The sequence below is a fragment of the Desulfobulbaceae bacterium genome, assembly GCA_015231515.1.
Lineage (GTDB): Bacteria > Desulfobacterota > Desulfobulbia > Desulfobulbales > VMSU01 > JADGBM01.
Genome location: JADGBM010000015.1, coordinates 1 through 41,353 on the forward strand (window position 1 = coordinate 1; position 41,353 = coordinate 41,353).

Sequence of the window (41,353 nt, forward strand, 5' to 3'; positions counted from 1 at the left end):
TTGGCTCTGTGCATAATGGGCCAGCCAGCCAGGTGGCGATCCAGCATAACTGCACCGGCGCCAATATTACTACGAGCGGTGCTGATTATTCATTTGAGCAGGCATTAATGAGTGCGGAACTTCTAGCTGACAGTCGTGACGAATCGATCTTCGTAATTGGCGCCGATGAAGGGCACCCTCAGTTCTCTCATCTTTTCGACCAATCGATTAATGCGAATACACCTCTGGTTGATGGCGGCGCCGGTTTTTGCCTGACCAGAAACGCTAGCGGGAATGGCGTTACAATTTGCACCTCCTTTTATAAAAATTCAAAAAGTACTGCTGTCTTTGAAGCTCTGCTTGAAGCCCTTGGTGGCGCCAACCAGCTGGCAGCTGATTATGGAGTGCTGATGGTCGGTATACCAGCGGCTTTCCGCAAAGAGGGTGATCGGCAGCTGGCCCAGTTCATGGAGCTTTCAGGATTTACAGGGCCGGTTATTGACTATAGGCAGCTAACCGGTGAATTTGCTTCTGCGTCTGCCGTTGCGGCAGTTATGGCGTTGGAGTTTTTAGAAAAGGGGGCGCTGCCAAAAGAGCTTGCTGGCGGCAGCCAAAGGTCATTTGAACAAAAAGGGGTTCTCGTTTTAGGTTTTGGTCAATTTATCACCGCAATGGAGTTACATGCTCCATGAATATTTTATTGATCTCACCGAATACACTTACGGTTCCCTATCCTGTTTACCCTATAGGCCTGGACTATGTGGCTGGCTCAGTATCTAAAGCCCACCAAGTGCGAATCGCTGATATGAATGTTGAAACCTACGAGTCGCTTGGCCGGATTCTTAAGGAATTTGCCCCTGACATTATTGGGGTTTCCTGCCGTAATATTGATAACACCGATGCCGGCGATTCACTGTTTTGTGTTAACGAATATCGTGATGTTATTGCCTGGCTCAGGAGACATTCCAATGCTTGTATCGTCTGCGGCGGCAGCGGCTTCACAATTTTGCCGGAGTCGGTTTTCGATAAATTAGGGGCTGACTATGGCGTCATTGGCGAAGGAGAACGCTTTGGCCTGCTGGTTGAGGCCTTAAGTGAGGGTAGAAATGTAACTGAAATTCCAGGCATCATTTCGAAATTCTCTTCAAGTTCGACCCCTCAACCCTGGTCGGGCGTTTTGAACAGGGATTTCAGAACAGACTCTGCCCATAATCAGTTTTACATGAAAAGAGGTGGGGTGTTTAACCTGCAGACCAAACGGGGCTGCACATTTAATTGCATCTACTGCCCCTATCCTCACATTGAGGGAAGACGGCATCGCTTGAGTGAGCCCGGCGCGGTCGCAGAAACGGCAATTTCTCTCCAGAAAGCCGGAGCTAAATACCTTTTTATTACCGATTCAGCCTTTAATTCAGATCTTGAGCACAGTCTCGCTGTGGCCAAAGCGTTTAAAAGCGCCGGACTATCAACTCCCTGGGGAGCGTTTTTTGCTCCTATCAAACACCCTGAAAACTATTTCAGGACAATGGCCGAGGCGGGCTTAACCCATGTAGAATTTGGCACTGAATCACTCTCTGATTTAATGCTGACTTCTTACCACAAACCTTTCCGGGCAAATGATGTCTTTAAGGCCCATAATGAGGCTGTTGAGGCAGGCTTGCATGTTGCCCATTACTTTTTACTAGGTGGTCCGGGAGAATCTGCGGCTACGGTTAACGATTGCCTGGATAAAATAGAAGGGCTTAACAAAACAGTTTTATTTTTCTTTCTTGGTATCAGAATTTATCCCCACACTCAACTATACGATATTGCCTTGGCAGAAGGGAAAATCTCCAGCAGCATGGAGATGTTGGAGCCGGTTTTTTATGCACCAGATGCCATCAGTCTTGATGAAATTAATGAGCTTGTGCAACAAAGAGCAGGCCAGCGGATAAACTGGATATTTGGTTCCGGCGGCACTGAAAGCTCAGCCGTAGTTTCCAGAATGCATGAAAAAGGGTATGTTGGGCCCCTGTGGGAGTACTTGGTACGATAAGCGAGTTGCTGCCGACATCAAGGAAGTGCCTCACAGGCCGATTCCTCGAAGGACTGGCAGGCTTGCTTGATATGGGGTACGAAGCGACGCGTGACAATTCTGGAGGTTGCAGGTTGACACCTCTTGGGCCTGGCCTCGCCACTGTGTTCTTCATATCGAATATCCAGTTTTCTCCGGGTTTTGTTGAAATATTTTTTATTTATTGGTAAGTTCGCACGGCCTTCTTCTAATGAAATGCCAGTGTTTATGCGGATTGTAGTCAAAGAGACGGATGGATGGGCGCTTTTCATAGGAAGGTACAATTTTTATGTGGTATACGCTTGTTGAAGTTAAACAATCTGCTGAACTTGAAATATCGGCCAAAGTAAAAATCGAAGCTGATTCTCCGTGGTTTGCCGGGCATTTCCCAGAGGCGCCAATCTTGCCGGGGATAGCTCAGTTGGGAATGGTTTCTGATCTTATTTCCAAATTCAGCAAAAATGATTTATATATACGAAGTTTGAGCAGGGTTAAGTTTAAAAAACTGTGCAAACCTGAAGATTTACTAAGTATTCATGCTCTTCCCGGGAAGGCTGCAAATAGTTACTCTTTCCGCATAGAGGTCAGTGAAGAAGAAGTATGCTCCGGTGTACTAATGCTTGAAAATAAGGAGAAATAAAGACCGCGATGCAAAACGATATTAGCCAAACTACCATTCGTATTGCCCAGATACTTATCAATGAGTTAAAACTTGATGATGTCACCCCGGAGACCTTCGACCCTGATCTTGATTTGGTCGATGAAGTTGGGGTCGACAGCATGGATCTTGCCACAGTTGCCCTGGTACTTCGAGATGAGTACGGCATTAGAATTGATGAGGATGATTATCCAAAACTGACTACCGTGCGGATTATTGCCGAATACATTACCAACAAGTTACGCAGTGACGATTAAGTGAACTCCTCGGTTACAGGAAAAAAAGAGTATAAATTTTCCGAAATAATTGCTGATCCGGTCATCAAGGAAAGATTTGAAAAGGTGAGGAAGTATTTCTTCCTGCGCGAATCCACCTATGATATGACCCACCGCTGTAATGTTCGTTGTGAGGGGTGCTATTATTTTGCCGGAGAAAAGCAGTTTGCCGAAGAAAATCTGGATGAAAATAGTTGGCAGACTCTGCTGGAAGCAGAGAAAGAAAGAGGCATAACCTTTGTGGTGCTTGCCGGTGCCGAGCCCTCGCTTGTCCCCCAGTTATGTGAAGTCTGTTATCGCACAATTCCATTAGGTGCTATTGCCACCAATGGTTTGATCCATATTCCTCTCCATATTGATTATAAAATCCATATCTCCGTTTGGGGTAATGACCAGACCAGCCTTGAAATCCGCAAAGCCAAAGATATGTTGGCCAGGCAGATCGTCAATTACCAAGATGATCCACGAGCAATATTTGTTTACACGTTTACCCCGGTTAATATTGATCAGGCCCGGGAGGTAACTGCTCTGCTGGCCCAAAACGGTCATAAAATTACCTTTAATATGTTTTCTGCTCCAGAGGGTTACCAAGGGCATCTTCGCCATGACCCAGACACTTTGGCCAGAACTCGCCAAACCATGACTGAGTTATTGCTACAGTATCCTGAAACGGTGGTATATTCCCATTACAATATAGTGGCCCATACTGACCCGAAAGGTCTGCATGCCCTTTATTCGTGCTCTTATCCCCGCCGGAATCCTCTCTCTGATATCGGTCTTGGCCGCTCGTTCAGGCAATACAGGACAGATCTTCAATGGGACAGGGAGGCGGCCTGTTGTGTTCCCGATACGGATTGTGACGATTGTCGGCATTATGCAGCCGGTAGTGCCGTGGTAACCGCCAGGATGTATCGGCATGCCTCTGATCCTGAGAGTTTTAAGGCCTGGCTCGATTATGTCGACACCTATTTGGCCGTTTGGGTGAAGGATTACACAAAGGGCCAAAATCTTTGTGATAGGTTCATTGCCCCCCCTTCTGCTGAAGCTTAAGAGTAATTAATCATAGATCTACAACCCAAAACAATACCTGATATGAAAACTGTAAGTTCTTTGTTGGATGAACATTGGTACGAACGTTATAAGAAGATCTCGAAACTCAATATCCGCAGTTCGATATATGATGTAACGGATCGCTGTAATCTTCGCTGTAAAGGGTGTTTTTTCTTCTCTTCGGATGAGCACAAAGCTGCCTCAGAAGAAAAAGATATCACAAAATGGGATGCTTTTGTTGAGAATGAGATGGCCAGAGGCGTCAACCTTGCCATCCTGATCGGAGGGGAGCCGACTCTGTGCCTGGACAGAATCGAGGCCTTTTACAAACGGCTGCCAACCTTTTGTGCCACCAACGGTTTGATTAAGGTCCCCAGGGAGCGATTCCCTGACATGATGGTCGGGATCTCTTTATGGGGTGACGCAGAAGACGAAGTGTTTCTGAGAGGAAAAGATACCTTTACGATTTCCAGTGCCAATTATGCTGGAGATCCCTACACCTATTATCTCTATACCATCTCCCCCAAGCAGATTGGCAAGATTGAGCGAAATATCAAAAAAGTTGCCGATGTCGGTCTGAAAGTTCATATGCAGCTGTTGTCTAATGATGAGGGGTTTGACGGATTTTCCTGGCAACCGGAGCAGCTTGTCGCTATCCGGGCTGAAATGGATGATATGCTTGATAAATATCCCAAGACTGTCATCTCTTCAAAATACTATCACGAGATTATTACCACCGGCCAAATGCTGGGCCGCCCCTTTGGCTGGAATGAGTGCCCATCGGTGACCGATACTTTGGATAAGCGTGAGCCAAGACCAAAACGCTTAACTAATTTTATTCGTTGGGCCTCTGATCTTAAAACTATGCATCGCTGCTGCACCTCCGAGACCCGTGACTGTTCTACCTGTAAAGATGGCGCCGCCCATATGAGTTGGGTAATGGTCAATAAACGGGATCATATCCGCACCACCAAGGATCTGCAGAACTGGATAGAGGTGTATGAAATGTTTGCAAAACTCTACCAATTTATCCCCTGGTAGGGGCCATATGGGCCTGAAAAAAGCTGTCATTCTCGGGTATGATGCGATCTCTCCTCTGGGCAGCGATCTCGAGAGCCAGTGGCAGAAGGCCCTTGACGGCGAGAGTGGCATTGGACCTTTGAGCCGCTTTGCGACGGGTGATGATTTTCCCGTCCATATTGCCGGGCAGGTTCCGGATATCGACGATGAACCCTACCCTTTCCTCTCTGCAAGGCACCAGGCCTCCTGGAGCTCTCCTGTTTTTAAATATTCTATGCTGTCGGTGACCCGGGCTCTCTGCCGAAGTAAAATTGAGATAACGCCTGATCTTTCTCCCAGAGTTGCGGTTACCTATAGCTCTGCCATTGGCGGGGTGGATGCGGTACTCAAGGCCGACCGGCGACTGATGGCAGAGAATAAACTGCCTCATCCGTACACGAATCCCAATGCCTGCATCAATATGGTTGGCGGCAAGATTGCCATTCAGACCAAGGCCCGAGGGCCGATAACTTCTACTATTACCGCTTGTGCCACGGGCCTGTCATCAATGGTTATCGGAGCCATGTTTTTAGCTCAGGGCAGAGCTGATGTGGCTATCTGCGGAGCGGTTGATTTTGCCCTGGTTGAACCGATTGTGGCCGGCTTTGCCACCATGAACGGCTGCTATAATCCCCAAAAAGGTCAGGAGAATGAGGCCCCGGACAAGGCCAGTCGGCCATTTTCAAAAAACCGTCGTGGCTTTGTGCTCTCAGAAGGGGCTGGGGCGGTGATACTCGCCACTAAAGAGTTTGCCCAGGCCCATGGTCTAGAATATGCCATTGAACTTGCCGGTTGGGGCATGACTTCAGATGCCCATCATTTTGTTGCCCCATATTTTGAGACAGTAAGGCAATGTATGGCTGATGCGATACACGATGCCGGAATTACCAGGCAGGATATTGATGCGGTCAATGCCCATGCCGCCTCCACCAGAGTTGGCGACAAGGTCGAATATGACGCTCTGCTGGATCTTTTCGATGGTGCGCTGCCGCCGATCTCTGCCAATAAGTCATTGATTGGCCATGCCATGGGGGCCTCCAGTGTGATTGAGTCCATTTTTGCTATGCATGGTATGCAGCATGATTGGTTGCTGCCGACCATCAACTACACACCTGACCCTGAAATGGTCCTGGATTGCGTCTCAGAGGGCAAACGGCAGCTTACCCAGGAGTTTGTTCTCAAAAATGCCTTTGGCTTTGGCGGCTGTAACTGCTGCGCTGTTTTCCGTAGGGTTTAATAAGGCAGACACTACCTATGAAAGCACCCAGAAATAGACGTGTATTTGTTATCGGTTACGGGGCCGCCACCCCCTTAGGGAACAGTTTTGCCAAAACATGGCAGGGGGCGGTCGAGGGGCGGGCCGGTTTCAAGAAAATAACAAAATGCGAAGTTACGACCAGAAGTAATATTGTCGGCCAAATTCCAGACTGGAATCCTGCCGATCTTGACTTTGTCAACCGCAAAGAGGCGGCAGTCTGGGATGCTGATTATGTTTTTCTGACCATGCAGGTCTGCCGTGAGGCTCTGGTAAATGCCGGTTTGGAAATGAACGCCGAAACCGGACCCAGAACCGCATGCCTGATAGGTTCAGCCTTAAACGGCACGGATTCATATCGAATTGCTATGGATAACTATGTGAATCGAGGTCCCTTGAAGGTCAGCCCCTACCTCCTGCCGAATTTATGCGCCAATTTACCGGCTGGCAAGGCTGGGATGCTGCTGGGCTTTAGCGGCCCGATTTTTTCGCCCCAGGGAGCTTGTGCCTCTGCTAATCACGCAATCGGCATCGGGGCCAGGATGATCAGGGACGGGGATTGTGACTTTGTTCTTGCCGGTGGTGCTGAGACCTGTCTGGTGCCCGAGATTATTCAGGGTTTTGCCAACATGCAGGCAACTATTAAAGTAGGGCCCAAGGATCGGGCTTTTGGAGATCCGACTTTGGCATCACGGCCTTTCAGTATTGATCGGAAAGGATTTGTACTCTCGGAAGGTGCCGGTGTTGTCGTGCTGGCCGCAGAAGAGATGGTTCAATCATTAGGTCTTGAGGCAAAGGCTGAGGTCATGGGCATTGGCTGGACATCTGATGCCTTACATTTTACCAGACCTAATCCTCAAACTATTATCCGGGCGATATCTCAAGCAATCGACGATGCAGAGATTAGTCCGGCAGAGATTGGTTCCATCAATGCCCACGGCACCTCGACGCCAACAGGCGATAGTACCGAGATTGAATGTTTGCGAACAATATTTGGTGCAAAGCTGTCTACGATTCCTGTTACCGCTAATAAATCCCAGATTGGTCATACCTTAGGCGCCTCCGCCGCCATAGAAGCCGCGCTCAGTATCGAGGCAATGGGCAAGGGCTTGGTGCTGCCCACTGTAAACCATATAGCCGATCCTGCATTTGATGATGTTGATGTCGTTCCAAATATTGCCCGAAAACATACCTATGAATTTTTTCTTTCCAATGCCTTTGGTTTTGGTGGAACAAACTGCTGTGTTGTGTTTAAGGGTATTTGAACATCATTCGTCGTATTAAAAGCGATACCACCGCCCTATTAACTGCAATACCTTTGGAGTAGAAAATTGAGACCAAAACCTTTTATTCCTGAATTTTTGGATCAAGATAAACCTTTTGTCCGGGATAAAAATAGCGGCAGGGTCTGGCACCAATGTGAACTGCGTACCCTTTATGTGGATACTGATCGTTCCCAGGTTGTTTATCATGCCAATTATCTCAGGTATTTTGAGTTTGGCAGGGCCTCTTTAATGCGCTATACGGCCTATCCGTATCGGGAAATTGAAGAGAGCGGTTATATCTATCCGATCATAAAAATTGAGGTCAATTACTATACCCCGTTATTCTACGATGACCTGATGCTTATCCATACCAGTCCAGCCGCCCTGGAACTGGTCAAGTTGCAGTTTGACTACGTTATAACCAACCAGCAAACAGGTGAGATAATCTGTACCGGATTTACTAAACATTGCGCCGTAAACACTTCCGGGACTCCCGTTGAAATTGATGACAAAACACGTGAGCTATGGCAGAGGTTTCCGAAATAACTGTCCTTTCTCGGTTGCCGGTTACCATCGAGATTCAACCTTGGTTTCGGGATCATTGTTTTGCCGGCAAGATGATTCTGCCGGCGGTGGAGACTCTGGCCGTTCTAGCAAACGAAGTTACCAAGTTCAGGCCTGATATTGAGATCAGCAAAATGTATGAGGCACATTTTGCTAAATTTCTTGAAATTGGCCCGGCTGACCATGAGCTTGAGGTCATGGTCGAAATTGCTGAACATGACCTTGGTCAGATCACTGCAAAATTACTAAGCAAATTCCATAAAAAGGCAATTTCCCGGATCGTTGAACATGGCCGAGTGACATTTTCCTCGCACAGAGCAGATCTGACTCCTCAAGCAGATCCAACTCGATTTACCCTTCCACAATCGGCCTTTAAACTGTCCTCCCAGCAGGTTTACCGGGAACTTGTTCCTTTTGGTAAGGCCTATCAAAATATTATCGGTGATATGTATCTCTTTGAACAGGGGGCCTGGGCCAGATTGATGGCACCTGCTTTGCCGTCAACTGCACTCGGTGGCGGTTTAGGTTCCCCCTTTCCTCTCGATGCTGCCTTTCATGCCGCCTGTGTCTGGGGCCAGCGTTACGCCGGATTTATCCCCTTTCCGGTAGGTTTTTCCAGCCGGACAATCAGCGAGTTTACCGAACCCGGGGCTACATATGAAACCAGAGTTATCCCGATTGAAGTTAAAGCGGATGAACTGATTTTTGACCTGTGGATTTATACTTCTCAAGGTGAGTTATTTGAGACCGTCTGTGGTATTAAGATGCGCGATGTCAGTGGAGGCCGCCTGAAACCGCCTACCTGGATTAAGTGTAGTCAAAATGCGATTCTGTAATTTGTAACTCTATAGAAATTCTCATTTCGCAGGGTGCTAATAAATTGCACATCTCTTCAACTAATTGTAGAACCAATAAAATAAGCTAGGTGAATGCCTGTTCCATAGCTGTTTTTAGGATTCGATTAACCAATGATAGACACCCTAAAAAACAAATCAGCACAATGTCATATTTACGTATTTCATGCACGGCAGAGTGTCGTGGAAGAAGCGCTCCGCGACACCCTCCTGCCCAAATTGATGAACAGGGAGGTGCGGGTGGCGTTATGACATACGATGCCGACATTTACAATCGCCGGTTCCCTGTAGGGGCAGGCCCCCGTACCTGCCCTGATGGCGATGGGCAACCACATGGGGTTGCCCCTACGGCGGGTATCGAAGGTGAAAGCATGACGAATTCAGATCTCCCGGGAAAAGTTCAGAACTTTGTTATCTTCAAAACCGCAGACGCCAAAGCAACCCAGACCTTTTTCAAATTGGTGCAGAGCAAATTACACTATGCAGTTCATCGTCATACCGCGGCAGAATTAATTGTCGCAAGAGCGGATGCAGAGAATAAGAACATGGGATTGACAACCTGGGATGGATCGCCGGACAAGAAATTAAATGGTAGGACTGCTGTTAACTAAAAAGGAGGCTAAAATGAAACGTTCTAAATATCAATTCGCTCTATTGGTTCTTATGTTTGTCAGTTTTTTACCCTGGCATGTAATCGCAGCCGAAACGATGGTGGAGTTTGCACCGGGTGAAGAAAAGCTGCTGATTGCAAGCGTTGGCGAAGATGGGGTGCAGCACGTCGAACTTATTGGCGGCGGGTATTACTTCGACCCGAACCATATCGTGGTGAAGGTCGATAAGCCTGTTGAACTTCTCGTACGAAAGGCCAGCGGTTTTGTACCACACAATATCATTGTTAAGGCCCCGGAAGCCGGCATCGATTTCAATGTTAATCTGGAGGATAAATTCTTGCCGATCAACTTCACTCCCACCAAAACTGGTAAGTATACGATCTACTGTGATAAATCGTTATTATGGTTTGAAGATCATCAGGGAAAAGGCATGGAAGGGATAATCGAAGTAGTGGAATAAACAAAAGGTGTGTGTTATGGAATTCCGGAAATATCCTCAAATATCCGGCCCATCTATCAGTTGGGGGCGTTATCGTTTCCCTCATCCTGGCTACCTCCTTAGTGTCCCGAAAGATCACCGGCACTCAAGCAAGCTCCTTTCGTCAGGTTCATTTCTTCCTGGGGCTCGCTATCCTTTCGTTTTATCTGCTGCAAGTATTGCTCGGCCTCGGTGTTTTGCTCTGATGGAAGTAAATGCATGGGACTACTGCCGATTAATCAGCTAATCAGCGCGTGGGACGATAAATAAAAAGACAGTTTGGGCGGAATGGTTTATTTTTGCAAATCTATGTCGGCCTGTTGTCCATTACCCAATGCCAAAAGCCTTTCCACTGATACCCTGGTCAGCCAACGGCAAAATATCAGCGTGTAGGTTCCGCCGGAGAGATACATTCCAAATATAAAAACAAGATGGGATAGTCCGTAGGTCAGCGGGCCGCCAATCACTACAACCAGTGGTTCATTAAGATGGATCGACAGGACGCCGAGGCCTGCCACGGCCGGCCAGCCGAGCACAAAACTCAGGCAGATAATAAATACTCCGCTAATTGTCAACAGAGACGGCTTTTCTTTGAAGGCGCTGAGGTCGGCCTGTTCTTCAATAGCCAGACGGACAAAATCTGCTTGGGAAATTTCGACAATGTACCTTTTGACCAGATCGATAATTTTTTTCATAGTTAACCACCATTTTAACAACATAATCATGGATTGTCACTGTGTGCTCTTTAGATAGCTGGTCATTTTTTGATAAAATCTACTGTATTTCAATAGATGATCGTACCGATAGACGGGTTGAGGCAAAAAGGCAGTTTGCCAGCGTCGGTTTGCTGGGTCGGGTCGAATTTGTGGTCGTTAAAAAACATGCTGCCTCACCTGAGCAAGGGTGCTATCAGTCGCATATTGCTTGTTTGCAAAGTGCACTTGCTGCTGGTGCCGAGCATATCCTGATATTTGAAGATGATATTATCTTTAAGGGTTTCAAAGATTCAACGCTTCAAGAGGTATCTTGTTTTCTGAGGGAAAATCCAAATTGGAATATCCTGTTTTTGGGCGGTATTGTGCGCCGGAGCTCAAAAACAACCAGCAAATCAGTGGTAAAAATTACCTACCAGTGCCTGTCACATGCCTACGCCATTACCCGGCAGTTTGCAGAAAGAGTGGTTGCAAAGCCTTGGCAGGGAGTTCCCTATGATGCTTTTTTGGCTCAGCTTAACCAAAATTTCTATGCGGTTTACCCTTCATTTTCCTTTCAAAGCAACTCTCCAACTGATAATAAGTTTTTTATTGATACACTGAGGCGGCTGTTGGGCGGCTTATATTTCATTCAAAAGGCAAATGAGCTATTTCAACGCTATAAGACGCCGATAATTATTGGTCATATCTTGGCGCTGGCCGCCTTGGTGTTTTTTATATTCAGACAGTTTCAGTAAGGGTTTTTTCTTAAATGATCAATTTTCGTCTCTTAATTAAAATTGTCGTATTGTTTGGCGCCCTTGCCGCATTTGGTTTTATGCGGCTGGATGTCGAAACCGATGTGGTTCGCTCTCTGCCTACAAGTAACAAGGTAATTGCCGATGCCCTTGATATCTTCACCAATCACCCAATTCATGATCAGATAGCAGTTGATATCGGGCTTGATACGGATGATCCCGAAACCCTGCTGGCCTGTGCTGAGTTTGTCGAGAATAAATTTGTTGAAAGCGGCCTGTTTGCCCAAGTGGGCATGTCAGAAATGGGCAACCTGATCCCTGAGCTGGCATTGCAGGTGGTGAATAATCTGCCGTTTCTGTTTTCGGCAAGTGAGTTGCGCGACTCTGTTGCCCCGCGTTTAACTGCCCTTGAGATTAGCAGGAAGGTTACAGGTATATTCTCCGATCTGAGCAGCATGGACGGCATTGGACAAACTGAGTTTATTGCCGCCGATCCTCTCGGCCTGAAGGATCTGATACTGGCCAAAATGGCTATGCTTGCACCATCAGGCAACGCCCGTATGTCTAATGGCAAACTTTTTTCCGCCGATGGCCGCCATCTGCTGGTCACCGCCCGGCCCGTAATGACAGGTTCTAATACCGCGTCTGCCAGAAAAATTGAGCAGCTGATATCTGACCTTGCCGGCCAATTGACTGACAGGTTTGCAGGCAAGGGGTATACTGTTACACTGACCCCGGCAGGCTCATATCGAGCCGCCCTGGACAATGAACGTATTATTAGAAGCGATGTAAATCGTGCCATTCTTCTTGCCACCATAGGAATTGCCCTGTTACTGCTGCTGGCCTTTCCCAGGCCGTTGATTGGCCTGTTAGCACTGGTTCCTGCTTTGGCTGGCACCGCCGCCGCCTTTTTTGTCTATTCTTTTTTTCACTCTTCTATATCAATAATGGTTCTGGGGTTTGGCGGGGCCATTATTTCAATTACTGTCGACCATGGTATCGCCTATCTGCTCTTTTTAGATTGCCCCCATGAGACCAAAGGCAAAGAGGCGGCCAGGGAGGTGTGGGCGGTGGGGCTAATGGCCGTTCTGACAACCATCGGCGCCTTTACTGTTCTCTGTTTCAGCGGCTTTCCTGTTTTTGTCGAGCTTGGCCAGTTTACCGCCCTTGGTGTTTTGTTCTCTTTTTTGTTTGTGCACCTGGTCTTCCCCCAAATATTTCCCGCCCTGCCTCCTGGCAGCAGTCGGGCCTTGCCCTTACAAAAAGTTGTGGATAACTTTTTTAACTTTGGAAAAACAGGGGCGGTTGTCGCAGCGCTTTTTGCTGTTGTGATGGTCTTTTATGCAAAGCCTGAATTTAATACAGATTTACATACCATGAATACCGTGAGTCGGGATACTCTGGCTGCAGACCGCCAGTTTGCTAAGGTCTGGGGTGATATTGCCAGTAAAAGTTATCTGATGATTTCTGCGCCCTCCATTGACGAAATACGACAAATTGATGACGCGCTGCTTGCTACCATTGAAGGTGATATCCAAGCCGACTTGCTGGCCGGGGCCTTTGTGCCGGCCATGATATTTCCAGGGGAAAAGAGGCGTAAGGAAAATTTTGCGGCCTGGAGATCCTTTTGGACCGACAATACGATCAGCGCGGTGAAGCACTCCCTGACCGACTCATCCATGACCTTAGGGTTTGCGGTTAATGCCTTTTCGCCTTTTTTTGATTCTCTTGATACCACCAGCTATCAACCTGAGAGTCCAATTCCGTCTCGTTTTTATAATCTTCTAGGGATCTCCGAGGTCAAGGATCAGACGACATTGGTCCAGTTTATAACGATTACCCCCGGCGAACAGTATAAGGCGGATGCTTTTTTAGAAAAATACAGTCGTTACGGGAAAATATTTGAACCACAATATTTTTCTAAAAAGTTAGGGGATCTTCTTTTCTCAACATTTACCAGGATGTTTTTGATACTGGCGGCAACTGTAACGGTTCTTCTGTTCTTGGTCTTTTTGAGCTGGCGGCTTACCTTAATTACTCTGGCGCCGGTTGCATTTGCCTACGTATCTACGTTGGGAACGTTAAAGATTTTAGGGCATCCCTTGGATATCCCCGGCCTCATGTTATCAATAATTATTTTAGGGATGGGAATTGATTATTCAATTTTTATTGTCAGGGCCCATCAGCGATATAGATCAACCGGGCATTCATCCTATAAGCTTGTGCGGATGGCCGTTTTCATGGCCTCTGCCTCAACGCTTCTTGGTTTTGGGGGGCTGGTTTCTGCTGAGCACTCTCTGTTGAACAGCGCCGGTCTGACCTCATTACTTGGTATCGGTTATTCGCTGATCGGTGCTTTTGTGCTGCTGCCGCCTCTGCTCAAAGCGCAGTTCTCTAAGCACGAGTATCCTTTAGCCCTAGACTCCGCAGATCTGCCCCGTCGTGTTCGCAGAAGATATGCGCAGGTTGAAGCCTATCCGCGCCTGTTTGCGCGCTTTAAGTTGAGACTTGACCCGCTATTTGTTGATCTTACGGCCAAGCTTGCCGCATGTCACGATGTCAGGACTATTGTCGATATTGGCTGTGGCTATGGAGTTCCGGCGGCATGGTGTCTCGAACAGTTTAAAAATGCCAGGGTTTTTGGCATTGAGCCTGATCCTGAAAGGGTGCGGATTGCCTCCTTAATAACCGGAGACAGAGGTGTTATCAAACAGGGATGGGCACCGGAAATGCCCGATCTCTCGGATCCAGCTGATATTGTTTTAATGCTTGATATGATGCACTATTTAGATGATAAAACCATCAGCGCAGTTTTCACTAACTGTTTTCACATCATCAGAGATGGTGGTGTGCTGGCGGCCAGATATGTAATTGTTCCTGAGGGGAAACCCTCCCTGGTCTGGCGTTTTGAAGAGTTGAAAATTAAATTGTCCGGCCTGACCGCTCATTATCGACCTGCAAAAAAGATAAGCGCCTTGTTGATTGATGCCGGGTTTTCCGTTGAATCCAATAACATATCTGCAGTCAATGATGAATTGTATTGGTTTGTGGCCCGGGTTAACAAGAAATCATGATCTCTGAAACAAACCCCAAGGCCCCCTGGTCTCTAGCCGAAAAGATTGGCCTTGCGACAATTATCTTCTCAGCTTTGGTTTTTGCGGCTGCTCCGCAACTGGCAATACTATCTCTGGCATTTTTTCTAATCCTCTGTGCCGTTTCCCCTTTTTTACACAGGTTTAGTTTTTTTCTGCCGGTTATCAGTCATGGCCAAAGCGGGGTGAGTGGAGTTGCCATTACCTTTGATGATGGCCCTTCTCCGGCATCGACACCGGATTTATTGAAGCTTCTCGCCAAATACAACCTTAAAGCCACTTTTTTTGTGATTGGTGAAAAAGCGGCGGCTTACCCGCAGTTGATTCGAGATATTTTAACGCAGGGTCATTCAGTAGCGAACCACTCATACAGGCATGATAGCCTGCTAATGTTTAAGAGTTATCGTGACCTGAAAAATGATATCCAAACCACCCAGTCGATTCTTGAGGGCATAGGGGTTCGGCCCCATCTTTTTCGTTCTCCGGCTGGAATTACCAATCCACGATTAAAAGCAGTTTTGGCCGAAATCGGCCTGACTATGGTCAATTTCAGTTGTCGAATTTTTGATTATGGCAATAAGCGCATCGATGGACTGGCAGCCAAAGTTTTGGCCCGAATTCGCCCTGGAGATATTTTGATGCTGCATGATACCTGCCCTGATCAGAATGAGCGTAAAAATTATTGGCTCACCGAGATAGACCGTTTATTCGCTGACTTGCAGAAAAAAAATACCATTCTACCATTAGAAGATGTTATTAAGATGCCTGTCATGAGCCTTTTACCCAATAACGACACTCAATATGTTCAAACGGTATCATCGCGATGAATTGCAGAAAGACGAAACGAGTATTGGTCTTGTATTATTCGCAAAGCGGTCAGCTGAAAAACGTACTGGAGACCATGCTTGCACCGCTGGAGCGCTGCAATGAAATCCTCTGTGATTTTCGAGAAATCAAACCGCAGAAGGCCTATCCGTATCCCTGGTCTTTTTATAAGTTCTTCAATGTCTTTCCGGAATCTGTGTATCTGGACGGCTGTGAGGTGCAAGAGGTCGAGAGTCAGGATGAGTATGATCTGATTATCCTGGGCTACACGGTCTGGTTTCTGTCTCCTTCGATCCCGGTAACTGGGTTTTTGAAAAGTGACCAGGCCAGGAGGTTGTTTGCCAAAACGCCTGTGGTGACGGTTATCTCTTGCCGGGATATGTGGTTGATTGCCCAGGAAAAAATGAAATCGCTTTTGACTGATCTTGATGCCCGCTTGCTGGATAACGTTGTGTTTACCGACCAGGGCAAATCACTCTATACCTTTGTAACCACGCCGCGCTGGATGCTGACCGGCCAAAAAGACGCCTTTTGGTTCTTTCCAAAAGCTGGTGTTTGCCAAAAGGTTATCGTGAACTCATCACGTTTTGGTAATCGTCTATGCGCCGCTCTCAAAGAAGATGGGGAACAAGGAGCTGCTCCGCTGCTTGCCGGGCTAGGGGCAGTAAATGTGAATGGCAAGTTAATTGCCACGGAGCGCATTGCGCATCGAAGTTTTTTGATCTGGAGCAAGCTGATAAAAAAAGCTGGTGCGCCAAACTCCTGGCAACGTAATGTGGTCATTACCATATACGCTGTTTTTCTCTTAACCTTGGTGCTGACAGTTGTCCCGCTGAATATGCTGGTCCGTAAAAGTATCTATCCCTTTAGAAAACGGGCCCTTGATGAAACAGTTATTTATTATGAACAACCATCAGGGAAATAGTTAATTGACCTTATCACAGGTTTACATTACCAATATTACCGCATTCTTACCGAATGCACCTGTTTCGAATGAATCGATGGAACCGATTCTTGGACAGATCGGTAGAAGGGCATCACGCTGTCGTAAGTTGATTCTGCGGAGTAATCAGATACAATCGAGGCATTATGCGATTGACCCTGAAACCGGGAAGGCGACTCATAGTAATGCCCAACTGGCAGCCGAAGCAATCCGTAAATTCAGCAGCCAGGGCCGGGATATAAACACCATTGAGCTTCTGGCCTGCGGCACGACTCTTCCAGACCAGTTGCTGCCAAACCACGCCTTAATGGTCCACGGTGAACTTGGTGGACCACCTTGTGAGGCCATTGCCACTGCCGGGATCTGTCTCTCTGGGGTTATGGCACTAAAATACGGTTATATGGCAATTCGCGCCAGGCTGCATACCGATGCCGTTGCCACTGGTTCAGAAAATGCGTCTTCAATAATGCGGGGACACAATTTTACTGAGGAGGTCGAGTTGAACGCCGAACAGCTCAAGAAGCTGTCGGAGATATCCTTTGAGAAAGATTTTTTACGCTGGATGTTAAGTGATGGCGCCGGAGCAGTCTGGATGAGTGATACGGCCAATTCCCACGGCAACTCCCTGCGGATTGACTGGATCTATCAAAAATCATACGCCGCCGAACTTGATACCTGCATGTACGCCGGCGCCGAAAAACTTGCGGATGGTTCTCTGAAGGGTTGGCGCCAGTATTTACCCAATGAATGGCTGCAGCATTCCATCTTTTCAGTTAAGCAGGATGTTAAGCTGCTCAACGAAAAAATTATCGAATATACGGTAACCAAGCCCCTTGTAGAGCTTATTGCCCAGGACAAAATTGTGGCTGAGGAAGTAGACTGGTTTCTACCGCATTACTCTTCGGGCTACTTTAAAGACAAAGTATATGCGGGTACGAAGTCTGCGGGCTGCGATATTCCTCAGGAGAAATGGTTCACTAATCTAACGAGTAAAGGAAACACTGGTTCAGCATCTATCTTCATCATCCTCGAAGAACTTTTCAACTCGAACCGCCTAAAAAAAGGCGAGACCTTGCTGCTCTACATTCCTGAAAGCGGGCGCTTTTCCACGGCCTTCATGCGCTTGACTGTGGTCTAGATAGAAATGGAGCACGGCAAAGTCCCCCAGCATAATATCTCAACATACGCTAATAATAAAAAAGCGATGTATGCCACCGATGAAAGCGGCAAGTACTGCGTTGTCGCCTCGTCCGGCTGGGAAGTTGAAGAGGCGGTGACTAAACAGGCCTTAAGCGAACTGAAACGGCTGGCCTGTGATGCTCATCGCCAGGTCTGTTCCGGAGAAGTTTCACCGTTATATTTCCACATGTACGACCGCCGCATGGATATACAGGTTCTGTCCGAATCCACCGGAATTTACAAATGGCGCATTAAAAGACATTTTAAGCCGGCAGTGTTTACCCAGCTATCCGTGAAAATTCGTCGGCGATACGCTGAGGCGCTGGGTCTATCTGTTGAGGAACTTGGCAGAGTGCCTGAAAGAGTGAATAGAAGTGAAGAGTAAAGCTTTCGAACATGCCCATTTTGCCCACTGTGAAAGTGGGGTTATGTCGCTGATGATGCGCCACTATGGGTTGCCGCTCTCTGAGGCGATGGTTTTTGGCCTGTCTGGGGCGCTGATGTTTGCTTACCTGCCCTTTGTAAAACTTGGCGGCATGCCGCTCGTCGCTTATCGCAGTTTACCCAAATCGATTATCAAGGGATTGCAGAAAAATCTTGGTATCAGGATGAAGATGCAGACCTTTTCTCAACCCCAAAAAGGCAGTGAGGCCTTAGATGAGCTCTTGGCCCACGGTGAGATTGTTGGCGCTCAGACTTCGGTCTTCTGGCTGCCGTACTTTCCGGAAGAGATGCGCTTTCACTTTAATGCCCATAACCTGATCATCTATGGCAAAGAGAATGGCGACTATTTAATCAGCGATCCGGTTTTTGAAGCGCCGGTGCGCTGCGAAGCAAGCGCCCTGCAAAAGGCGCGTTTTGTTAAAGGGGTGATGGCGCCTAAAGGATTGCTTTATTATCCGGAAAAAATCCCCGCCACTGTTGATTATGCGACCATTATTCCAAAAGTTATCAGGAAGAGTGCCAAACGCATGCTCAAGACTCCGGTGCCCATTGCCGGGATCAGCGGCATTCGAGCTTTGGCCAGAAAAATTGGCAAACTGGCCAAGGAAGACCGCCGTTATGCAAAACTCTTTTTAGGCCACATTGTTCGGATGCAGGAAGAGATCGGGACAGGGGGGGCCGGGTTTCGTTTTATCTATGCCTCCTTTTTACAGGAAGCGGGCAGTCTCCTTGACAGTAAAGTGCTTGATGAAGCCTCGGAAATGATGACCAGTGCCGGGGATCAGTGGCGCGAATTCGCCCTAATGTCTGTTAAGGCGATCCGCAGCAAAAAAAGCCAGGAGATTGATTTTTTCTCTTTAAGAATGAAGCTCGAAAGTGTTGCCGATGCCGAAGCGGCTGTGTATCGAAAACTATTAGCAGACAAGCTGGTTTAAGCTATGATTGCCATCAAAAACCTTGTGAAGCGTTATGATGATCATTGTGCTTTGGATCATCTTGATATGAGCATTGGCAAGGGCTGTATCTTTGGCCTGCTTGGCCCTAATGGCGCTGGTAAAACAACACTTATTTCGATTCTCAATGGCTTAACCAGCTTTCAGGAAGGGACGGTTGAAATTTTCGGCATGCCCCTGCCTGAAAAAATCCACGAAATTCGCCAGCGCAGCTCTTTTATTCCCCAGTCCCTTGCCCTTTATGACAAGCTGAGCGTGATGGAGAATTTACAGTTTTTTGCCGGAATTCAGCCGCTCAGCGTCAGTAAGCGTCGTGACAATATTGATTTTGCCGTTTCAGTCAATCGGCTCAACGCCTTCCTTGATCAAAGTGCCGCGACTCTCTCGGGGGGCCAGCAACGCCGCCTTAATCTTGCCATTGGTCTTCTTAATAATCCCGAAATTCTCTATTTAGATGAACCGACGGTCGGAATTGATCCTGAATCACGCAATGATATCCTTGAGACGATTAAGACATTTAAAGAGTATGGCAAAACCGTAGTTTATACCTCACATTACATGCTGGAAATCGAAAAAATCTGTGACGAAGTCGTAATCCTCGATCGCGGCCGAATCGTTCAACAGGGTAACCTCAAAACAATGCTGCAGGAAGAAGGAACCGATTCTGTTATTATTGAACTGGCATGTTCCAGTGAGGATGCGCTTTATGCGCTGGCCCAAAAAGACGCCAGCCTCCAGGTGATAGATGCCACGACACTGATGCTGCCTACACAAGAAGCCTGCAAGATTGCCGATATTCTTGCCGTTTTGCAGGCAAACAATATTGCAGTAAAACATATCAATTTTGGTGCAGCAAATCTCGAAGCTCTTTTTATCCGTCAGACCAGACAGGGATCTCATGTTTAAGGCGATGTTGATCAAAGAGTTTATTCTGGTCCTGCGTGACAAGCATGCCCTGGCAGCGCTCTTTATTATGCCGGCAATTTTCATTTTGATTATGTCCATGGCCCTCAAAGACAGCTTCAACAGTGATCGGGCCCTGTTACGTTATGCCTTAATTGATCATGACAATACTGCCGCGAGTGCCAAAGTTCGAGCTCTTCTAAGTGGTGCTCCTGCCATGGCCGAACATGAGGTGGAAATTACCAGCCCAAGGCAAAAACAGCAGGCCTTGAACGAAACGCTGCATTTCGTGTTGACTATGCCAGCCGGTTTTGCCGCTGCTCTTGTTCAACAGCAGGAAGGCGCCCCACTATTTCAACTCGACATCGCAGCTGACGTGAAACAAGAGATGCTTGTTCTTTTTAAAGCCAGATTAGCCATGGTCATCATGCAGCTTCGAGTCGACAAGCTGCAAGAGGAACTTGCCCCCTTTTTGCCTGAGTCTGCCCGGAAGCTCACCGCGATAGATAGTGATCTTGAGGCATTGGTGGATGTCCGCTTCAATGCCATGGCCGCTGAGAAAAAACCAACCTCCACCCAGCAAAGTGTTCCGTCGTGGATTGTTTTCGGGATGTTTTTTGTGGTCATTCCCATGTCGACAATCTTTATCAATGAGCGCAAGCAGAATACCCTGATGCGGATCAGGGCCATGAATATATCTGTGCCGGTGCTGTTTGCGGGGAAAATTGCACCTTATCTAATCATCAACCAGATTCAGGTCTGGCTGATGATTGCCGTGGGGATTTTTTTCGTCCCTCTTTTGGGTGGTGAGGCCTTGGTGCTCGGCAATTCCATAAGCGGTTTATTTATGGTTTCACTGGGGCTTAGCCTTGCGGCCATAGGCACCTCCGTGCTGATTGCGGTGTTGGCTGCTACCGTCGAACAGGCCACCACCGTTGGCGGTATTGTCAATATTTTACTGGGGGCGATTGGCGGTATTATGGTGCCCAAATTTGTGATGCCGCCTGCGATGCAGGCCTTTGCCAACGTCTCTCCTATGTCATGGGGCCTGGAAGGGTTTCTTGATATTTTCTTGCGTGGCCTCGGAGTGGAAGCAGTACTGACTGAATCATTGGCCTTAGCAGGTTTTGGTGTCGGATTACTCCTTGTCGCCGGGGTGATTTTTAAAGCATCTGATGGTAAGAAAACATGAAGGGTTCTTTAGATGAGGCGTTAAAAATGCGCCTGAAGACAATGATCATAGCAGAGTGTGAGAAAGAGCACATCACCGCTGCCGAGGTGGCTGATGACGTGCTGCTGTTTTCTGATGCCAGCGGCCTTGATCTCGATTCGCTCGATGCGCTGCAGATTTCGGTGGCCTTACAGAATCAGTTCGGCATTCGCATACCAGACAGTAAGGCGTTCCGCCGCCAGGTGACAACGATCAACGCCCTTGCCGACTTTATCCAGCCGGATTAATACGATAATGATAACAATACTCGGTGGTGAACTGCTCTGCGCACTGGGGCCAGAAGCCCAAAAAATAGAGGCCTTGCGTACCGGAAAAGTAAACGTCGGCTCAATGAGTGTCATGGTCGGCAACGACAAGCTAACCTACCCTTATTACCGAATTGATGAAACACCCTGCCCCTGCCCCGCCTCCGTTGTTGATGGTTATCTTGACCGGGTTGTCAGCTCTTTATTAAACAAGCTCAATCTTGCGCCTCATGATCTGACCAACGTTGGACTGTTTCTAGGTTCGTCGTCCATTGATTATTCTCTGGGCAGGGCCATTGAACAAAGTGTTGTCAACACGTCCAGAGCCTCCTTGCAGCGGAAGCATGTTGGCGGTGGCAATTTTGCTGCCAGGCTTATGGAACGTTTTGCCCTGGAAGGACCATCTTTAACCTACAACACCGCTTGCACCTCAAGTGCCAATGCCTTGATGGAAGCCGCTTCCCTATTAACAGGCGGTATTATTGACTATGCTCTGGTTCTTGGCCTGGAGCTCGCCTCTGCCACTACTCTTGAAGGGTTTATTGCCATGCAATTGCTCTCCAGGGAAAAGATCCGGCCTTTTGATCAGCGGCGCAGCGGGATGGTGCTGGGAGAAGCGGTGGGGGCTGTTTTACTGAGCCGGGATGACATACAGCCATCTTTGTGGCAGTATCGTGGTGGTGCAAGTAACTGTGAGACGTTCAGTGTGACAGGGGCAAATCCAGATGGCTCAGGTCTCGCCAAGGTGATTTACGACGCACTTGAAGATGCCGGGATCTTGCCTGAGAAATTAACCGCTGTCAAAGCGCATGGCACAGCGGGTGAATTGACCGATCTGGTAGAGTTGCGCGCTATGGAGCAGGCCTTTGCCGCACTTCCGCCCTATTTTTCTTTAAAACCCTATATTGGCCATACTTTGGGGGGCTGCGGGATTGCGGAGCTTTTGCTGACCATGGAGTGCGTCGATGCCGGATTCATCCCCCCAACGATTAATTTTGAGACACTCGATAGTGGGTTTGACAGCGGGCCGACTTACAAGGAAATGCCGGTGAAGACAGGATATTTTATGCTGAACTATTTTGGTTTTGGCGGCAACAATACCTCATTTATCGTCGAGAAAGTTGGGCAATGATCCATATAAATGCCATTGGCATCCATAACACTACTCCGGATAAACAACAGCCTGATCTCCTGCGAGAACTCAAATCTGTCAGCGGCAAGGTCTATCGGCGCAGCGACCACTTTATTCAACTGGCCATCCTGGGAGCCCATATGGCGGTCAACAAGTTAAGTCTATCAGATAAGACGGCCATTTACCTGACTTCGGGCCAGGGTAACATCTCGGTCTTTCAGCGATTGTGTGAGCAGCGCTGCCTCCAGAAATTTCTGCCTAAGCCTGTAGATTTCATTAATCTTCTTAGTAATTCAGCAGGATTTTATGTCGCCTGTCACCTTGGCTTACGTGGCAAAAATCTATTTTTATCGCATCTTGATTTCCCGGTTCAAATGACCCTGCTGGCGGCTCAGAATGATCTGAACCTGGGAAAGCAAAAAGCAATTTTAGTTGGTGGCGTTGATGAATGGCTTGCAGATCAGGAGCTTTCCAGAAAACTACTTGGGGTAGATGCCACAAAAACTCTGGGAGAAGGAAGTAATTGGCTGTTAATCAGTGCGGAAGCCAAGGGTGGGCTCGGCACCTTTGATATGGCAAGCAAAGGCCTTGATATCAACAAACTGCATGAACGTGTGGCCTCCGCAGCGGCAGGAACCTATCTGGCTTTTTCGACGCGTTTTTCAGATGAGGAGGCGGCAGCGATTATGGCGATAAATGGCGGTTGCAGACGATTTGATTATGAGGGGTCATGCGGCTATTATGAGACCTTGCCTCTTTATGCGCTCAACAGCTTTCTTACTACCAAAGAAGGTCGGTTGATTCATCTCGATGTCAAAAATGGCCGCTATATGCTCATGACTGTAGACAACACCAAATCGTAGATTTTTTAATTATGAACAATCAATCCTCTTTTCCTGAAAAAGTCCTGATTATTGGTTCCGGTATTGGTGGCTTAAGCGCGGCAATTATTTTAGCAAAACTTGGCGCTGAGGTTACTGTCCTGGAAAAAAATCAAAAACCGGGCGGCTTGATGCGCAGTTACCGGCGCGATGGGCTTGATTGTGAAGTCGGAGTTCATTACTTGGGGTCGTTGGCACCGGGCCAGATCCTGCGGAAATTTTTTGATTATTTAGGGGTTACCGACTTAATTCCAGTGACGAGAATGGGGCAGGAGGGCATTATTGATCGGTATATCTTTAACTCCTCCGGTCAGAATCCGACACTATTTGATTTACCTGAGGGAATGGATGCCTTCGAAGATAATCTCAAACAGTCCTTTCCGGCCGAAGCAAACAAGATCAGCAGAATAGTTGAACCGATTCGCCAGGCGGCCAGACAGCTCCATGCGCTTGATTTACTCTATGCAACGCAAAGCGATTTTTCCTTGCTCGATCAGGCCCAGCCTCTTGGGGAAATTTTAGACGACCTGCAATGCTCACCTGGCCTGCGAACCGTTCTGGCTGTGCCATCTTGCTGGATAGGGGTGCCGTTGCAGGACTGCCCGGCCTACTATCATAATATGGCCCTGGCTTCCTATATCTCTTCCTCGTGGCGTTTAAATGGAAGTGGGGCGGATATGGCAGATGTTCTGGCTAGGCGTCTTCAAGAGCTGGGTGGCAAAATTATAACCGGCGCCGAAATTGACAAGATTCATGTCGCCAGCCGTGTTGTAAGCGGTCTACAATTAAAATCTGGAGAAGTTTTGACAGCCGCAACAGTTATCGGAGCGCTGCATCCGAAAATTGTCTTAAATATGTTGCCGGAAGGTGCAGTAAAACCCTCATACCGACAGCGGATCAGCAACCTGATAGATACCCACGGAATTTTTTCAGTCCATGTCAGGCTTGATGCTGATGCCCATCCGGAAATTCCATACAATATCTTTAAATTAGACACGGATCAATATGGTAACGTGCCGGATTTACGCTATTACCAAATCCGCAAATCAGCTAGGGCGGGCGTCAATCTCCTGTCAATTCTGACATCGGGGAAGGATGAATTATGGGCCCCGTGGCAGAACACTAAAAGCGGCCAGCGCGGCAGCGGCTATCTTGCAGCAAAAGATGGGCTCGCGCGGCAGCTGATTTACGAAGCGGAAGAACTGTTCGGGCCGTTACCGGGAAATAAAATTCTTGATACCTACACGCCTCTGACAATGCGGGACTGGGTCAACAGCCCCGGCGGAAGCGCTTACGGGGTGCAGCGTTCTGCCAGTCAGATGCTGGCCACCGCCTTGCTCAATCGGACATCGGTGCAAGGACTGTATCTTGTCGGTCAGAATGTGATGGCGCCGGGAATCATTGGTACTATTATGGGTTCTTTCAGTACCGTAAAACTTATCATAGGGGCAACTGAATTTAAAAAGGCGATTCAATTGTAAGCACTTTCGAATCGCCCTTATTCAGGTAGAGTTAGAGGAAAACTAGTTGTTTGCAGGAACAGTTTTGTAGATGTATTCTCCGATTAACACACCGAGGTCGGCTGGCAGGCTATGATCTGTTGATCCACCAGTCCATGCGGCTCCCCAGGCATTGTTTGAGGTTGAAAGTATTTTTTTGTAGACAACTTCTTTTGTCGCCACATCCTGTATTTCGACGAGGACATCCATATAGGAATTTCCTGCAAAAGCACCGCCCCAAAAACGAGCTGCACCTCCGGCTATGCGAATATCGCTGACGCTCAGGTTGACGATAACGCTCTTGCCCGTGAGAGTTTTGCCGGGGTCATCAGTTACGTTTTTATAAGCATTTTTGCTCTTTAACTGCCCAATGATGCGACTCTTACAATCAATTACGGCATGTGGATAGTCGCTTTGGATTTGGTCGGTGCTTTTGAAATCGTCAATGACGATATTGTCATATTTAGCTTTTAGTGGCGCTTCTACAGATATCGTCTCAATAGAGGCGAGCTCTATTTTTTCAACACCTGAAACCCCTGTGCTTACAGGTGTGCTGGGTTCCTCTCTTTCCGAGACGGGCGGTTGGCTCGTTCCACTCACACAGGCCGAAAACATGAATAGGATGCAAGTGATAGCAAGAATGTTGTTACAGGTATTTCGATTCAGATTCATTTATTAATTCTCCTTTCTGGTTTTATAAAAGTGCAAAGCTGTTGTGCACCTTAGCGGTTAATTGAATTAGCTTATTATGTTTCCAGCAGCGCTGAGCAGAAATTTTCAGGGCCACAAAATTTTCAGCAAAATTTTCAGGGCCAGGCCTTGGGAAATAAGAAAGTGATATTTCAAGACCTCACATATTTCATATCAAGACCCCGGCTTATGTGATTCGGCTTTTCTTTTTAAATTGATAGATTACGCTGTTGCAAGATTGCGTGAGCTAGTTTGAGAGGAGTGATACTTAACTTCTTTTTCTATTATTTTCCCCACTTTACTTTTAGCTATTTTCATATTGTACCGTACTTGTAGATTGAGCCAAAATTCTGGTTCAATTCCAAAATACTTGCCGAGACGTAACGCAGTATCAGCTGTAATTTCTCTTTTACCATGTATAATTTGACTGACCCGATTTGCCGGGACATTAAGGTCTTTTGCCAACTGATTTTGAGTGATTTCCATTGGCTTAAGAAATTCTTCCAGCAATACATCGCCCGGAGTGATTGGAGTTAGTTTAGTTGCCATAATTTTACCCCTTGTGATAGTCAATAATTTCTACGTCGAAGACGCTTTCTTCTGACCATACGAAACAAATACGCCACTGGTCGTTAATTCTAATACTGTTCTGTCCGCTTCTGGCGCCTTTTATTAACTGCTCAAGCCTATTTCCAGGAGGAACTCGCAAACTTTGCAAAGAAACAGCAGCGTTAAGAACCTCAAGTTTTATTCTTGCTGCTCTGGAAATATTTCTGAACTTTTTCACATCTAAATCGTCAAAAAGTTTTTCCGTATCTTTGCATTTGAAGAATTAAATCATAAAGATACGCTATGACGCTATACGTCATTCGTCAATAGAAATATTGGACTTAAGAGCGACAAACGACCAGCATAAGGGGCGGCGGCCACTGAAATAGTTTCAGAGAAAGCTGCTCCCCGCCGTCCCTCACTATGCCTACCAAACTAATAAGGGAAGTGTCCCTATTCTCCTATTTTCTCGTTAAAACCGGCGTGCTCGCGCGTCGTGCTTGAGCGAATTGTTAGTGTTTTTTTGCTGTTTTATAGCTTGAGAACCAGCTTCAAGCCCTCGTCGACTTGGTCTATGATATTGTTGGGTAGATGGTGAACTTTTTCAGTTAATAATGCTTTGTCGATGGTAATAACTTGAGAAATGTTAATAACGCTTTCTTTGGGCAATTTAGAGCTTTTACTGGATAAAAGTATATTCCCGGGGGCTGCCACTAAGCGTAGGTTTGAGGTAATTACAACGGCAATTATTGTGTTTATTTTGCTTTTGTTGAATTCGTTTGATTGGACTATGAGTAGTGGTCTTTTGTAGCCCGGCCCTGAACCAACAGGCTCAGGGGGTTCGGCCCACCAGATATCCCCGCGTTTTATTACCATTCTTCTTTCTCTATTGAGCTGAACTGCATAGTTGAAATGGTTCCGTTCAATTTTGCAGGCTCTGAAGAGTAGATTTCATCAAGCTGTTTAGTAATGAGTTCAGAAGGGTGTTGTTCTAAAAATTTTGCAACAGCCTCTGTGTACAGCTTGCTTCGCGAAAACCCATGGTTTTTTGCGTACTGGTCAGCTGCACGGAACAATTTGTCTGGTATTGAGATTGCAGTTTTCATGTCTAAAGTATAACTATGGTAATACTCAGTGTCAATTCGTTTTTTGAGAGCGTTAACGTTAAGCTAACCACACTGAAAATTGGGGGCTACACATCTGACAGACCTGATTCCCAACTTAATTTCACTTTCACTTTGTCAGATGTGTAGACCTGACCCCCTCTATTATTCCAAAATCACCAAATTGTTTTTCAAGTGCACCCCAATGGCTTCGCAATATGCCTCTATGTCGACAAAATGGGTGCAACCATACCCAATCTAAGACCCAGCATGACCTATCACTAAATTCTCTCCATCTAAAACAGCAACCACCTATTAAGCGCGTAGGTGTTTCAGAATGTTCTTCTGTCATTGCGTCAAAGGCTGCTTCCGTAAACAATAAACCATGATATTTGTGATCATCATATAAATGCTCGTCTGCCTCATATTGGATATGATCATATTTGAACTCTTTTTTGAAGTAACCAGCGAAAGTTTCAAGTATCGCACGCATTTCTTGAGAGGACGTTTTCTCTATGTCGTACCTCCCATTAGAAGAGATACATTTATCAATCACTGGAAGTGAAATAGTATATTTATCCATAAGTTTATGATTTACCCAATTGATGCGTTGGCTGAGATATTAGTTTCACCTGCCTGGTCGATAACCTGGCCGGATACTGTGCCTGAGATACTAATTTTTCCGCCTTTATTCACAACATCACCAGTAACCATTCCATGTATTTCTACAATAGCACCTTGTTCCACGATCAAAGCTTTGGTTGCCGTGCCGTGAAGAGTGAGAAAGCCGCCATTTTTGACAGTTACATTGCCAGTAAACATGCCATGCATTTTCAATTCTGAAGTTATTTCAACATCACCATCTATTTTTCCGTGTTCAGTATTCATGTATTCTCCTTAGCACATAACGATCGCGATAACTTGCCCAACTGGGAACTTTGATTGGGCAAAAATAAATTAAATCCCAAACTGCGAAAACCCATAAACGCGGCCCCATTGGGTCAAGTTAATTGTATGGTTATGTGATTTCATACAATTTAATTCGATATTTTTAGTAAGGTTTGCATATGCTTATTCTAACTTTTCTCATCTTGCTTGGTGATATACTGAAACCCTTTACTTGGAGACCAGCTGATTGCAATATCTGATTGCCCTTCATTGATAAAACCAATAATATTTTCTGGAACCTCTTCAACATTTAGAATATTTGCATTGACAACTACTCCTCTCATCCTTTTAATGTTCATTCTCATTACGACTGGAATTTTGCTCCACTCTGCATCTTGAAGACATTGCTTTTTTCTTTTATCTGTGATGTCTGTGTCTTTTATTGTTACTGACAATTCAGCACCATCTGCGATATTTCTAACTTTGACTTTGAAATATTCAAAGTTTGAACTATCAACTTTTATTATTCTAAAAATTCCGTCTATTCTATCATCTATTGCTTTTTCTCTTTGCTTCTTAAATATTTGCTTAACAGTTTTACTTTGTATGTCTTTGACGGCATTTATAGATATTTCGTCAGCATCTGATAATTTTTTTAATAATGTTGTTTGCATTGCATCAACACTTTCTTGCACTTGTTCTAATCCGGGATTGTATTTGTAAGCATTTGCCAAGATCTCCATACGCTTAATTTCTTGTTCTGAGGCAAATCTTCTTGCGTCAATCTCTTCCTTTTTCTGTATTGTTTGTTGCTCGGCAACAAACAAGTCTTTTTGGTGTTGAAGAAGAGTGCTCAATCCAGCGTTACCACCCCACATTAACCCAAGACCAAGAACAGTTATCACGTAATGTTTAGGTTCCATTTTTGTTGCCATATCTTTTGCAAAAATAGTTATTGTTTTTATAAGTTCCGCGACAACCTCTGAAGACCCTTCTGATATTTGAAATGTAATAGTAAGATTTTCTTTTTCATCATCAGTTAGTTTGTTTGCATTTAATTTACTATGAACAGCCAAGGCATAAGTTCTGAAAATAGTATTTTGAAGTTCAATCAAACCTTCCATGTTCTTAGCTGTAAGCGAGGCTTGGTGTTTAATACCTTTTAGTTTAATGTCTATTTTCGGCCAGTTTGAAAATACTAGCTCAAGATTCGAATGTTCGTCGAATGCGCCCTCTAGAGCCTGTTCGAAAATCTCCCATGCGTCATCCTCATTTTTAATTTTAATACTATTTATATCTTCACTCATCTGGCGTCCTTTGTTGAATGCAATTTTATATGATTTATTTTAATGGGTATCTGCTTAGGTATTTTCTCCGCAAGACATAATTAGGGTAATTAGGGGACAGAGCACGGTTTTGACGGGCTTTCAAAGGTGTGTCTTTTTATAAACCGTGGTCTGGTCCTCATTTGTTCCGTGGGAGCTGAGAGTAAATGTTTACCCGTGACATTGCTTACAAACATCCATGTGAAACTGTTTTGTATTTTGCCACTTTTGACAAATTGAAGGATTGGCAGCCCAATCTTCAGGTGTTGGGTCATCGTTTTTTTTTGACCAAAGGAAAGGATTTTGATGGTGAATGCCATAAGTCCAATCAAGAGCCAGAGTTGAAATAGTCTCATTGTTTTTAAGTGGTACGTTGTAAGGGAGAATCGGCCAATCAGCAAATTTCCCTCCTCGCACAAATTCTGGGACACGACCTGCTGCAGAGTCTGTGAGGGCCGCCCCAGCCCACTGTTGCTTTTGTTCCATTTCATATGCATCTATAATTGGCTTCCCAACGTACATAGCGTTTTTAGGATCAATAAATGCATTGCCGTATGCTATGCCAGCCCTCATACGAGTATTGCTGAACATTGTCACGAAAAGCAGCCATGCCACGCTTTGCAGCAACTCCTGTAAGCTTTCATCCGAGTCTTCATGAGTGAATAGCAGAATTGTATCGGAAAACCATGCAAGACCAATGTTTGAATTTTTGTTGATGTCATCGAAGTTTGGAACTGTTTCCGGCCAATCATTTTTATTTATAGAATGATGGAGAGCCTTACGGAACCACCCTAGTACATTACCTACAACAGTATCAAGTGGAGTACTACGGACAAGTTCCGAAAACCCGAGAATGTCACATATAGCTATTGTGTACTGTCTATTCATATATTTATATTTTACCGTGCTACACATAACGGCCAGCATCACCTGCACCAAGCAGATTTGCCGACCAACTTGGCAAATGCACGAAAGGCTGATATATTGATGGCCTTGAAAAAATCGCAGGCGTGCTTGGTGTCAGCGTGTATGCCATTGTTCGGCATTCTCTGCCGTTTTATTCTCTGTCAGCCAGATATTAGTTGCATAAGCCACTGCCTCTGGTTATATTAAGAGTAATTGGAATATCTAGTTTTTTGTTGCCGCTCGCACGGGCCTTATGAATGTAAGGGAAAGTGCTGTATCAAAGATTTTTTTGGTGCAAGCGTTGGGTGTCTGTATTAAGCAGGCCTTCATCAAAGTCTTCGGACGGAGGATGTCGTGGCAAAGCCTCTCACCTGAGAAACCGCATCTTAAATTAGTATATATTTCAATATAATTTAACAATTATCGTGTTAAATATATAAAGGCTAGTCATTAATTTGACTAGCCTTTCTTATTTGTGTGGGACTCTAACAAAATCATTCAGATAAATGTTTACATGTGTAGTGTTACTGTTGTCGACCTCTCCGTTAACGCTACATATAAATTTATAACCACTAAGAGTTGGTTTGCTAATATGCTTAACATCGAAATGAAACCCTGCATCCCATAGCAGACCTAGTCGGTAAATTCCTTTTAAGAAATGTTTTGGGTGTTTTTTTGCATCGTCATGTCTTAAATTGCCTTCATTCATTTTAGTAACTGGAAACACAAGATTCCGTGAGTCTTGGTAGCACCTAAGCTCCTTGTTTTCTTTAATAGAAGAGAAAACATTTTCATCAAGATTGCCGAAGTAAAATTCACGTAAAAAATCAAAAAATTCCCTACCCTCAGTTATAAAATTTTTATTAGGTAGTAATAGGTAATGCCTCCTTGAAGGGCGCTTTTTGATTTTCAAACCATTGCGTATAGTCTGCAATAATTCATGCCCAAATTCTTCAATGTCCTTGAAATGGTTAAGTATATAGTCGTAATAGGTTGTTGTTTTATTGAGCGGTTGTATGTCTGCAAATGGGAAAAATAATTTTTTAAGAATAGTTGATCCTTTGTATTGGACATAGACAACTCTGATCGTTTTAGGTGCTTTTCTTGAAACGGTTTGAGCAAAACTATCAATAAATTTTTCTATAACAACTTCTTTGTAAACAGGTTGTTTTTCTTGAACAGTAAGAAACGTAACAGCGTTATCTTTTTTTAGTCCATTTCTTTCTAACCATTTCAGTAGTATGGGTTCATCTTTGGCTGCTATTCCAGCAATAATAATATGATGCACCGTTTTACCTTTTTTTAATTAAGTAACTAATGATATCTAGAGGTAAAACTACTTTTGATCGTTTGTTTGCAGGAATAGCCTGTATTATCTCTTCGAGAAGAGTCGATTTATCCCCTGCAAACGACTTATCTATATGTTTTTCAAACATAGATAAATCAATTTTGTTTTTTTCTGACCATTTTTTTATATTTGTAAATATCTGAGTGATGACACTCTGCTCCATCTGTTTTAGGTTTATAGGAATTTTGGCATCGATCAAATAATCATTCTCTATTTCAACCATAGAATCATCTTCTTTGGCGAATGTAAATCTGTATGGTGGTGAGGTGGTGAAGTAAACATTCGGTTGTGCTTTGCATTTAGATGCAAAGGCAAACAATAAGGTTCTTGGAATTTTAGTTAGAAAATGCAACGCTTCGCTGTCTAATTTATTGGCACTTTCATGCAATATTTTTTCAATTTCCTCTTTGTCATCAATAGTCGCAATTGCAGTTCTCTCTTTCTCGGGGCCACAAGCTACCGTATACCCATCCATTGACTCTACAAATTCTCGTAGATTGCCAATCATTAAACCATTTTTTTTAAGGATGCCCCCAAGTTGAGACAAATAAAGTGGTTTAGGGGAATTAGGATATATTTTTTTTATAAAATCTGCTGTTTTTTGCATCACATCTCCCTATTTGCATGGATTTTATTTGTTCCCAATAAAGTAGCTAGCTTAATCATTTATGGATATTTATCACCCAAAATTTTACAAGGATGTCTAATGATGTCCTCTTTCAAGGAGTTATGTAGGGAGCCGAACAAGTTATTAACTGGACGGAATCCGTCCTGTCAACACCACAAATTGTGGTGTTATCCATAAAGCAAAAAGTGCGCCAGATATTCATTGCTGGTTCTCATGTCGTGTCAACGTGATCAAAAATCCAGAGGGCTTTTTGCTTCTTTGGTGGTTTTACACGGTATGCAATGAGTTTAAATCATCGTTGTTTTTACATCGGTTTAGCCCAACCGCCAGCCCCCAACCGCCACAAAAATCGAGAAAATATCGGAGCCATTTCCCCTAATAAACAGCGGATGGCGCATGGATTGTCCGTTGTTCTAAAACTCTGTTGAATCGGGCTGCAACATTTTCCGGGACTTGCAACATGTCCCTAATTACTCTGATATAAAATTAACGTGGAATTAATAGTGACTCGAATGACTATCTCTTCTACTCAGTAGCTGATAGGAAGTCAATTGATAATAAAGAGGGCTTATTGGGGGGGGGCGTACAGCGACGCTTGAGGAAGGGGCTGTAGGAGGCTTTTAGGGCTTCCATGTTGAAAATTTACTCCCGTTATTGTTACCCCCGAAGACATCATTCTGCTCGGGTAGCCAGTTCCGGTTCATCCGGCATACGATCTGATGTGTTACCAGTTGATACAAAAGGTCCGGTCAATTATGGTTTGAGGATTCTAGCCTGGATTCTTACAAGATGAATTTCGCCAACACGTTGGATCGGCGGCCAGATAATCACCGGTAAGCTGGTAGGCTGCGCCCCGGCAACCATAGCATTCGGCGGCTTTGTCACAGGTGCGGCACTCGCCTTTAATCATCTCCCGAAAATTTTTCAGATTGTTCACAACCTCACTGTTTTTCAGTATAGCAGCCAACGGTTGCTGACGAATATTGCCAATAGCGATGGTGACACCGACACAGGGCATGACATTGCCGGTGGCGGTTACTACACAGGAGACTTGATGGCGCATGCATTTGTTGCCGGCCAGGGGCGGTTGTGGGTCCCAATCTCGACCATAGATATCACGGTCTATTTCGGCCAGCTTGGTAAATATTTTTTTAAGCTCGTTGGGGGAAACTTCGAGCCAGGTGTTCTGTTTGGCGTTGCCCTGTGGGGTAATTACCTCAAAATACGGCTCAATATTCTGGTCCCGCAGCCATTTCCACATTTGGGGTAATTCATCGATATTTTGCTGACAGATTATGGTGCTGATGGCCAAGAAGGCATCACTTGATGGGTAACCGGCCAGTTTCAAGTTGGCAAGGGCCTGCTGGATAATCTGAAAAGCCCCATTTTTTCCGGCCAGGCGGTCTTGGAGGGCCTCATCCTGGGAGTTTTGCTTTAAAACGACCCTGACCTTGTTGGCGGCCAGGAAGTTGGCCAGCTCAGGGGTAATGCCACTGCCGTTGGTGAACATTTCAATGTCCAGCCCCTCTTTTTTGATGAAATTGATCATCTCTTGAAGATGGGGGTAGATACTTGGCTCACCGCCAAGGATGATAATTTTTCCAGCGCCCAGGCCTTTGGCCTGAAGTATAACATCCCTCAACTCTTCCCTGGAGAGTTCTTGTTCCAGCTCCTCTTTAGTTGGGACATAACAGTACGAACAACGAAAATTACAGCGTCGGCTGAACTCAATCTCCATAGATAAAAGCCGGTTGGCGGCGACAGCCTTTTTGATCTCTTCTTCAGAAAACTCAAGATTATATGTTTGCATAGTTTTTATTGCTCATCAAGTTCTGTGAATTGGTTCATCTTTGTCCAGCGTGCTACTTCTTTCTCGTATCTTCCCTGCCAACCGTGCTTCTTCAGCATCCGACCATAATACAATTTCATAACAGGCTTAAAAAGGTATCGCCAGATAGAAGTCCATCCTTTACCGTGCTCTTGGGCTTCTTTGGAAGGATTCCACCAGCCAAGAACCATTTGCCGATGGTACCAGAAAAGATATTGCAGCAGGGCGGTGTCTAAGTGTTTGGTCTTCACATTGGCCCATAAGCCGTTATATTTGCTGAAGTCAGTCGTATTGGTGACGAGCCCTTCACCAATAAGATGCTCTCTCATCTCTGTTTTGGGATACGGGGTCAGGATTTGGCAATAGGCAGCATCTGCCTTTATAGATTTTAAAAATGAGTAGTTTTCGACGATGGAGTCTTCATCGTCCTCGGGAAAACCGAAGATTAAACCTCCAACAACCATCATGCCGTATTTATGGCAATTCTCAATAGCCTTTCGAGATGCCTCGCAGATATCACCTTTTCCTGCTGTCGTTAAATTCTTCTTTGAAGCGTTTTCAATACCAAGAAATACCGATTTGAAGCCTGCTTCGGCCATTTTCTTGACCATTGCCTCATTTCTAGACATTGAAACACAATCCGCCTGCACAACCAGGTTCAGATTTTTATAGTTCTGGGCGATAATAGCATCGCAAAGTTCGATGACTCGGCTTGGGTTAAGAACCATATTGTCATCGACAACGAAAGCCCACCGCGTTTTTCGGTTGTAGTAGATGTCATCAAGATCTTTGAGCACACGGTCAATTGGGAAGGCTCTGAATGATCGGCCATACATATGTTTCATACTGCAAAAATTGCACGTTCGAGTGCACCCTCTGGATGTCTCAAGAAGTTCAATTTTGTTGTAGGTTATATGATAGCCCCAGGTAAGCCTGCGCTTGTCTCGCACCGGCAGTTTCAGGGTGCTCAAATCAAGATTTTCCCCCCGAGGATTATGAATAAACTGACCATTTTCTCGGTAAGACAGCGCCGGGATATCAGCCAGAGTATCACGACCATCTAAGGCATTAACCAAGCGGCGGCAAACCTCTTCTCCTTCACCTCGCACCATGAAATCAATACATTCAGATTCTGCCGCGGCACTGATCTCTTCATACATAAGGGTAGCGTGATAGCCGCCGATCACAATTTTAACATCGGGCAATATACGTTTTACCAGTCTGGCGATTTTTATGCAGGTCTCATACTGCCAGGCCATGGCCGAGAGCCCCACAAGATCCGGCTTGATACGTACCAAGGTTTTGGTGAGATATTTTTTTATTGAACGTCTTTTGCGAATAAGATCGATAAGATAGACATCATGCTCTGTGTCGATATTCCCTGCCACACTGGCAATCCCATGATTTGGCATGTGGATTGCCGATTCGTGAATGATCAGCGGGACAACGTCCGGCATGGAGATCAGGATAACTTTCATAAGAGACTCATTAATTTCCTGTGGCAAACGATTGCTGTACCAAGTTTTTCAACTCTGAAACCGAGGGCATGTTGTTCTGGTAATCCGGGTCGATGCTGTCAATAAATTCCACCATGATTTTATTTCTGATACCTGTGTTAAACAGGAATTTGCCTGGAGCAAAGAGTTTATTGCTGTTGTGAATACGCAGAACTTTGATTGGTGCCTGTCAGAGTCTGGCAATTTTAAGTGCCCCGTTGTTCAACGGGCCAATCTGTTCGGCGCTGTTTCTAGTCCCTTCAGGGAAAATAATAAGATTACCGCCTTGCCTCAAATACTCAGCCATCTGTTCAATCTGGTTGATCATCTGGTAGGAGAATTTTTCGTCGGTCGTTGAAGGCAAATAACCCGCCGTTTTCATAAGCCAGCTAAAGATCGGCACATGAAAGAACCTGGTTTTGACAATGGTTTTATGCCGCTCAAACAGGGAGATCATAATCAGAGGATCCAGATAGGAAACATGATTGCAGATAATAACCGAGGATCTGATCTTTAGGATATCCGTGTCGATATGCCATGAATGTCTTGGAATAATGGCCTTTGCCAGCTTAAAAAAAACTCTGTAATAAATATGGTGCAAACGCTGAAAAGCGAGTTCTCGATTTTTGGAAAACAGATAGGCAATCAAGTACAACAGAACGAAAAAGAAGAGAAAGCCAAAAATAAAATAGGCCCAGAGAATCAGGGTTACAACAAGATCAACCAATTGCGTGCCAAATCTGGGCAAAGGAACATTAGTTGGTTTCGGGACTGCCATTTTTTATCAAGAGACAGGTATTTACCCCGCCAAAAGCAAAATTCTGGATAGAAGCAATGTTAATGTTTGCCGGAGTCAACTTCCTGGTGTGGTTAATCATGCTGCATCGTTCATCGACGTTGTCCAGGTTCAAAGTAGGCGCGATAAAACCCTCTTCCATCATGTATAAGGTTGAAATCAGTTCAATGGCCCCGCATGAGCCCATGGTGTGGCCTGTGTAGCTTTTCAGTGCGGTAACCAGCGGTGCATTGCCATAGACAGCAGCAATGGCTTGGGCCTCAATAACATCGCCCATTTTGGTGCCGGTGGCATGGGCACTGATGAAATCGACATCCCCCGGCTTGATTCCGGCACTTTCAAGAGCAATGTTAAGTGTGGCGGTGATGCCGTTCAGATTGGGGAGAATCAGATCGCCGCCGTTGTTGTTACAGGCAAAACCGATTACCTCAGCCAGGATAGTGGCGCCACGGTTCTTTGCTGATTCGTACTCCTCCAGCAAGACGGCACCGGCCCCTTCACCAACCACCAGGCCATCACGGTTGGCATCGAAAGGTCGGGGGGTGCATTGGGGAGTGTCGTTATAGGAGGTTGAACAGGCCAGCAGGTTGTCGAAGACGGCAACAGTGGTGGTGTCATATTCATCGGCTCCACCGCAAATCATGGCGTCTTGCATCCCATACTTAACCATTTCGTAGCCAAATCCAACCGACTGACTGCTGGTTGTACATGCCGTTGACGAGGCTATTACCCGCCCGGTGATCTCGAACATTCTGGTAATATTCACCGCCGTAGTATGGACCATTGATTTCAGGTAATCAACAGCGCCAATGGTAGAAAACTCGGATTTTAAATTACTGAAAAAGGTCTTGTAGATGTCACGCTGCACTGTTGGGCTGCCATGGGTTGAGCCAAAAGCTACACCTAAACGCCCGGAGGAGATGAACTCCTGGGTAAGCCCGGCTCTTTCTAAAATATCCTTAGTTACCTGACAGGCATAAAAAGCCACCGGCCCCATGGTCTTGCGGTAATGACGTTTGAAGTCGTAGGCAATTGGGTAATCAACAGTTCCAAAAACATGCGAGTGAAGATATTCAGTAAGTAAACCATCACTGCGGAGGGGCTTGACTCCGGAAACCCCTTCTTTAAGGCTTCGGATTATATCTGCTTTGGCGTGGCCTATCGGGGTGATTGCTGAACATCCGGTAATAACGACTCTTCGTTCCATTGAAAAGGCCTGGTTATTTTTTTCGATCAGCGACTATAGCTTCGACATAATCTAAAATATCGTTGATAGTTCTGATCTCCATGGCTTTTTCTTTCTCTGCTCTGGAGAGAGTGTAACCAAGTATTTTTTCGATTTCGCCCAATAATTCAATGGCATCAATACTGTCAAAGCCATGGTCGTCTCGGAGGTTGTCTTCTAACCCAGGATTTTCAAACTCAAATAACTCTTCGAAAATCTGTAATATTTTAGCCTGTATTTCAGCTCTATTCATGATATGTGGATTTATTGATATGTTATTATGTTGAACCGGTCAAAAAAGTTCACTGACAGGTCATTTCTAAGTCACTAAAAAGAAAAACCAACCATAAGATTACTTGAATTCAATGGAACATTGGGCTCTCTCTGTCCGCCATTTGAAACATGGCTGAAGCGATATTCGATCTTGAGGTTACGTGACAAGCCGGCATCAAATTCAGCCCCTACTCCAAACATATATGTGCCATTAACATCTTTGGACATGCCCGGAATATCTGCATCGATGTAAACGGGACCTCCTCCAGCCAGCAAATATGGATTGTAGCCGGTATGCAGGTCTGTAAAAGACCAGAGTCCTATAAAATTAATACCAGTCATTACACCGCTATCAGGGGCAAAAATATAATGAACCGGCACTTCACATCTGACGGAATGATACCCCTTCAACCATGAAGGGCCAAACTCCTCAGACAACACCCTTTCGTAACTGCCCGCCAGATAAATAGACTCAACCCAAACCTCCGTTTGGCCTAAGTTGGTGTGGGTGAAACTATAGCCGCCCATGGCGTTCCATTTTGAATCACCCATTTCTGCTTCTGCAGCTGGGGTGAAAGACAAACTTACACAGAAACAAATAAACAGACCAAGCCAGTTTCTTATTCGATGACTATGCATTTTTAGTCCTCACGATTAGTAGCCTTAGGCGGGGTAAAAAGTGCGTTCCATGCTGTGGTGGAATGACCCATTGGCAAACACAACAAGGCCCACTATATCTAAATAACCCTATGAAATCACCAACTTTGTTATGTTAGTTTTGTTAAATCAAAACAAAACAGTAACATGGCCTTACTTTTTTAGATGGTTTCCAGGATATACCGTTTCATGGTACAATTCCTATCTTCTTGAGAGGTGTAATCATTTCATCATAAAAAGAGAGTGCCCAAATACAAAGGAGTCCAACCATGATCAGATATATGTTGATGAGTGTCATTGCCGCTATGTTCCTCTGTACTGCTCATGCGGGAGCCAAAGAGATCAACCTCGGCACCGGAGAAACCTTCCGCCAGGGAGACCTTACGGTCACTTGCGGTCAATTAACACCTGACACCCCATTGACCCTCAAAGACTGCCAGTACTGGGATACTTTTAATGAAAAATGTCTGTTTGAAAAAACAATCTATTCCTATAAAAATCTCGAATGCGTCGAGGATTGTCAACACTGGGACAAGTTTAACGCCACCTGCCATTACCAGACGAAGTGCACTTTTTACCCGCCCCATATGGCCTTTGTGAAGACCACTTGCGAGAAGTTTGACGATTTCAACGATACCTGTCTGAAAACGAAAGAGACAAAAATAGGCCGCTGAATTTGAGTCGGGCCACGTCATAGAAAGACAGGGCTTTTATAGCTACTCTCCATTACAGTCCAAAACAACTACAGGCCTTACGAATAGAGTGTCGATCAATTGTCTCAAGCCTATCTATTTCGGCAAGCACTTCAACTCGCCCATGATGAACAATCGCCTCACGATTGACCAGATCAGGTTTCCCATTCATGACCACGCCAAAGAGTTCACAACCGATTCCGCGCAAGGCGTTAATTGTCAGTAATGTTTGATTAATAGCACCTAAGCGATTTTCGGCGACCACCAGAACCGGAAGCCCAAATTTTTTAATGAGATCAATGACAAGATGTTTGTCATTTAAAGGAACGAAAACACCGCCAGCACCTTCAACAATCAGAGAGCCCTGGCAATGTGGCAATGCAATTCTATCAATATCAATGACAACACCATCGTGGGCCGCCGAGGCATGGGGTGACAGTGGCTGGCTCAAACAGTAAGACTCGGGGAAAACATCTCCCGTTGTCTCACTGAATTTACGTACAAATTGACTGTCGGTCTGGTCATGCATGCCACTTTGAATCGGCTTCCAGTATGAGGCATTCAGTCCTGTTACCAGTATCGTTGAAACTACGGTTTTGCCAACAGAGGTATCTGTGCCTGTAACAAAGAGTTTATCCGGAAAGGGTCTGGTCATCGTTTCTTTTTTGCTCGTAGAATATCAAAGACATAAGTCATTTTAAGGGTTTCACCTTTCAAGCTCAACTCCCAGCCACGGATTAAACGCCGCATTTGACCTGCGGTTAGGACTAAACCATCTTTTTGGGCATTAGTACCTGTCAATTTCAGAGAACGAAAAAAATAGTCGGTGCTGGGATACTCTATCTCGATAGATTTTGAAACGGATTCAAGTGAATCAAAAACAGTTGCCACTTCTTGATTAATTTTCGCACTGTTCGGCAACAGATTCGCAGTACAAGGCACATTAAGCCGATTAGAGGCAGAATACCATTGGGCAAACGACCCCTGCACAAGACATGAAAAAATAAATTCACCGCCGGGAATCAATGAGTCGTAAACACGATGCAGGGTCTGCTGAAAATCAGAAAACCACTGTACTGTAAGCCCTGATATTACTGCGGCATAGGCATTTTTGTCTGATAATTGTTCAGCATCCAGAATCGTACACTGAAAATCATTGGGCGGTGTCCTAAGTTTCTCAATTTTTTGCTGACATTGTTCAACCATCCTCACTGAGATATCAGAAAATATCAGTTTTCGAGAACCTAAGAGCCGACTGATCTCAGCACTCATCTGCCCAGTTCCACAACCTATCTCTAAAATTGTTCCTTTCTGCAGGGATGCACAGGCCAGCCCGACATGCGTTAGCAGGAGGTCTGCCGCTTGATTCTGCATTCTGGCAAAACTGTCATAAGTCGTTGAGGCCCTTGAAAAATTGGCTTCTATACGTTTTTTAGTCGATTTGACTACCACAAAGTTTATCCCTTATAATCTCAAGACACTGTTGAACATGCGTAAAAGGCAAACCGTGACCCGCGCCATTGATTTGAAAGAGTGTACCTGTAAGTTTTTTTTGAAGTTCATCGGCACGATCTACAGGTACAATACGATCATTAGAACCGTGCAAAATCAAAACTTTCACATCCCTCAACGGTTCATACTGGAGGCAAACAGTATCAAGCAGGTCCAGGTCTGCTGCCAGTAAATCAAGATTAAGCAAAGCGATATCGGGAACCTCGCCGTACCACGAACAATCCCGATAAAAGTCTTTGAGCAGCTGGTCTGGTTCACGCTGCAAACGGACCTGCATCCGGTTAATGTGCTTTCTACTTATTTGATTTGCAGGATTATGACCATGAAAACAGACAAAACCGCCCAACACAACAATCATATCAACTGAGTTCAACTGGTCTTTAGTGAAAAAATGTAACCCCAATGAATGGCAGACAAGAACGTTATATCCACTGTGCAGTATTTGGGGAAAGGCATTCTCATTCCCCCAATAGCCACGGTCTAAAAAAGTAAGATCTGATCCTTGCAGTTGGGACAACCAGCCTTTAAAGCAGTCCCGGTTAAAGCCCCAGCCGTGCTG

Annotated in this window: 47 protein-coding genes and 1 pseudogene; 27 read left to right on the plus strand and 21 right to left on the minus strand. The window is 45.5% G+C overall.

Going from position 1 to position 41,353, the window contains the following annotated elements:
* The 13 genes from HQK80_04145 to HQK80_04205 all read left to right on the plus strand — a co-directional run.
* Positions 1-671, plus strand: a 671-nt coding sequence (locus HQK80_04145; GenBank protein MBF0221414.1) for a hypothetical protein, incomplete at its 5' end; no start/stop codon positions are given.
* On the plus strand, positions 668-2,014 hold the full coding sequence (locus tag HQK80_04150; GenBank protein MBF0221415.1) for a cobalamin-dependent protein: 1,347 nt from the start codon (positions 668-670) through the stop codon (positions 2,012-2,014). The genes HQK80_04145 and HQK80_04150, both read left to right, overlap by 4 nt.
* Before the next feature lie 307 nt (positions 2,015-2,321).
* Positions 2,322-2,672: a hypothetical protein gene (locus HQK80_04155; GenBank protein MBF0221416.1), complete on the plus strand. Its 351-nt coding sequence runs from the start codon at positions 2,322-2,324 to the stop codon at positions 2,670-2,672.
* A gap of 8 nt (positions 2,673-2,680) precedes the next feature.
* The gene (locus HQK80_04160; GenBank protein MBF0221417.1) at positions 2,681-2,947 is read left to right on the plus strand and encodes a phosphopantetheine-binding protein; all 267 of its coding nucleotides are present in this window, start codon (positions 2,681-2,683) and stop codon (positions 2,945-2,947) included.
* A complete protein-coding gene (locus tag HQK80_04165) occupies positions 2,948-4,015 on the plus strand; it encodes a radical SAM protein (GenBank protein MBF0221418.1) in 1,068 nt (355 codons plus the stop codon).
* Between the two features lie 42 nt (positions 4,016-4,057).
* The gene (locus HQK80_04170; GenBank protein MBF0221419.1) at positions 4,058-5,056 is read left to right on the plus strand and encodes a radical SAM protein; all 999 of its coding nucleotides are present in this window, start codon (positions 4,058-4,060) and stop codon (positions 5,054-5,056) included.
* Positions 5,057-5,063: 7 nt separating this feature from the next.
* Complete coding sequence (locus tag HQK80_04175) at positions 5,064-6,311, plus strand: beta-ketoacyl-[acyl-carrier-protein] synthase family protein (protein MBF0221420.1); 1,248 nt, start codon at positions 5,064-5,066, stop codon at positions 6,309-6,311.
* 17 nt (positions 6,312-6,328) lie between these two features.
* Positions 6,329-7,594 carry a beta-ketoacyl-[acyl-carrier-protein] synthase family protein gene (locus tag HQK80_04180; protein MBF0221421.1) on the plus strand — a complete coding sequence of 422 codons (1,266 nt, stop codon included), beginning with the start codon at positions 6,329-6,331 and terminating at the stop codon, positions 7,592-7,594.
* A 66-nt stretch (positions 7,595-7,660) separates the two neighbouring features.
* Positions 7,661-8,140, plus strand: a complete 480-nt coding sequence (locus tag HQK80_04185) for an acyl-CoA thioesterase (protein MBF0221422.1) — start codon at positions 7,661-7,663, stop codon at positions 8,138-8,140.
* The gene (locus tag HQK80_04190) at positions 8,119-8,994 is read left to right on the plus strand and encodes a polyketide synthase dehydratase domain-containing protein (protein MBF0221423.1); all 876 of its coding nucleotides are present in this window, start codon (positions 8,119-8,121) and stop codon (positions 8,992-8,994) included. The genes HQK80_04185 and HQK80_04190 overlap by 22 nt, the downstream gene beginning before the upstream one ends.
* Positions 8,995-9,158: 164 nt before the next feature.
* On the plus strand, positions 9,159-9,623 hold the full coding sequence (locus tag HQK80_04195) for a virulence RhuM family protein (GenBank protein MBF0221424.1): 465 nt from the start codon (positions 9,159-9,161) through the stop codon (positions 9,621-9,623).
* A 52-nt stretch (positions 9,624-9,675) separates the two neighbouring features.
* A complete protein-coding gene (locus tag HQK80_04200; protein ID MBF0221425.1) occupies positions 9,676-10,083 on the plus strand; it encodes a quinol oxidase in 408 nt (135 codons plus the stop codon).
* A gap of 11 nt (positions 10,084-10,094) precedes the next feature.
* Positions 10,095-10,307 carry a hypothetical protein gene (locus HQK80_04205; GenBank protein ID MBF0221426.1) on the plus strand — a complete coding sequence of 71 codons (213 nt, stop codon included), beginning with the start codon at positions 10,095-10,097 and terminating at the stop codon, positions 10,305-10,307.
* Between the two features lie 87 nt (positions 10,308-10,394).
* On the opposite strand, the gene HQK80_04210 is transcribed toward HQK80_04205, so the two are convergent.
* On the minus strand, positions 10,395-10,796 hold the full coding sequence (locus tag HQK80_04210; GenBank protein ID MBF0221427.1) for a hypothetical protein: 402 nt from the start codon (positions 10,794-10,796) through the stop codon (positions 10,395-10,397).
* Positions 10,797-10,837: 41 nt separating this feature from the next.
* Between HQK80_04210 and HQK80_04215 the strand changes: the two genes are divergently transcribed.
* Genes HQK80_04215 through HQK80_04275 form a run of 13 tightly spaced genes read left to right on the plus strand, consistent with a single transcriptional unit; the run spans position 10,838 to position 24,860 of the window.
* Positions 10,838-11,551 (plus strand): glycosyltransferase family 25 protein, encoded by a 714-nt coding sequence (locus HQK80_04215; protein MBF0221428.1) that lies wholly within the window; start codon positions 10,838-10,840, stop codon positions 11,549-11,551.
* 14 nt (positions 11,552-11,565) lie between these two features.
* Positions 11,566-14,625 carry an MMPL family transporter gene (locus HQK80_04220; GenBank protein ID MBF0221429.1) on the plus strand — a complete coding sequence of 1,020 codons (3,060 nt, stop codon included), beginning with the start codon at positions 11,566-11,568 and terminating at the stop codon, positions 14,623-14,625.
* Entirely contained in the window at positions 14,622-15,470 is an 849-nt protein-coding gene (locus HQK80_04225; GenBank protein MBF0221430.1) for a polysaccharide deacetylase family protein, read from the plus strand. The genes HQK80_04220 and HQK80_04225 overlap by 4 nt, the downstream gene beginning before the upstream one ends.
* A complete protein-coding gene (locus tag HQK80_04230) occupies positions 15,467-16,393 on the plus strand; it encodes a dialkylresorcinol condensing enzyme (GenBank protein ID MBF0221431.1) in 927 nt (308 codons plus the stop codon). The genes HQK80_04225 and HQK80_04230 overlap by 4 nt, the downstream gene beginning before the upstream one ends.
* A gap of 4 nt (positions 16,394-16,397) precedes the next feature.
* Positions 16,398-17,549 carry a beta-ketoacyl-ACP synthase III gene (locus HQK80_04235; GenBank protein MBF0221432.1) on the plus strand — a complete coding sequence of 384 codons (1,152 nt, stop codon included), beginning with the start codon at positions 16,398-16,400 and terminating at the stop codon, positions 17,547-17,549.
* Positions 17,550-17,555: 6 nt separating this feature from the next.
* Positions 17,556-17,975 carry a hypothetical protein gene (locus HQK80_04240; protein ID MBF0221433.1) on the plus strand — a complete coding sequence of 140 codons (420 nt, stop codon included), beginning with the start codon at positions 17,556-17,558 and terminating at the stop codon, positions 17,973-17,975.
* A complete protein-coding gene (locus tag HQK80_04245) occupies positions 17,965-18,969 on the plus strand; it encodes a BtrH N-terminal domain-containing protein (GenBank protein MBF0221434.1) in 1,005 nt (334 codons plus the stop codon). The genes HQK80_04240 and HQK80_04245 overlap by 11 nt, the downstream gene beginning before the upstream one ends.
* A gap of 3 nt (positions 18,970-18,972) precedes the next feature.
* Positions 18,973-19,893, plus strand: a complete 921-nt coding sequence (locus tag HQK80_04250; GenBank protein ID MBF0221435.1) for an ABC transporter ATP-binding protein — start codon at positions 18,973-18,975, stop codon at positions 19,891-19,893.
* The gene (locus HQK80_04255; protein MBF0221436.1) at positions 19,886-21,082 is read left to right on the plus strand and encodes an ABC transporter permease; all 1,197 of its coding nucleotides are present in this window, start codon (positions 19,886-19,888) and stop codon (positions 21,080-21,082) included. Before HQK80_04250 ends, HQK80_04255 begins: the two co-directional genes overlap by 8 nt.
* Entirely contained in the window at positions 21,079-21,348 is a 270-nt protein-coding gene (locus HQK80_04260) for an acyl carrier protein (GenBank protein MBF0221437.1), read from the plus strand. The genes HQK80_04255 and HQK80_04260 overlap by 4 nt, the downstream gene beginning before the upstream one ends.
* 7 nt (positions 21,349-21,355) lie before the next feature.
* Positions 21,356-22,498, plus strand: coding sequence for a hypothetical protein (locus HQK80_04265; protein MBF0221438.1), 1,143 nt, complete (start codon positions 21,356-21,358; stop codon positions 22,496-22,498).
* A complete protein-coding gene (locus tag HQK80_04270) occupies positions 22,495-23,361 on the plus strand; it encodes a hypothetical protein (GenBank protein MBF0221439.1) in 867 nt (288 codons plus the stop codon). Before HQK80_04265 ends, HQK80_04270 begins: the two co-directional genes overlap by 4 nt.
* Positions 23,362-23,372: 11 nt before the next feature.
* Complete coding sequence (locus HQK80_04275) at positions 23,373-24,860, plus strand: NAD(P)/FAD-dependent oxidoreductase (GenBank protein ID MBF0221440.1); 1,488 nt, start codon at positions 23,373-23,375, stop codon at positions 24,858-24,860.
* 42 nt (positions 24,861-24,902) lie between these two features.
* On the opposite strand, the gene HQK80_04280 is transcribed toward HQK80_04275, so the two are convergent.
* The 17 genes and pseudogenes from HQK80_04280 to HQK80_04360 all read right to left on the minus strand — a co-directional run bounded on the left by HQK80_04280 (position 24,903) and on the right by HQK80_04360 (position 38,485).
* The gene (locus HQK80_04280; protein ID MBF0221441.1) at positions 24,903-25,550 is read right to left on the minus strand and encodes a DUF4410 domain-containing protein; all 648 of its coding nucleotides are present in this window, start codon (positions 25,548-25,550) and stop codon (positions 24,903-24,905) included.
* Between the two features lie 240 nt (positions 25,551-25,790).
* On the minus strand, positions 25,791-26,135 hold the full coding sequence (locus tag HQK80_04285; protein ID MBF0221442.1) for a HigA family addiction module antidote protein: 345 nt from the start codon (positions 26,133-26,135) through the stop codon (positions 25,791-25,793).
* Positions 26,122-26,409 (minus strand): annotated as a pseudogene (locus tag HQK80_04290) (type II toxin-antitoxin system RelE/ParE family toxin). The gene HQK80_04285 and the pseudogene HQK80_04290 overlap by 14 nt, the downstream one beginning before the upstream one ends.
* A gap of 239 nt (positions 26,410-26,648) precedes the next feature.
* On the minus strand, positions 26,649-26,987 hold the full coding sequence (locus HQK80_04295; GenBank protein MBF0221443.1) for a type II toxin-antitoxin system PemK/MazF family toxin: 339 nt from the start codon (positions 26,985-26,987) through the stop codon (positions 26,649-26,651).
* A complete protein-coding gene (locus HQK80_04300; protein MBF0221444.1) occupies positions 26,987-27,223 on the minus strand; it encodes a hypothetical protein in 237 nt (78 codons plus the stop codon). Before HQK80_04300 ends, HQK80_04295 begins: the two co-directional genes overlap by 1 nt.
* Before the next feature lie 127 nt (positions 27,224-27,350).
* Entirely contained in the window at positions 27,351-27,803 is a 453-nt protein-coding gene (locus HQK80_04305; protein MBF0221445.1) for a hypothetical protein, read from the minus strand.
* 11 nt (positions 27,804-27,814) lie between these two features.
* A complete protein-coding gene (locus HQK80_04310) occupies positions 27,815-28,108 on the minus strand; it encodes a hypothetical protein (GenBank protein ID MBF0221446.1) in 294 nt (97 codons plus the stop codon).
* A gap of 188 nt (positions 28,109-28,296) precedes the next feature.
* Complete coding sequence (locus tag HQK80_04315) at positions 28,297-29,415, minus strand: hypothetical protein (GenBank protein MBF0221447.1); 1,119 nt, start codon at positions 29,413-29,415, stop codon at positions 28,297-28,299.
* A 189-nt stretch (positions 29,416-29,604) separates the two neighbouring features.
* Positions 29,605-30,348 carry a hypothetical protein gene (locus HQK80_04320; protein MBF0221448.1) on the minus strand — a complete coding sequence of 248 codons (744 nt, stop codon included), beginning with the start codon at positions 30,346-30,348 and terminating at the stop codon, positions 29,605-29,607.
* 460 nt (positions 30,349-30,808) lie between these two features.
* Complete coding sequence (locus tag HQK80_04325) at positions 30,809-31,627, minus strand: hypothetical protein (protein ID MBF0221449.1); 819 nt, start codon at positions 31,625-31,627, stop codon at positions 30,809-30,811.
* Between the two features lie 4 nt (positions 31,628-31,631).
* Positions 31,632-32,294 carry a hypothetical protein gene (locus HQK80_04330; protein ID MBF0221450.1) on the minus strand — a complete coding sequence of 221 codons (663 nt, stop codon included), beginning with the start codon at positions 32,292-32,294 and terminating at the stop codon, positions 31,632-31,634.
* A 790-nt stretch (positions 32,295-33,084) separates the two neighbouring features.
* Complete coding sequence (locus HQK80_04335) at positions 33,085-34,125, minus strand: radical SAM protein (protein MBF0221451.1); 1,041 nt, start codon at positions 34,123-34,125, stop codon at positions 33,085-33,087.
* A gap of 5 nt (positions 34,126-34,130) precedes the next feature.
* Positions 34,131-35,621 carry a cobalamin-dependent protein gene (locus HQK80_04340; GenBank protein ID MBF0221452.1) on the minus strand — a complete coding sequence of 497 codons (1,491 nt, stop codon included), beginning with the start codon at positions 35,619-35,621 and terminating at the stop codon, positions 34,131-34,133.
* A 208-nt stretch (positions 35,622-35,829) separates the two neighbouring features.
* Positions 35,830-36,417, minus strand: coding sequence for a 1-acyl-sn-glycerol-3-phosphate acyltransferase (locus tag HQK80_04345; GenBank protein ID MBF0221453.1), 588 nt, complete (start codon positions 36,415-36,417; stop codon positions 35,830-35,832).
* Positions 36,395-37,642 carry a 3-oxoacyl-ACP synthase gene (locus HQK80_04350; GenBank protein ID MBF0221454.1) on the minus strand — a complete coding sequence of 416 codons (1,248 nt, stop codon included), beginning with the start codon at positions 37,640-37,642 and terminating at the stop codon, positions 36,395-36,397. The genes HQK80_04345 and HQK80_04350 overlap by 23 nt, the downstream gene beginning before the upstream one ends.
* Before the next feature lie 13 nt (positions 37,643-37,655).
* Complete coding sequence (locus HQK80_04355) at positions 37,656-37,913, minus strand: acyl carrier protein (GenBank protein MBF0221455.1); 258 nt, start codon at positions 37,911-37,913, stop codon at positions 37,656-37,658.
* A 74-nt stretch (positions 37,914-37,987) separates the two neighbouring features.
* Positions 37,988-38,485: an acyloxyacyl hydrolase gene (locus tag HQK80_04360; protein MBF0221456.1), complete on the minus strand. Its 498-nt coding sequence runs from the start codon at positions 38,483-38,485 to the stop codon at positions 37,988-37,990.
* Between the two features lie 374 nt (positions 38,486-38,859).
* On the opposite strand from HQK80_04360, the gene HQK80_04365 reads away from it, so the two are divergent.
* Complete coding sequence (locus HQK80_04365) at positions 38,860-39,264, plus strand: hypothetical protein (GenBank protein MBF0221457.1); 405 nt, start codon at positions 38,860-38,862, stop codon at positions 39,262-39,264.
* A gap of 52 nt (positions 39,265-39,316) precedes the next feature.
* Here the strand turns inward: HQK80_04365 and bioD are convergent, their stop codons facing one another.
* The 3 genes from bioD to HQK80_04380 form a co-directional block, all read right to left on the minus strand.
* A complete protein-coding gene (bioD, locus tag HQK80_04370; GenBank protein ID MBF0221458.1) occupies positions 39,317-39,937 on the minus strand; it encodes a dethiobiotin synthase in 621 nt (206 codons plus the stop codon).
* Positions 39,934-40,734: a methyltransferase domain-containing protein gene (locus tag HQK80_04375; protein MBF0221459.1), complete on the minus strand. Its 801-nt coding sequence runs from the start codon at positions 40,732-40,734 to the stop codon at positions 39,934-39,936. The genes bioD and HQK80_04375 overlap by 4 nt, the downstream gene beginning before the upstream one ends.
* On the minus strand, positions 40,715-41,353 hold a 639-nt coding region (locus HQK80_04380; protein ID MBF0221460.1), incomplete at its 5' end, for an alpha/beta hydrolase. The genes HQK80_04375 and HQK80_04380, both read right to left, overlap by 20 nt.

Bases quoted from the DNA above. Each gene is read 5' to 3' on its own strand.
- HQK80_04250 (MBF0221435.1), top strand. From the start codon at position 18,973: ATGATTGCCATCAAAAACCTTGTGAAGCGTTATGATGATCATTGTGCT.
- HQK80_04345 (MBF0221453.1), bottom strand. From the start codon at position 36,417: ATGGCAGTCCCGAAACCAACTAATGTTCCTTTGCCCAGATTTGGCACG.
- HQK80_04305 (MBF0221445.1), bottom strand. From the start codon at position 27,803: ATGGATAAATATACTATTTCACTTCCAGTGATTGATAAATGTATCTCT.
- HQK80_04350 (MBF0221454.1), bottom strand. From the start codon at position 37,642: ATGGAACGAAGAGTCGTTATTACCGGATGTTCAGCAATCACCCCGATA.
- HQK80_04260 (MBF0221437.1), top strand. From the start codon at position 21,079: ATGAAGGGTTCTTTAGATGAGGCGTTAAAAATGCGCCTGAAGACAATG.
- HQK80_04355 (MBF0221455.1), bottom strand. From the start codon at position 37,913: ATGAATAGAGCTGAAATACAGGCTAAAATATTACAGATTTTCGAAGAG.
- HQK80_04150 (MBF0221415.1), top strand. From the start codon at position 668: ATGAATATTTTATTGATCTCACCGAATACACTTACGGTTCCCTATCCT.
- HQK80_04315 (MBF0221447.1), bottom strand. From the start codon at position 29,415: ATGAGTGAAGATATAAATAGTATTAAAATTAAAAATGAGGATGACGCA.
- HQK80_04275 (MBF0221440.1), top strand. From the start codon at position 23,373: ATGAACAATCAATCCTCTTTTCCTGAAAAAGTCCTGATTATTGGTTCC.
- HQK80_04155 (MBF0221416.1), top strand. From the start codon at position 2,322: ATGTGGTATACGCTTGTTGAAGTTAAACAATCTGCTGAACTTGAAATA.
- HQK80_04265 (MBF0221438.1), top strand. From the start codon at position 21,356: ATGATAACAATACTCGGTGGTGAACTGCTCTGCGCACTGGGGCCAGAA.
- HQK80_04280 (MBF0221441.1), bottom strand. From the start codon at position 25,550: ATGAATCTGAATCGAAATACCTGTAACAACATTCTTGCTATCACTTGC.
- HQK80_04220 (MBF0221429.1), top strand. From the start codon at position 11,566: ATGATCAATTTTCGTCTCTTAATTAAAATTGTCGTATTGTTTGGCGCC.
- HQK80_04310 (MBF0221446.1), bottom strand. From the start codon at position 28,108: ATGAATACTGAACACGGAAAAATAGATGGTGATGTTGAAATAACTTCA.
- HQK80_04190 (MBF0221423.1), top strand. From the start codon at position 8,119: ATGGCAGAGGTTTCCGAAATAACTGTCCTTTCTCGGTTGCCGGTTACC.
- HQK80_04320 (MBF0221448.1), bottom strand. From the start codon at position 30,348: ATGTGTAGCACGGTAAAATATAAATATATGAATAGACAGTACACAATA.
- HQK80_04335 (MBF0221451.1), bottom strand. From the start codon at position 34,125: ATGCAAACATATAATCTTGAGTTTTCTGAAGAAGAGATCAAAAAGGCT.
- HQK80_04365 (MBF0221457.1), top strand. From the start codon at position 38,860: ATGATCAGATATATGTTGATGAGTGTCATTGCCGCTATGTTCCTCTGT.
- HQK80_04170 (MBF0221419.1), top strand. From the start codon at position 4,058: ATGAAAACTGTAAGTTCTTTGTTGGATGAACATTGGTACGAACGTTAT.
- HQK80_04270 (MBF0221439.1), top strand. From the start codon at position 22,495: ATGATCCATATAAATGCCATTGGCATCCATAACACTACTCCGGATAAA.
- HQK80_04225 (MBF0221430.1), top strand. From the start codon at position 14,622: ATGATCTCTGAAACAAACCCCAAGGCCCCCTGGTCTCTAGCCGAAAAG.
- HQK80_04300 (MBF0221444.1), bottom strand. From the start codon at position 27,223: ATGAAAACTGCAATCTCAATACCAGACAAATTGTTCCGTGCAGCTGAC.
- HQK80_04360 (MBF0221456.1), bottom strand. From the start codon at position 38,485: ATGGGTGATTCAAAATGGAACGCCATGGGCGGCTATAGTTTCACCCAC.
- HQK80_04180 (MBF0221421.1), top strand. From the start codon at position 6,329: ATGAAAGCACCCAGAAATAGACGTGTATTTGTTATCGGTTACGGGGCC.
- HQK80_04195 (MBF0221424.1), top strand. From the start codon at position 9,159: ATGTCATATTTACGTATTTCATGCACGGCAGAGTGTCGTGGAAGAAGC.
- bioD (MBF0221458.1), bottom strand. From the start codon at position 39,937: ATGACCAGACCCTTTCCGGATAAACTCTTTGTTACAGGCACAGATACC.
- HQK80_04160 (MBF0221417.1), top strand. From the start codon at position 2,681: ATGCAAAACGATATTAGCCAAACTACCATTCGTATTGCCCAGATACTT.
- HQK80_04175 (MBF0221420.1), top strand. From the start codon at position 5,064: ATGGGCCTGAAAAAAGCTGTCATTCTCGGGTATGATGCGATCTCTCCT.
- HQK80_04255 (MBF0221436.1), top strand. From the start codon at position 19,886: ATGTTTAAGGCGATGTTGATCAAAGAGTTTATTCTGGTCCTGCGTGAC.
- HQK80_04340 (MBF0221452.1), bottom strand. From the start codon at position 35,621: ATGAAAGTTATCCTGATCTCCATGCCGGACGTTGTCCCGCTGATCATT.
- HQK80_04240 (MBF0221433.1), top strand. From the start codon at position 17,556: ATGGAGCACGGCAAAGTCCCCCAGCATAATATCTCAACATACGCTAAT.
- HQK80_04200 (MBF0221425.1), top strand. From the start codon at position 9,676: ATGTTTGTCAGTTTTTTACCCTGGCATGTAATCGCAGCCGAAACGATG.
- HQK80_04230 (MBF0221431.1), top strand. From the start codon at position 15,467: ATGAATTGCAGAAAGACGAAACGAGTATTGGTCTTGTATTATTCGCAA.
- HQK80_04330 (MBF0221450.1), bottom strand. From the start codon at position 32,294: ATGCAAAAAACAGCAGATTTTATAAAAAAAATATATCCTAATTCCCCT.
- HQK80_04210 (MBF0221427.1), bottom strand. From the start codon at position 10,796: ATGAAAAAAATTATCGATCTGGTCAAAAGGTACATTGTCGAAATTTCC.